This is a genomic window from Bradyrhizobium sp. P3_C3 (assembly GCF_056402655.1).
Genome location: NZ_JBFUGY010000026.1, coordinates 54,147 through 109,723, shown reverse-complemented (window position 1 = coordinate 109,723; position 55,577 = coordinate 54,147). Strand labels below are relative to the sequence as shown.

Annotated in this window: 56 protein-coding genes and 1 tRNA gene (1 of these 57 only partly in view); 21 read left to right on the top strand and 36 right to left on the bottom strand. The window is 64.8% G+C overall.

Annotated features, from left to right (window positions below; genetic code table 11):
• Positions 1-121 precede the first annotated feature (121 nt).
• From AC1DW2_RS26875 to AC1DW2_RS26860, 4 genes are all read right to left on the bottom strand, one after another.
• The gene (locus AC1DW2_RS26875; RefSeq protein WP_354245115.1) at positions 122-802 is read right to left on the bottom strand and encodes a hypothetical protein; all 681 of its coding nucleotides are present in this window, start codon (positions 800-802) and stop codon (positions 122-124) included.
• A gap of 87 nt (positions 803-889) precedes the next feature.
• The gene (locus AC1DW2_RS26870; protein ID WP_166104261.1) at positions 890-1,597 is read right to left on the bottom strand and encodes a hypothetical protein; all 708 of its coding nucleotides are present in this window, start codon (positions 1,595-1,597) and stop codon (positions 890-892) included.
• 131 nt (positions 1,598-1,728) lie between these two features.
• The gene (locus tag AC1DW2_RS26865; protein ID WP_028147356.1) at positions 1,729-1,977 is read right to left on the bottom strand and encodes a hypothetical protein; all 249 of its coding nucleotides are present in this window, start codon (positions 1,975-1,977) and stop codon (positions 1,729-1,731) included.
• 170 nt (positions 1,978-2,147) lie between these two features.
• Complete coding sequence (locus AC1DW2_RS26860) at positions 2,148-3,113, bottom strand: NAD(P)H-dependent flavin oxidoreductase (RefSeq protein ID WP_354177710.1); 966 nt, start codon at positions 3,111-3,113, stop codon at positions 2,148-2,150.
• A 108-nt stretch (positions 3,114-3,221) separates the two neighbouring features.
• Between AC1DW2_RS26860 and AC1DW2_RS26855 the strand changes: the two genes are divergently transcribed.
• The gene (locus tag AC1DW2_RS26855; RefSeq protein WP_477007487.1) at positions 3,222-4,784 is read left to right on the top strand and encodes an AMP-binding protein; all 1,563 of its coding nucleotides are present in this window, start codon (positions 3,222-3,224) and stop codon (positions 4,782-4,784) included.
• A 421-nt stretch (positions 4,785-5,205) separates the two neighbouring features.
• Here AC1DW2_RS26855 and AC1DW2_RS26850 read toward each other — a convergent pair whose 3' ends face one another.
• The 7 genes from AC1DW2_RS26850 to AC1DW2_RS26820 form a co-directional block, all read right to left on the bottom strand.
• Positions 5,206-5,979, bottom strand: a complete 774-nt coding sequence (locus tag AC1DW2_RS26850; protein WP_063985839.1) for a thioesterase family protein — start codon at positions 5,977-5,979, stop codon at positions 5,206-5,208.
• A 149-nt stretch (positions 5,980-6,128) separates the two neighbouring features.
• Positions 6,129-7,097: an NAD(P)H-dependent flavin oxidoreductase gene (locus tag AC1DW2_RS26845; RefSeq protein WP_014491545.1), complete on the bottom strand. Its 969-nt coding sequence runs from the start codon at positions 7,095-7,097 to the stop codon at positions 6,129-6,131.
• Between the two features lie 155 nt (positions 7,098-7,252).
• Complete coding sequence (locus tag AC1DW2_RS26840; RefSeq protein ID WP_014491544.1) at positions 7,253-8,653, bottom strand: aspartate ammonia-lyase; 1,401 nt, start codon at positions 8,651-8,653, stop codon at positions 7,253-7,255.
• Between the two features lie 27 nt (positions 8,654-8,680).
• Entirely contained in the window at positions 8,681-9,220 is a 540-nt protein-coding gene (locus AC1DW2_RS26835) for a hypothetical protein (RefSeq protein WP_063985840.1), read from the bottom strand.
• 122 nt (positions 9,221-9,342) lie between these two features.
• Positions 9,343-9,945: a YqaA family protein gene (locus AC1DW2_RS26830; RefSeq protein ID WP_081369120.1), complete on the bottom strand. Its 603-nt coding sequence runs from the start codon at positions 9,943-9,945 to the stop codon at positions 9,343-9,345.
• A 134-nt stretch (positions 9,946-10,079) separates the two neighbouring features.
• Entirely contained in the window at positions 10,080-10,484 is a 405-nt protein-coding gene (hisE, locus tag AC1DW2_RS26825; protein ID WP_028147364.1) for a phosphoribosyl-ATP diphosphatase, read from the bottom strand.
• A gap of 133 nt (positions 10,485-10,617) precedes the next feature.
• On the bottom strand, positions 10,618-10,995 hold the full coding sequence (locus AC1DW2_RS26820) for a hypothetical protein (protein ID WP_063985842.1): 378 nt from the start codon (positions 10,993-10,995) through the stop codon (positions 10,618-10,620).
• A 227-nt stretch (positions 10,996-11,222) separates the two neighbouring features.
• Here AC1DW2_RS26820 and AC1DW2_RS26815 point away from each other — a divergent pair, with 227 nt between their 5' ends.
• The 6 genes from AC1DW2_RS26815 to AC1DW2_RS26790 all read left to right on the top strand — a co-directional run bounded on the left by AC1DW2_RS26815 (position 11,223) and on the right by AC1DW2_RS26790 (position 18,838).
• Positions 11,223-12,272, top strand: coding sequence for an ABC transporter substrate-binding protein (locus AC1DW2_RS26815; protein ID WP_477007486.1), 1,050 nt, complete (start codon positions 11,223-11,225; stop codon positions 12,270-12,272).
• Positions 12,273-12,363: 91 nt separating this feature from the next.
• On the top strand, positions 12,364-14,160 hold the full coding sequence (locus tag AC1DW2_RS26810) for a glucan ABC transporter ATP-binding protein/ permease (protein WP_476077292.1): 1,797 nt from the start codon (positions 12,364-12,366) through the stop codon (positions 14,158-14,160).
• A gap of 176 nt (positions 14,161-14,336) precedes the next feature.
• Positions 14,337-15,794: a D-alanyl-D-alanine carboxypeptidase family protein gene (locus AC1DW2_RS26805; protein WP_477007485.1), complete on the top strand. Its 1,458-nt coding sequence runs from the start codon at positions 14,337-14,339 to the stop codon at positions 15,792-15,794.
• A gap of 191 nt (positions 15,795-15,985) precedes the next feature.
• Entirely contained in the window at positions 15,986-17,671 is a 1,686-nt protein-coding gene (locus AC1DW2_RS26800; RefSeq protein WP_071909290.1) for a long-chain fatty acid--CoA ligase, read from the top strand.
• Positions 17,672-17,701: 30 nt separating this feature from the next.
• A complete protein-coding gene (locus AC1DW2_RS26795) occupies positions 17,702-18,256 on the top strand; it encodes a DUF924 family protein (protein ID WP_354121474.1) in 555 nt (184 codons plus the stop codon).
• Between the two features lie 96 nt (positions 18,257-18,352).
• Positions 18,353-18,838, top strand: a complete 486-nt coding sequence (locus AC1DW2_RS26790; RefSeq protein WP_247313463.1) for a peroxiredoxin — start codon at positions 18,353-18,355, stop codon at positions 18,836-18,838.
• 155 nt (positions 18,839-18,993) lie between these two features.
• Here AC1DW2_RS26790 and rnhA read toward each other — a convergent pair whose 3' ends face one another.
• The 3 genes from rnhA to ispH are packed head-to-tail and all read right to left on the bottom strand — an operon-like array spanning position 18,994 to position 21,413.
• On the bottom strand, positions 18,994-19,458 hold the full coding sequence (rnhA, locus tag AC1DW2_RS26785) for a ribonuclease HI (protein WP_354177717.1): 465 nt from the start codon (positions 19,456-19,458) through the stop codon (positions 18,994-18,996).
• Positions 19,455-20,438, bottom strand: a complete 984-nt coding sequence (locus AC1DW2_RS26780) for a homoserine kinase (protein ID WP_477007484.1) — start codon at positions 20,436-20,438, stop codon at positions 19,455-19,457. Before AC1DW2_RS26780 ends, rnhA begins: the two co-directional genes overlap by 4 nt.
• 6 nt (positions 20,439-20,444) lie before the next feature.
• Positions 20,445-21,413 (bottom strand): 4-hydroxy-3-methylbut-2-enyl diphosphate reductase, encoded by a 969-nt coding sequence (gene ispH / locus AC1DW2_RS26775; RefSeq protein ID WP_063985850.1) that lies wholly within the window; start codon positions 21,411-21,413, stop codon positions 20,445-20,447.
• Positions 21,414-21,678: 265 nt separating this feature from the next.
• Between ispH and AC1DW2_RS26770 the strand changes: the two genes are divergently transcribed.
• Positions 21,679-22,374 (top strand): DUF1013 domain-containing protein, encoded by a 696-nt coding sequence (locus AC1DW2_RS26770; protein WP_247313471.1) that lies wholly within the window; start codon positions 21,679-21,681, stop codon positions 22,372-22,374.
• Positions 22,375-22,679: 305 nt separating this feature from the next.
• Here the strand turns inward: AC1DW2_RS26770 and AC1DW2_RS26765 are convergent, their stop codons facing one another.
• The 5 genes from AC1DW2_RS26765 to AC1DW2_RS26745 all read right to left on the bottom strand — a co-directional run bounded on the left by AC1DW2_RS26765 (position 22,680) and on the right by AC1DW2_RS26745 (position 28,659).
• Positions 22,680-23,426: an OmpW/AlkL family protein gene (locus AC1DW2_RS26765; protein WP_477007483.1), complete on the bottom strand. Its 747-nt coding sequence runs from the start codon at positions 23,424-23,426 to the stop codon at positions 22,680-22,682.
• A 181-nt stretch (positions 23,427-23,607) separates the two neighbouring features.
• A complete protein-coding gene (locus tag AC1DW2_RS26760; protein ID WP_354177718.1) occupies positions 23,608-23,877 on the bottom strand; it encodes a hypothetical protein in 270 nt (89 codons plus the stop codon).
• 260 nt (positions 23,878-24,137) lie between these two features.
• Positions 24,138-26,048, bottom strand: a complete 1,911-nt coding sequence (locus tag AC1DW2_RS26755; RefSeq protein ID WP_477007482.1) for a propionyl-CoA synthetase — start codon at positions 26,046-26,048, stop codon at positions 24,138-24,140.
• A gap of 330 nt (positions 26,049-26,378) precedes the next feature.
• The gene (locus tag AC1DW2_RS26750) at positions 26,379-27,737 is read right to left on the bottom strand and encodes a tetratricopeptide repeat protein (RefSeq protein WP_477007494.1); all 1,359 of its coding nucleotides are present in this window, start codon (positions 27,735-27,737) and stop codon (positions 26,379-26,381) included.
• A 157-nt stretch (positions 27,738-27,894) separates the two neighbouring features.
• Positions 27,895-28,659, bottom strand: a complete 765-nt coding sequence (locus AC1DW2_RS26745) for a tetratricopeptide repeat protein (protein WP_354177721.1) — start codon at positions 28,657-28,659, stop codon at positions 27,895-27,897.
• A gap of 117 nt (positions 28,660-28,776) precedes the next feature.
• Here AC1DW2_RS26745 and AC1DW2_RS26740 point away from each other — a divergent pair, with 117 nt between their 5' ends.
• Entirely contained in the window at positions 28,777-30,354 is a 1,578-nt protein-coding gene (locus AC1DW2_RS26740) for a cation:proton antiporter (RefSeq protein WP_081369119.1), read from the top strand.
• A 195-nt stretch (positions 30,355-30,549) separates the two neighbouring features.
• Entirely contained in the window at positions 30,550-31,320 is a 771-nt protein-coding gene (locus AC1DW2_RS26735; RefSeq protein WP_477007481.1) for a hypothetical protein, read from the top strand.
• A gap of 171 nt (positions 31,321-31,491) precedes the next feature.
• Here AC1DW2_RS26735 and AC1DW2_RS26730 read toward each other — a convergent pair whose 3' ends face one another.
• The 5 genes from AC1DW2_RS26730 to AC1DW2_RS26710 all read right to left on the bottom strand — a co-directional run bounded on the left by AC1DW2_RS26730 (position 31,492) and on the right by AC1DW2_RS26710 (position 36,696).
• Positions 31,492-32,298, bottom strand: coding sequence for an SDR family NAD(P)-dependent oxidoreductase (locus AC1DW2_RS26730; protein ID WP_477007480.1), 807 nt, complete (start codon positions 32,296-32,298; stop codon positions 31,492-31,494).
• Between the two features lie 93 nt (positions 32,299-32,391).
• Positions 32,392-32,805 (bottom strand): DUF1850 domain-containing protein, encoded by a 414-nt coding sequence (locus AC1DW2_RS26725; protein WP_477007479.1) that lies wholly within the window; start codon positions 32,803-32,805, stop codon positions 32,392-32,394.
• On the bottom strand, positions 32,766-34,874 hold the full coding sequence (locus tag AC1DW2_RS26720; protein ID WP_208068169.1) for a TRAP transporter permease: 2,109 nt from the start codon (positions 34,872-34,874) through the stop codon (positions 32,766-32,768). Before AC1DW2_RS26720 ends, AC1DW2_RS26725 begins: the two co-directional genes overlap by 40 nt.
• Positions 34,875-35,058: 184 nt before the next feature.
• Entirely contained in the window at positions 35,059-36,006 is a 948-nt protein-coding gene (locus AC1DW2_RS26715) for a TAXI family TRAP transporter solute-binding subunit (protein WP_166104196.1), read from the bottom strand.
• 210 nt (positions 36,007-36,216) lie between these two features.
• Positions 36,217-36,696 (bottom strand): hypothetical protein, encoded by a 480-nt coding sequence (locus AC1DW2_RS26710; RefSeq protein WP_071917094.1) that lies wholly within the window; start codon positions 36,694-36,696, stop codon positions 36,217-36,219.
• 197 nt (positions 36,697-36,893) lie between these two features.
• Between AC1DW2_RS26710 and AC1DW2_RS26705 the strand changes: the two genes are divergently transcribed.
• Complete coding sequence (locus tag AC1DW2_RS26705) at positions 36,894-37,202, top strand: hypothetical protein (RefSeq protein ID WP_166104193.1); 309 nt, start codon at positions 36,894-36,896, stop codon at positions 37,200-37,202.
• A 172-nt stretch (positions 37,203-37,374) separates the two neighbouring features.
• On the opposite strand, the gene AC1DW2_RS26700 is transcribed toward AC1DW2_RS26705, so the two are convergent.
• Positions 37,375-38,589, bottom strand: coding sequence for a hypothetical protein (locus AC1DW2_RS26700; protein WP_477007478.1), 1,215 nt, complete (start codon positions 38,587-38,589; stop codon positions 37,375-37,377).
• 56 nt (positions 38,590-38,645) lie between these two features.
• Positions 38,646-39,272, bottom strand: a complete 627-nt coding sequence (locus tag AC1DW2_RS26695; protein WP_477007477.1) for an NUDIX hydrolase — start codon at positions 39,270-39,272, stop codon at positions 38,646-38,648.
• Positions 39,273-39,343: 71 nt separating this feature from the next.
• Here AC1DW2_RS26695 and AC1DW2_RS26690 point away from each other — a divergent pair, with 71 nt between their 5' ends.
• The 7 genes from AC1DW2_RS26690 (at position 39,344) to AC1DW2_RS26660 (ending at position 44,764) form a co-directional block, all read left to right on the top strand.
• A complete protein-coding gene (locus AC1DW2_RS26690; protein WP_477007476.1) occupies positions 39,344-39,769 on the top strand; it encodes a PaaI family thioesterase in 426 nt (141 codons plus the stop codon).
• Positions 39,770-40,074: 305 nt separating this feature from the next.
• Complete coding sequence (locus AC1DW2_RS26685; RefSeq protein ID WP_354114083.1) at positions 40,075-41,097, top strand: aldo/keto reductase; 1,023 nt, start codon at positions 40,075-40,077, stop codon at positions 41,095-41,097.
• Positions 41,098-41,109: 12 nt separating this feature from the next.
• Complete coding sequence (locus AC1DW2_RS26680; protein ID WP_477007475.1) at positions 41,110-42,426, top strand: tetratricopeptide repeat protein; 1,317 nt, start codon at positions 41,110-41,112, stop codon at positions 42,424-42,426.
• A gap of 202 nt (positions 42,427-42,628) precedes the next feature.
• A complete protein-coding gene (locus AC1DW2_RS26675; protein WP_071917092.1) occupies positions 42,629-43,204 on the top strand; it encodes a hypothetical protein in 576 nt (191 codons plus the stop codon).
• A gap of 55 nt (positions 43,205-43,259) precedes the next feature.
• A complete protein-coding gene (locus AC1DW2_RS26670) occupies positions 43,260-43,607 on the top strand; it encodes a DUF3088 domain-containing protein (RefSeq protein WP_477007474.1) in 348 nt (115 codons plus the stop codon).
• A gap of 133 nt (positions 43,608-43,740) precedes the next feature.
• Complete coding sequence (locus AC1DW2_RS26665) at positions 43,741-44,316, top strand: cysteine hydrolase family protein (RefSeq protein ID WP_477007473.1); 576 nt, start codon at positions 43,741-43,743, stop codon at positions 44,314-44,316.
• Between the two features lie 127 nt (positions 44,317-44,443).
• The gene (locus AC1DW2_RS26660; protein WP_166348671.1) at positions 44,444-44,764 is read left to right on the top strand and encodes a hypothetical protein; all 321 of its coding nucleotides are present in this window, start codon (positions 44,444-44,446) and stop codon (positions 44,762-44,764) included.
• Positions 44,765-44,807: 43 nt separating this feature from the next.
• Here the strand turns inward: AC1DW2_RS26660 and AC1DW2_RS26655 are convergent, their stop codons facing one another.
• From AC1DW2_RS26655 to AC1DW2_RS26645, 3 genes are read right to left on the bottom strand one after another with little or no spacing between them, the layout of a single operon-like run.
• Positions 44,808-46,076 (bottom strand): flavin monoamine oxidase family protein, encoded by a 1,269-nt coding sequence (locus AC1DW2_RS26655; RefSeq protein WP_477007472.1) that lies wholly within the window; start codon positions 46,074-46,076, stop codon positions 44,808-44,810.
• 9 nt (positions 46,077-46,085) lie between these two features.
• Positions 46,086-46,796: a RibD family protein gene (locus AC1DW2_RS26650; RefSeq protein WP_477007471.1), complete on the bottom strand. Its 711-nt coding sequence runs from the start codon at positions 46,794-46,796 to the stop codon at positions 46,086-46,088.
• Between the two features lie 19 nt (positions 46,797-46,815).
• Positions 46,816-47,478: an FABP family protein gene (locus AC1DW2_RS26645; protein WP_063985871.1), complete on the bottom strand. Its 663-nt coding sequence runs from the start codon at positions 47,476-47,478 to the stop codon at positions 46,816-46,818.
• A 203-nt stretch (positions 47,479-47,681) separates the two neighbouring features.
• Here AC1DW2_RS26645 and AC1DW2_RS26640 point away from each other — a divergent pair, with 203 nt between their 5' ends.
• The 3 genes from AC1DW2_RS26640 to AC1DW2_RS26630 all read left to right on the top strand — a co-directional run bounded on the left by AC1DW2_RS26640 (position 47,682) and on the right by AC1DW2_RS26630 (position 51,619).
• On the top strand, positions 47,682-49,742 hold the full coding sequence (locus tag AC1DW2_RS26640) for an ATP-binding protein (protein ID WP_477007470.1): 2,061 nt from the start codon (positions 47,682-47,684) through the stop codon (positions 49,740-49,742).
• Between the two features lie 856 nt (positions 49,743-50,598).
• Complete coding sequence (locus tag AC1DW2_RS26635) at positions 50,599-50,826, top strand: DUF3551 domain-containing protein (protein WP_084795314.1); 228 nt, start codon at positions 50,599-50,601, stop codon at positions 50,824-50,826.
• 409 nt (positions 50,827-51,235) lie between these two features.
• On the top strand, positions 51,236-51,619 hold the full coding sequence (locus AC1DW2_RS26630; RefSeq protein WP_028147401.1) for a PLDc N-terminal domain-containing protein: 384 nt from the start codon (positions 51,236-51,238) through the stop codon (positions 51,617-51,619).
• A 674-nt stretch (positions 51,620-52,293) separates the two neighbouring features.
• On the opposite strand, the gene AC1DW2_RS26625 is transcribed toward AC1DW2_RS26630, so the two are convergent.
• From AC1DW2_RS26625 to AC1DW2_RS26595, 7 genes are all read right to left on the bottom strand, one after another.
• Complete coding sequence (locus AC1DW2_RS26625) at positions 52,294-52,791, bottom strand: hypothetical protein (protein ID WP_247313526.1); 498 nt, start codon at positions 52,789-52,791, stop codon at positions 52,294-52,296.
• 108 nt (positions 52,792-52,899) lie between these two features.
• Positions 52,900-53,055 (bottom strand): hypothetical protein, encoded by a 156-nt coding sequence (locus AC1DW2_RS26620; RefSeq protein ID WP_477007469.1) that lies wholly within the window; start codon positions 53,053-53,055, stop codon positions 52,900-52,902.
• A 109-nt stretch (positions 53,056-53,164) separates the two neighbouring features.
• Positions 53,165-53,240, bottom strand: a tRNA-Phe gene (locus AC1DW2_RS26615).
• Between the two features lie 184 nt (positions 53,241-53,424).
• Positions 53,425-53,607 (bottom strand): DNA gyrase inhibitor YacG, encoded by a 183-nt coding sequence (gene yacG / locus AC1DW2_RS26610; RefSeq protein WP_477007468.1) that lies wholly within the window; start codon positions 53,605-53,607, stop codon positions 53,425-53,427.
• Between the two features lie 145 nt (positions 53,608-53,752).
• On the bottom strand, positions 53,753-54,382 hold the full coding sequence (locus AC1DW2_RS26605) for a Maf-like protein (protein ID WP_028151428.1): 630 nt from the start codon (positions 54,380-54,382) through the stop codon (positions 53,753-53,755).
• A 145-nt stretch (positions 54,383-54,527) separates the two neighbouring features.
• Positions 54,528-54,995, bottom strand: coding sequence for an arsenate-mycothiol transferase ArsC (locus tag AC1DW2_RS26600; protein WP_063985873.1), 468 nt, complete (start codon positions 54,993-54,995; stop codon positions 54,528-54,530).
• A 132-nt stretch (positions 54,996-55,127) separates the two neighbouring features.
• Positions 55,128-55,577, bottom strand: partial view of a UPF0262 family protein gene (locus AC1DW2_RS26595; protein ID WP_063985874.1) — the 3' portion only. It continues 48 nt past the right edge of the window; 450 of the gene's 498 nt are visible here — the last part of the coding sequence; its start codon lies beyond the right edge, outside the window — the gene reads right to left on this strand; it ends in the stop codon at positions 55,128-55,130.

Below are 55,577 nucleotides of genomic sequence, written 5' to 3'. Positions count from 1 at the left end.
TTTGGCTAGCCACGCCAATCATGCATTGAACGGAGATCGTCTGGAAGTTGAAATTCGAGGCAAGCGCGTCCGCAGAACGAACCGTCGCTCACGATCGCGTGCGCGACGGCGGGGATCGGCGCTAATCGTCGTCGGACCCGAACAGCCTGATCTGCGGCAAGCCGCCGCGCGGCCGGCTCGCGACATCGCGCGCATCGGAATCTTCGCGGATGTTGCGCGCGACGTCATCCCAATCGGTGCGGTCGCGCATGCCACGCGGCTCGCGGGGATCGTAGTGCCGGCGCTCGGCCCAGCGCTCGCGGCGCTCCATGCGGCGCCGTTCGGACGCGGCGCGCTTCACGTCGGAATCCCTCGCCTTGGCATAGGCGTTGTCGGGTGAGGATGGCGGCTCTGTCGATGCCTGCTGCTCGGCAGGCCTTGCGACTTGCGGAGGCGATGCCGGTGCCGCCGGCTTGGGCGGCTCGGCCGCGGCCGCCTGGGAAGGCTGCGGCGCTGACGGCTCGGCGTTCGCGTGACTCGCCTGCGTGTCGGACTTTGCGGGTTCGGCTTTGGCCTGTGCCGGCGCGGCGATCATGGCGCCGAAGGCTTGCGAGCCGGTGAGATATTGCAAGCGCTCGGAAGGCGCGTCCGTCATCGCGGGTTTGGCAGCTTCAGCGCGCTGCGCCATCTTGCTCGTGTCCGGCCCCAGCTTGGGCGCGACCGGATTCATGATATTGCCGGCGACGATGCCGCCACCGAGACCAATGGCGATGGCCGCGACGATCGTTCCTGCACCGACGAAATAAGCTGTCGAGGCGCGCATTGGTCCACTCCCTCTTTGGAGCGGGCAACGTTTGTCGATTGCCGGATGTTCCCGATGCAGGGCGCAGTTCCCGGAGGAACTTACGCGTCAGATCTGCTGCGCGACTTTTTCGAGCCCGATGATGCGGGCGAGCTTGCGCACTTCTTCCTTCTGATCCTCGCGCAGCTGGAACAGCAGCGGCATTGCGGCCGACTTCAACTGCTGGACCTCGTCGCAGTTCGGATCGATCGGCACGCCCGGCGCGTTCGGATTCGAGAGCTTGTTCGCGGAGATCTTGCGGACGACATTGCGCAGCGCGGTCTCGACCGAGGGCCAGTAATATTCCTGCGACGACGATAGTTTCAGGCGATCCCTGATGCCTGCGATCTGCACGTCGGACAGCAACGAATAGTTTTTCTGCGGCTGCGGCTTGGCGGCGACCTTCGGCTTGGCCGGAGCTTCGACGGGAGCTTCTGCGGCGGCAGGCGCTTCATGCACACTCGCCTTGGGCATCGGGAAATCGGCGGGCGTCGCGGCGGCAAACGCCTGGCGCAGCGGCTCGGTCAGCACCGGCGCCTGTGAGAGCTTGTCGGCAGAGACCTGGACCGGATCGATCGCGGCCGAGGCCAGTGCCAGCGTCGGAACCAGACGGTCGGCCTTGGCGGCGCGATTTGTCGAAAGCTGCTTGGGCGGCGGGGCCTGCGTGATCATCTCCGCGCTGACGCTGGGCACGCTGTCACGGCCGAGGATGGCGGTGGTGGCGGCGCCGAGGACGAGGAAACAGGTCAGCACGACGATGGTGATAGCTTTGGACAAACGTCTCTCCAGGCCCAGCTTCAAGTCCACGTGACGAGTGCCCGGAAACTGGGCGGTAAATAAGGCTTAACCGAGCCATCGCGACGGCAATCGCGCGGACTGTGGCGACATGCCCCGAAATCTCAAGGAAATCAGGCAGCTAGCGCCAGGTCGTAGGCATCCTGGATGTCGGCGACGATCTCGGAGGCCTCCCAGACCGCGCGCGGCTCGACCGATTGCAGCGTCACCGTCCAATTGCCGCCCCGGCGGGTGCGGGGGACGCTGAGGATGTCGAAGCGCACGTTGCGGCACAGCGGATGACGGGCCAGAGCATGGGCCACGCGGACCCGGATTTCGTCCAGCGTCGCGGCTGTCTTGCTATTGAGAAAATCGAAGTCCATCGCCTGTCCCTCTCGGTCCTGATTGGCGGCCGTGAGGGGGATTCTTGGCGGGCGTTGGTTAATCTGCCGTTAAGTACGGGGCCGCGGAGGAGCGCTCGATTAACTGTGATCGGGAGCGACGGCTCCTCCTCTCCCTCCCCCACAAGCGGCGGCGAGGGGAAAGACGCCGCCTACCGCCCGCCCGCTTCGCGATATTCGGCAAGGGTCCGCGCCACGAGATCGTCGACCGCCATCACGTCGGTCACGCCCGATGTCGCGTGTCCCCCGCTCCAGATATCGCGCCAGCGTTTCGGGCGGTTTTCGCGTGCGTCGACGTCAATGTCCTTGCCGATGTCGATCGCGCCCCGCGCCGGCAGATCGTCGGGATCGAGGCCCGCAGCCACGATCGACGGCTTCAGCATGCTGGTCTGCAACCCCGTGAACGCGGTGGTGAGCAGGATGTCGTCGGCGCTGCTGTCGACCAGCATGTCCTTGTGGCGCTCGTCCGCCATGCTCTCGCGCGTCGCGATGAATTTCGTGCCCATGTAGCCGAGATCGCAGCCGAGGACTCCAGCCGCATGCAGCGCGCGGCCGTCGCTGATCCCTCCGGCGAGCACGATGATGCCGTCAAAGAATGCGCGCACCGCGCGGACGAAAGCGAACGGATTGAGCCAGCCGGTCTGCCCGCCTGCGCCCGCGGTGAGCAGCACCAGCCCGTCGGCGCCGGCTTCCGCCGCGCGCTGGGCGTGGCGGATCGAGGCCACGTCCGCCAGCACCAGCGCGCCGGCATCGTGCAGCGGCTTCAACACCGGCGCGGGCGATCCAACAGAGGTGATGACGATCTCCGGCTTGTGTCGCAGCAGCACCGCGAGATCCTGCTCCAGCCGCGCGTTGGAGCGATGCACGATCAGGTTCGGGCAAAGCGGCGCGGCCTTACGACCTGTGTGATCTTCGTGTTGCCGCAGTCGCGTTTCGATCTCGGTGAACCACGCCTCGAGTTGTTCCGTGCTGCGGCAATTCACGGTGGGGAAGCTGCCGATCACGCCATTGCGACAGGCCGCGACCATGAGCTCGACGCCCGACACCAGAAACATCGGCGCCGCGATCAGAGGCAGAGCGAGACGATCACGGAAGTGTTGCAGTCGATCGGATGCCACTCACGCCTCCTTGCGCGGGCTTTGTCGTTCCATCCCGCCTTCCCTGTGCTAGCGTTGCGCGCAAACATTGGCACGTCAAAAGCCGATGACAAAGCAACGGGGAAACATATGTCCGATCCGCTCCACGCATCGTCCCCGACTTGCGCGCAGACGCTGCGGGCACTGTCACGCTATCCCGGCCGCACCGCTTTCGCCTGGCCCGGTGGATCGCTGAGCTATCAGGGCACCATCGACCTGATCGGACGCATCCAGGCCGTGTTCATGCGGCTGGGCTTGCAGCCCGGCGCGCGCGTCGCATTTCTCACCGCGAACCGTGCAGACACCTGGTGCGCCGGTGTCGCCGCGCAATTATCCAGGCTCTGCGTCACCTGGCTGCATCCGCTGGGATCGCGGGCAGACCAGCTCTTCCAGCTCGAGGATTCCGAGGCCGAGATGCTGGTGGTCGATGCCGCCACCTTCCGCGATCGCGGCGGCGAGCTCGCCGCGAGTGCGAGCCGGCTCAAGGCGGTCTTCACCACGGGACCGGCCGACTATGGCGTCGACCTCCTGCAGGCGATCGAGATCGAAGGCCATGCCAGCGCGCATTGCTTCGCCGGCCCCGACGATCTCTCCACGCTGAATTACACCGGTGGCACGACCGGAAAATCCAAGGGCGCACTGCGCTATCACCGCGAGAACGCCGGGGGTGCTGCCGCGATCCTCGCCGACTTCGAGATCCCTGACACCCCGCACTACCTCGCGGTTGCCCCGATCAGCCATGTCGCCGGCACGAAAGTCGTGCCGACCCTGATGCGCGGGGGCACCGTGCATATGCTGAAGGGTTTCGATCCCGAGGCGGTGCTGGCGACGATCGCGCGCGAGCGCATCAATTTTACGCTGTTCGTGCCGACCATGATCTACGTGCTGCTCGATCATCCCGCGCTGAGCAGGACCGATCTGTCCTCGCTCGAGCTCGTGCTCTATGGCGCTTCCGCGATGTCGCCGAGCCGGCTGGTCGAGGGCATCGAACGCATTGGGCCGGTGTTCTCGCAGCTTTACGGGCAGACCGAATGCTATCCGATTTCGGTGCTGCGCAAGGCGGATCATGATCCAAAAACGCCGGAGTTGTTCCTGTCCTGCGGTTTCCCGATCTCGGCCTGCGAGGTCAGGATCCTGGACGACAACGACCAGGAAGTGAAGACGGGCGAAGCCGGCGAGATCTGCGTGCGCGCGCCGCATGCCATGGCCGAATACTGGAAGCGGCCTGACATCACAGCCGAGACGCTGAAGAATGGCTGGGTCCACACCGGCGACGTCGCGCGCAAGGACGAGCGCGGCTACATGTTCATCCTCGACCGCAAGAAGGACATGATCGTCTCCGGCGGCTTCAACATTTTTCCGCGCGAGGTCGAGGACGTGCTGTCGCAGCATGCGGATGTCGCGATGGTCGCGGTCGTCGGCATTCCCGACGAGAAATGGGGCGAAGCCGTCACCGCCATCGTCGTGCCGCGTGAGGGGGCACAGCCCGATCCGGACGAGCTGATCAATCTGGTGAGGACGCGAAAAGGCTCGGCACATGCACCGAAGCAGATCCAGTTCGTCAAGCAGCTGCCGATGACCGGCGTCGGCAAGGTCGACAAGAAGGTGCTGCGCGCAGGCTTCTGGAGCGGACGGGACCGGTTGGTGGGGTAGTCATCCCGATCTGCAACTTGTAGCAGGCAGCACCGCACGTATTCCCGCGGCCGGACCCCGGGGTTCTACGGGTCGCTGTGACCCGCGAACAACAGCTCGGAAGGGACTTTTCAGGCACGCCGTCCGCGCAATTGCGGGCGAATCAACGAATCAACTAGACCGCTGACGGGGCTGGGAAGCGGAGTATCAAATGAGAGTCGCTTCCTTGGAAAGTGCGTTGGCCGCGATCACGTTGATCACGGCTATCATCGTCCTGCTGTGGGAGATCAAGATCGTCTACGGCAGCTGAACTGGCAGGACGCTGGCGTCGAACAGAGACCTCCGGACAAGAAGAGGTTCGCGACCAGGGCATCCCTTCCGCGGCGGCGGAAGTCTGCCGTTCCATCGGCGCAAGGAGCGATCACGGCGCTTGCCGACACGCTTACCGCTTTTCGATCACCAGACTCTGCACCGCCCGGCCGAAATAGCCGTGACGATCCGCGAGCCGCGACATCGCGAGGCCGGCGCCGTCGGGACCGATCCAGGATTCGCCGTCGAGCAAGATCCACTCGCCGACCGGCTGGCGCGATAGGTTCACGGTGAGGTCGGCATTGATGTAGGTCCAGGCACGGAAGTCGAGCGTCGAGGCGGTGCCGTTGGAAAAGTCGGCGGCGACCACGGCGCGCATCGCCTGCGAGACCGCTTGGCCTTCGACCAGCGGGTGGTCGAGGCGAAACCAGATCGCGCCGGCCCCGGCCTGGCCGAAGCGGCCGCGCGCGGCGCGCATCGAGACCATGCCTGCGAACGGACTGGTCGCGCCATGGCCGTCCTCGACCAGCGAGTCCTCGGGCGACGGCAGCGTGACCGGCAACTCCTTGACGTCGTCCGGCAACGGCTGTGATTGCCGCTTGATCTTGAGCACGGTGGCACCGACGACCTGAACACCGTCGGCGAACAACTTGATCTCGCAGAGCTGGATCTTGCGCCCCTCGCGCAAAACCTCGCTCTCGATCGTGAGCGGCGCCACCGGCACCGGGCGCATCAAGTCGATGGTGACGCGCGCAACATTCATCGGCACCGGCGTCGGAATGCGTTCCGCCGCCCACGTCACCAGCGCAGACGGCGCCGAGCCGTGCTGCATGCGCCGGTCCCACGGACCGGCAGCATTGGGGCTGGTGACGACGTTGTTGCCGTCGACGCGGTAAATGGCGGTCATGTTTGCACGATATCTCGGCTGGCGTTCCCCGGACGCAGTGCAGCGCGTAAGCGGCGCGCTGCAGAGCCGGGGTCCATCTGCTGCAGCGATGGGTCCCGGCTCCGCGCAGCAGCGTTGCACGCTGCAGCGCGTCCGGGACACGAGAGCGGTTAGAGCGGCGGGTCGATCGCCTCGTCATATTCCTTCTTGAAGCGCGCGATCAGATCGGCGGCGGGGATGATGCCGTCGACGCTGCCGATGCCCTGGCCCGAACCCCAGATCTCCTTCCAGGCTTTCGGCTTGGCGCGCTCGCCGGAGGCATCCGTGCCGAAGTTCATCTTGGACGGATCGGACGTCGGCAGGTTTTCCGGATCCATGCCGGCCGCGAGGATCGACGGCTTCAGATAGTTGCCGTGCACGCCGGTGAAGAGGTTGGAGTAGACGATGTCGTCGGCCGTCGAGCCCGCGATCATCTCCTTGTATTTCTCGACCGCGTTGGCTTCCTTGGTCGCAATGAAGGCCGAGCCGATATAGGCGAAGTCTGCGCCGAGGATGCGCGCGGCGCGGATCGCCTTGCCGTTGCCGATAGCACCCGACAGCGCGATCGGGCCGTCGAACCATTTTCGCGTCTCTGCAACGAAGGCCAGCGGCGAGATGGTGCCGGCGTGGCCGCCGGCGCCGGCCGCAACCAGGATCAGACCATCGGCCCCCTTCTCGATCGCCTTGTGGGCGAACTTCTGGTTGATCACGTCGTGGAAGACGATGCCGCCCCAGCCGTGCACCGCTTGATTGAGCTCCTCGCGCGCGCCGAGCGACGAGATGATCATCGGCACCTTGTACTTGGCGCAGAGCTGCATGTCGTGATCGAGCCGGTTGTTCGACTTGTGCACGATCTGGTTCACCGCAAACGGCGCCGACGGCTTGTCGGGATGGGCACGGTCATAGGCCGCGAGCTCTTCGGTGATCCGCGCCAGCCATTCGTCGAGCAGCTCCGGCGGCCGCGCGTTCAGCGACGGAAACGAGCCGACCACGCCGGCCTTGCACTGCGCGATTACGAGATCGGGCACCGAGATGATGAAGAGCGGCGAACCGATCACGGGGATCGACAGGCGCCCCTTGAACAAGGCAGGCATGGACATAGGCGAAACGATCCTTTGGTGGCGAGCAAATCGAAAGCTGGAGGCCATACCAACAAGGCAATCTTTCCACTGTCAAGTATTGCGTTTTGACGCCGTGGCGGATGCCGTTACCGCAATTCCAACATGCGGAATTCGCTACGCAAATGCGGGCGGCATCACCCAATCAGATCCGGATTGATCAGCCGCTCGAACGAGAACATCTCGTCCCATTTCTCCTGCGTCAGCAGCTTGCGCTCGACCACCACGATCTGGTGCAGCGACTTGCCGCTCTTGTAGCCCTCGCGCGCGATCTCCGCGCATTGCTTGTAGCCGAGCAGCGGTTTCAGCACCGTAACGATACCCAACGAGTTCAGCACCATGTTGCGGGTGTGCTCTTCGTTGGCGGTGATGCCGACAACGCAATTCTCGCGCAGGCTGTTGACCGCGCGCTCCATGGTGCGGATCGAGAAGAACAGCGCGAACGAGATCACCGGCTCCATCACGTTGAGCTGAAGCTGGCCGGCGGAAGCGGCGAGCGTCACCGTGGTATCGAGGCCGATGACGAGGAAGCTGGTCTGGTTGACCACCTCGGGGATGACAGGGTTGACCTTGCCCGGCATGATCGAGGAGCCCGGCTGGAGCTGCGGCAGGTTGATCTCGTTGAAGCCGGCGCGCGGGCCCGAGGCCAGCAGGCGGATGTCGTTGCAGATTTTCGTCAGCTTGCTCGCCGTGCGCTTGAGCACGCCGGAGAGCTGCACATAGGCGCCGGTGTCCGAGGTCGCCTCGACGAGATCGCCGGCAAGGATGAAGTCGACGCCGGTCAGCGCACTCAAATGCCGGACCGCAAGTTTTGGATAGCCGACAGCCGCGGTGACGGAGGTGCCGATCGCGGTGGCGCCGAGATTGATCTCGCGCAGCAGCGCGCGCGCCTCGGAGATGCGGTCGACCTCCTCGCCGATCGTGGTGCCCCAACCGCGGAATTCGGCGCCGAGCGACATCGGCACGGCGTCCTGAAGATGCGTGCGCCCCATCTTCAGCACGCGCTCGAACTCGCGGCCCTTGGTGAAGAAGGCCTCCTGGAGCTGGCGCAGCGCCGTCATGTAGCTCTCGAGCCGCAGGATCAGTGCCAGCCGGAACGCGGTCGGATAGGTGTCGTTGGTCGACTGGCCGTAATTGACATGGTCGTTCGGGCTGACGTGCTGGTAGTCGCCCTTGCTGAAGCCGAGCGATTCCAGCGCGAGATTGGCGATCACCTCGTTGGCGTTCATGTTGGTGGAGGTGCCGGCGCCGCCCTGGATGAAATCGGTAACGAATTGATCCATCATGTCGCCGGCGATGACGCGGTCGCAGCCCTGGATGATCGCGTCCGCAACTTTCGCGTCGACCGCACCGAGGTCGCGGTTGGCCATCGCGGCAGCCTTCTTGACGTAACCGAGCGCCTTCACGAAGTAAGGCTCCTGGTTCATCGGAATGCCGGTGATGTGGAAGTTCTCCTTCCCGCGGATGGTCTGGACGCCGTAGTAGATGTCGTCGGCGATCTCGCGCTGTCCGAGGAAGTCCTGCTCCGTGCGGCTCATGGGCGCTCCTTTGCTGGCGCTACGTCCTCAGTTCTGGCACAGCGCGCTGGTGACGAAGGTATCGGTGCGGCAGTCATCCGGTTTGCGTTGCCGGCCCGGGATCAGAACCTTGGCCGAGCATTTTTCCGCGGAATCGGCGTTCAGGCTCTTGCCTTCCTTGTAGCCCTTGCTCTGGCAGAGCTGGTCGGCGGCCTGCTTGCAGTCGGGCGCGCCATTCGACGAGGCGGGGCAGGCCATGCGCCCCGACACCATGGCCGACGGCGTCGCCAGCCGCGACAGGTCGTTCATGGTCTCGCTCGGGCTTTTGATCGGCGGCAGGATCGAGGGCAGCTTGTCGAACAGCTTGCCCATTTCGTTGATCAGCCCGGGATTTTCCTCGCGCGCCGGCGGCGACGAAGGAGCTGATGTCGAGGGCGGCGGCGCGGTCTGCGGTCCCTGCTCCTGCAAGCCGAGCGCCGGCGGCGCGGATTGCGGCCAGCCGGTGCCGCCGGCACCGAGCAGGAGCGAAAGCACTGCAAATATCAGCGTCCCCGGTCGGAGGACCGGATTGCCGGATCGAACCATCATGACGGCAACCGTAGCCGAACCCGGCGAGGCGGCAAAGCGCGGGGTTATTGAGCGAACATGATCTTTGCGGAGAACGGCTTCACACGTTGCGCTGAGGCGGCCCTTCGGGTCCGGATCATTCCCTAGATCAGCTTGACCGCAACGACGAAGCCGAGCACCAGCACGGCGGCGCCGAGCGCCACCCAGAGACCGAGATGCTTCTCGATCCTGACGCGGATCCAGTCGCCATAGCGGTTGAGCAGGATCGCGACGATGAAGAAACGGCCGCCGCGCGCGACGATCGAGCACAGGATGAACAGGCCGATATTGTAACCGGCAAAGCCCGAGGTGATGGTGACGAGCTTGTAGGGGATCGGCGTCAGGCCCTTGAGCAGGATGATCACCGCGCCCCACTCCGCATAGGAGGCGCGGAAGGCATCGACCTTATCGCCGAGGCCATAGACCTGGATCAGCCAATGGCCGACCGAGTCAAACAGCAGCGCACCGATGGCGTAGCCCAGAAGACCGCCCACCACCGAGGTCGCGGTGCAGACCGCGGCATAGAGCCAGGCGCGCTGCGGGCGCGCCAGCGACATCGGGATCAGCATCACATCCGGCGGGACCGGAAAGAAGGAGCTTTCTGCGAAAGCCACGGCTCCCATGATCCAGAGCGCGTAGGGCTTGTGGGCGGCGTCGATGCACCAGTCGTAGATACGTTTCAGCATGGCGCCGCGATGAAGCACCATGGGACGGATTTGTCCATCGCGAGTTTTGTGACGATTTGGCGTGATCTGGAACAGTGTGTCGCGGTTTTCCGAAAGATCGCGCCCAAACAACAACCTAAAGCGCGATGACGCTTGGCGCCGGTTTCACCGCGCCTTTAGTGGCGCTTGCGCGAGACGCGCCCTTCCAGCGCGACAATTGGCCGCCTGGCGGCAACGCGCGGTGACGCGACTTTGGGCAGCTTCATCGGCGACTTCGGCAGCTTCTCGGCAATGCCGAGCATGTCTTCCCGCCGCGCCATCTCGCGCCAAACATCCTCCGGGCGCACGCCGGCCGAGGCCCAGAGCACCGTGAGATTGTAGAGCAGGTCGGCGCTTTCCCGGATCACGGCCTCGCTATCGCCATTGACCGCGTCGATGACGACCTCAATGGCTTCTTCGGCCAGTTTCTTCGCCATTTTGGATGGCCCACGCTGAAACAGCCGGGCGGTACGCGATGTTGCCGGATCAAGATCCTTGGCCGCGAGCACAGCCAGATATAGCCGCTCAAGCGAATCACTCATGGTACTCAAAACTACCCTAAACCAATGGCGAGCGCGTTAACGCGCAGGGTTAAAAGCGAAAAACAGGCCGCCGCGGCAAGCGCGACGGCCCGTTGTGGTCAAGACTTGGTAGCCAAGGACTTGGTAGCCAAGGCTAGTAGCAGTTCTGCATGTAGCCCTGGCCACAGAGCTCCGACGGAGCCGTGCCGCCATAGCGCTGATATTGGTAGTTCGGGCCCGGGCCGTAGTAGGGACCGTAGGCGGGGCCACTGTAATAGGCAGGGCCGCCGTAATAGCCATAACCCGGACCCGGACCGTAATCATAAGCGTAGGCGTCACGGGTCGCAGCGATCGCAAGGCCGGTGCCGACGATGCCGGCGATGGCCGCAGCAGCCGCTACGCCGCCACCACCGCCATGCCAGTGGCGGCCGCCTGCGTATGAGGCGGTCGGGGCGACCGCGGTCAGCGCCAGCACCGCGGCGGTGGCAAAGACGGCCTTGCGGCCGGCAAATCTCGAAAATCGGTCAAACATGTCCTGGACCCTCCTTGGGACCTCGAATGGTGCCTGACGACAGGCTCATGTCCTTCAAACACCCGCAGCCCATGTTGGGTTCCCGAACCCCAACAGAAGCTGAACGGGGTTGCGTCATGATCACGCAACCCCCGCTCATCCGCCGTTCATGTTGGCGCGCGCAGGCTCGTCACTGGCCGGCGCTGCGAGCGTCACGAAACCACAACAATGCGGGACCGGCGCGCCTGATGTTTGCATTCAAGACGATCGCCCTTCGCGGCCTGCTGGCCATTGCAATCTCGCTTGCCGCGCTGGCTGCGCGCGACGTCAGCGCGGCCGAGACTGCTGCGCCGTCCACTGCGATCCACTTCACATTCGATCGTCCCGTCGATGCGAGCATGGCGCCGTTCTTCCTCGCCGCGAAGGACGGCAATTTCGGCACCGAGCGTCTCAACGTGTCCTTCAAGAGCTCAGCCGGATCGCCGGAGGCGCTCGCGCGCGTCGCCAAGGGCGACAGCGAGCTCGCGCTCGTCGACATCAACGAGCTGATCCGCTTTCGCGACAAGGACGATGCCGCGCCGGTCAAAGCCGTGTTCGTGTTGTTCAATCGCGCGCCTTACGCGATCGTCGCGCGCAGGAGCCGCGGCATTCACTTGCTGCCTGACCTCGACGGCAAGACTGTCGGCGTCGCCGACGGCGATCTGTCGATGCGGCTGTGGCCGGCGCTGGCGCAGCAGAACGGCATCAACGCGTCGCAAGTGAAATTCCACAAGATCAGCGCCGCGGTCCGCGAGCCGCTCCTCTCCGCAGGCCAGGTCGATGCGGTCGCCGGCTTCAGCTATCTCTCGGCGGTGAACCTGCGCGACCGCGGCGTGCCCGGCGGCGATCTCGTGGTACTCCGCTATGCCGACTATGGCTGCGAGGCCTACGGCTTCGCCGTGGTGGTCAACCCCGCTTTCGCCGCCACGAAGCCCGACGCCGTGAAGGGATTCTTCCGCGCATTGATCGCCGGCGTCAACGCGACCATCAAAGAGCCGGCCCGTGCGGCGGACGAAGCCACGAGCCGGATCGACGACGGCGACCGCGATCTCGAGCGGGAACGCCTTCGCAGCGTGCTCATCGACAACATCCTGACCGACGAGGTCAAACGCAACGGCCTCGGCGGCATCGACCCGGCGCGCCTGGACCGCTCGATCGACCAGATCGCGCAGGATTTCAAATTCCGCAAACGGCCAGCGGCCGGCGATATCTTCGACGACCGGTTCCTGCCGCCGGTCGCGGGACGGCTGATCAACTGAGCAAAACGCGCAGCTTCCGCTGTATCTCGCGAGCGATCCCTGATTAGAATATGGGCTCACCTCGTTCGATCCGCCTGAGTTCCTCGCCCGCATGTCCATTTTCAGCCTCTACACCCGCGTTCTCGAACTGCTCGGCAAGGAGGCGCGGCTGGGCTGGTTGCTGGCGTTTGCCAATCTGCTGCTGGCGGCCTCGCAGTTCGCGGAACCCGTGCTGTTCGGCCGGATCGTCGACGTGCTCTCCGGCAAGGCGGTCGCCGGATCGAACTCGGCCTGGCCGTTCCTGCTGGCCTGGGTGGCGTTCGGGCTGTTCACCATCGGCTGCAGCGCGCTCGTGGCCTTGCAGGCCGACCGGCTCTCGCACCGTCAGCGCCAGGCGGTGCTGACCGACTATTTCGAGCACATTTTGCAACTGCCGCTGACCTTCCACTCAGGCACCCATTCGGGCCGGCTGATGAAGGTGATGCTGAACGGCACCGACGCGCTGTGGCGATTGTGGCTCGGCTTCTTCCGCGAGCACTTTGCCGCGATCCTGTCGGTCGTGGTGCTGCTGCCGCTGTCGCTCTACCTGAACTGGCGGCTCGCGATCCTGCTGTTCGTGCTCTGCATCGTCTTCACCGTGATGACCACCTTCGTCGTGCGCAAGACCTTCGGCATGCAGATGGCGGTCGAGGAGCAATATAGCGAGCTCTCCGCGCGCGCCTCCGACGCGCTCGGCAACGTCGCGCTGGTGCAGAGCTTCGTGCGCGTCGAATCCGAGGTGAAGGGCTTGCGCTCCGTCGCCGACGAGTTGCTGGCCGCGCAGATGCCGGTGCTGTCCTGGTGGGCGCTCGTCACCGTCATCACGCGCGCCTCCACGACGATCACGGTGCTCGCGATCTTCGCGCTCGGCATCGCGCTGCACGACCAGGGGCTCACCTCCGTCGGCGAGATCGTGATGTTCGTGAGCTTCGCGACGCTGCTGATCCAGAAGCTCGAGCAGGTCGTCAGCTTCATCAACAACGTGTTCATGGAAGCCCCGCGCCTGCGCGAGTTCTTCAACGTGCTCGACGCCGTGCCCACGGTGCACGACCGGCCCGACGCGATAGATGCCGGGCGGCTCTCCGGCCTCGTCGAATTCAACGACGTCACCTTCTCCTATGACGGCAAGCGGCCGGCGGTCGAGGACCTCTCCTTCACCGCGCTGCCCGGCCAGACCATCGCGCTGGTCGGCGCGACCGGCGCCGGCAAGTCGACGGCGATCGCGCTTCTGCACCGCGCCTTCGACCCGCAGTCGGGCTTCATCAGGATCGACGGCATGGACGTGCGCGGCGTGACGCTGACGTCGCTGCGCCGGAACATCGGCGTGGTGTTCCAGGAGGCGCTGCTGTTCAACCGCTCGATCGCGGAGAATTTGCACGTCGGCAAGCCGGACGCGACCGAAGCCGAGATGCGCAAGGCCGCGGAGCGCGCGCAGGCGCTCGAATTCATCGAGCGCAGCGGCGGCTTCGAGACCAATGCCGGCGAGCGCGGCCGCATGCTCTCCGGCGGCGAGCGGCAGCGGCTGTCGATCGCCCGCGCGTTGTTGAAGGACCCGCCGATCCTGATCCTGGACGAGGCCACCAGCGCGCTCGACGCCGTCACCGAGGCCAAGGTGAACGCCGCTCTCGACGAAGTGATGAAGGGACGCACCACGTTCGTGATCGCCCACCGTCTCTCCACCATCCGCAACGCCACGCGGATCCTGGTGTTCGAGAACGGCCGCGTGATCGAAAGCGGAACTTTCGATGAACTCGTGGCCAAAGGCGGCCATTTTGCCGAGCTCGCCAGGGCCCAGTTCATGGTTCAGGAAAATGCACGGGCCAGCGTGACGGCCGCTGAGGCTGCGGCGACTGCGGTCAAGTCCCCATAGCATCGTCGAAATTCGGCCTATTTCATCACGGAATACCCGGCCGAAACCCCTGTTCTCGACGCACGAGCCGGTATAGGTTTGCGACGCCGCAAGCGGCGGCGCCGGATTTCAGAACCGAACATCAGATCACGAGAGCCGACCGGAACCGGCGGGTCTCCAAGGACCGGAATCGGATAGTGCACGCCCTTCGCCCGCTGCTTCGCAAGTCCCTGTTCAACCTGTTCGCTGCGGCCCTCGCATCCGCGGTGCTGCTTGCGCCGCGCACGGCGGGCGCCGAAGCACTGCTGCTGATCGAAGCCGACAGCGGCAAGGTGCTGCAGGCCGAGAACGCGACCATCCCGTGGTATCCGGCCTCCGTCACCAAGATCATGACGGCCTACGTGACGCTGAAGGCGGTGAAGGACGGCAGGCTCACGCTCGACACGCTGATCACGGTGTCGCCGACGGCGGCTTCGCAATCGCCGTCGAAGATGGGGTTCCGTCCGGGAACGCAGCTCACCGTCGACAACGCGCTGAAGATGATGATGGTGAAGTCAGCGAACGACATGGCCGTGGTGCTTGCCGAAGGCGTCGGCGGCTCGATCGACGGCTTCTCGGCGATGATGAACGACACCGCGCAGAAGCTCGGCATGACGCAGACGAGCTACGTCAATCCGAACGGCCTGCCCGCTGACGGCCAGATCACGTCCGCGCGCGACCTCGGCATTCTCGCGCGCTCGTTCCTGCGCGACCTGCCGGAATACGAATACTTCGTGCACATCCCGGCAATCCGCTTCGGCAAGCGCGTCACCGGTAATTTCAACAAGCTGATCGGCCGCTACCCCGGCGCCGACGGTTTCAAGACCGGCTTCATCTGTGCCTCCGGCTACAATCTCGTGGCGTCGGCCACGCGCAACGGCCGCCGGCTGATCGCCGTCGTGCTCGGCGCCAACTCCGGCACTGCGCGTGCGGTGAAGGCGGCGCAGCTGCTCGAGCGCGGCTTCAGCCAGGACAATCTTACCTGGCTCCGCCCCTCGCTCGGCACCGTCGACAAGCTGGTGCCGGTCGACGCCTCGCCGCCGAACCTGCGCGAGGACATGTGCGGCGGTCATCGCAAGCGGCCGGCCAGCGACGATGACGACGCACTGATCGCCGCSAATGGCGGCACCTCCGGATCGGCCTCCGCCACCGGCGGCGAAGCCCAGGTCACCTTCTTCACCGCGGGCCTTCAGCCGCCCCTGATGAAGGCCTCCGAGCTGATGGCCTCCGCCCCCGCTGCGGCCGAGCCCGTGCTGGTCTATACCGGCCCGACCCGCACCGGCACCGCCCTGATCGCGGCGGTCGCGGCCGATGCCGACCAGCAGGCCACGCCAAAGCCGCGTGGCAAGAAGTCGCGCGTCGCCAGGAAGCCTGATGCAGCCGACAAGCCGAAGGATGCCAAGACGGCGGCGGCAAAGCCGGATGCCGCCAAGCCTGACGCCAAAAGCGATACCAAGTCCGCGGCGAAGCCGGCCGGGACCAAGCATGCCGCGGCCAAGCACGGTGCGGCGGCGAAACCCGCCGAGAAGCCTTCGGCAAGCGGCGATCAGGCGGCCAAGCCCGCCAAGCCCAAGGCGGCGACCAAGCCCGCCGCCAAGCCGGCCAACAACAGTTAACGGCACCCATCGCAAGCCGCGCCCGCGCTTCGCACCTGCGGCAGAACGGCTTGCGACAATTCCAGTAGCCACTCCCGGACCTTTGTCCTAAGCCTCGACCGGCTTGCCACCCGTTCCGGCAGGCTCGATACTGGCCGCAATGAGGCAAGCCCGAGACACAACGGGCTCTGGTAAATTGAGGGGAGTTTTCCATGGAGCGCATCTGGCTCAAGCAATATCCGCCCGGCGTGCCTGCTGATATCGAGCCGACCCAATACGCATCGCTGGTCGACCTTCTGGAGGAGAGCTTCGCCAAGTTCGCCGACCGCAAGGCATTCATCTGCATGGACAAGGCGATCAGCTATCGCGACCTCGACCAGATGTCGTTGGCGCTCGCCTCCTATTTACAGGGCCGTGGCCTGCAACGTGGCGCCCGCGTCGCGATCATGATGCCGAACGTGCTGCAATATCCGGTCGCAACCGCTGCCGTGCTGCGCGCCGGTTTCGCGGTGGTCAACGTCAACCCGCTCTACACGCCGCGCGAGCTCGAGCATCAGCTCAAGGATTCCGGCGCCGAAGCCATCATCGTGCTGGAGAATTTCGCCCACACGGTCGAGCAGGTGATCGCGAAGACGCAAGTCAAGCATGTCATCGTCGGCAGCATGGGGGACCTGCTCGGCTTCAAGGGCGTGATCGTCAACCTCGTGGTCCGCCGCGTCAAGAAGATGGTRCCGGCCTGGTCGCTGCCGGGCGCGGTGTCCTTCAACGACGCGATATCGGCCGGCCGCGGCCTGACGTTCAACAAGCCGAAGCTGTCGCCGGGCGACGTCGCCTTCCTGCAATATACCGGCGGCACCACCGGCGTCTCCAAGGGCGCCACCCTGCTCCACCGCAACATCGTCGCCAACGTGCTGCAGAACGACGCCTGGCTCCAGCCGGCACTCGCCGCGCCGCCGCATGTCGATCAGCTGATGATCGTCTGCGCGCTGCCGCTCTATCACATCTTCGCGCTGACGGCCTGCTACCTGCTCGCCGTGCGCGCCGGCGGCTGCAATCTGCTGATCCCCAATCCGCGCGACATCGCGGGCTTCGTCAAGGAGCTGGCGAAGTACCAGGTCAACAGCTTCCCGGCCGTGAACACGCTCTACAACGGGTTGATGCACCATCCCGACTTCAAAAAGCTCGACTTCTCCAAGCTGAAGATCTCGAACGGCGGCGGCATGGCGGTGCAGCGCCCCGTCGCCGAGCAGTGGAAGGCGGTGACCGGCTGCTTCATCGCCGAAGGCTACGGCCTCTCGGAGACCTCGCCGACACTGACCTGCAATCCCGCGACCACGACCGAGTTCTCGGGATCGATCGGCATCCCCGTGCCTTCGACCTGGATCTCGATCCGCGACGACGACGGCAACGAAGTCCCGCTCGGCCAGCCCGGCGAGATCTGCGCCAAGGGCCCGCAGGTGATGTCGGGCTACTGGAACAGGCCGGAAGAGACCGACAAGGTGATGACCGCCGACGGCTATTTCCGCACCGGCGACATCGGCGTGATGGACGAGAAGGGCTACACCAAGATCGTCGACCGCAAGAAGGACATGATCCTGGTCTCGGGCTTCAACGTCTATCCGAACGAGATCGAGGAAGTGATCGCGAGCAATCCGGGCGTGCTCGAATGCGCCGTGATCGGCATCCCCGATTCCAAGTCGGGCGAGGCGGTGAAGGCGTTCGTGGTGAAGAAGGATCCCAACCTCACCGCGGAAGCCGTGATCAAGTTCTGTCAGGAGCAGCTCACCGGCTACAAGGTGCCCAAGCACATCGAATTCCGCACCGACCTGCCGAAGACCAACGTCGGCAAGATCCTGCGCCGGCAGCTCCGCGACGAGAAGAAGGCGGAGGCGGCGTAAGCCGCGCCTTGGTTCATGACTCTTGGGTTCATGACTGACGGCGGCGACATCACGCCATCAGGCATTCTCGCTTTCTGGCGCGAGGCCGGCCGCGAGCGCTGGTACAAGCGCAGCGACGCTTTCGACGCGGAGGTCAGGCGTCGCTTTCTTCCGCTATGGAAGCGGGCGACCGCCGGCGAGCTGGCCTCCTGGGAAGAAAGCGACGAGGGCGCGCTCGCGCTCGTCATCGCGCTCGACCAGTTTCCCCGCAACATGTTTCGCGGCACGCCGGAAGCCTTTGCCAGCGACGCGCCGGCGCGCGACGTCGCCCGCCGCGCAATCGATCGGGGCGTCGATCGCAGGATCGATCCCATCCTGCTCGAATTCCTCTATCTGCCCTTCATGCATTCCGAGCACCTGCCCGACCAGTTGCATTGCGTCGCGCTGTTTCAGAACACAGACAATGCCGAGAACCTGAAATACGCGCGGGAGCACGCCGACATCATCCAGCGGTTCGGCCGCTTTCCCCACCGCAACCGCCTCCTCGACCGCGCCACCACCGAGGAAGAACAGGCCTTCCTCGACGCCGGCGGTTTTGCCGGCTGATGACATAACGGTGAAGGACCACGACCCTCGCCGCCAATGTTGTGCAGCGCCGCCGCACGGTCTAAAAAGCGGGACCGATTTTCAGGGAGACTGACGATGGCGATCCAGACTGGCGACAAGCTGCCCGAGGCGAAATTCCGCGTGATGACGGCCGAAGGTCCGCAGGTGAAGACCACCGACGACATCTTCAAGGGCAAGAAGGTGGCGCTGTTCGCAGTGCCCGGCGCCTACACCGGCACCTGCCACAAGATGCATCTGCCGAGCATCTTCCTCAACGCCTACGCCATGAAGGACAAGGGCGTCGACACCATCGCCATCGTCTCCGTCAACGACGCTTTCGTCATGAGCGCCTGGAAGCGCGATACCGACCAGCGCGACGAGGCCATCTTCCTCGCCGACGGCAATGCCGACTTCGCCAAGGCGATCGGCATGGAGCTGGACGCCTCCGGCAACGGCCTCGGCATCCGCTCCAAGCGCTATTCGATGCTGGTCGAGGACGGCGTGGTGAAGAAGCTGAACCTTGAAGCGATGCCCGGCAAAGTCGAGGTTTCCGGCGGCGATACGCTGCTGGGGCAGCTGTAGGCTTAGGCCAGAGCTCCTTCCAAGCGGGAAGTGCCGTAGGGTGGGCAAAGGCGCGTCAGCGCCGTGCCCACCATCTTTCCTTGATTGAGAAGAAGCCGTGGGCACGCTTCGCTTTGCCCACCCTACGAAACCGGGCGACGCCGACAGCGCGTCGCCTATTCCGCCACCCGCGTCTGCGTCCTGGCCTTCACGATCCCGTCCCGCGCCAGCTGATCCGCGCGCTCGTTCTCGGGATGCCCGGCGTGGCCCTTGACCCAGTGCCAACGGACCTCGTGCTGCTTCAGCGCCGCATCGAGGCGCTGCCATAGCTCGACATTCTTCACCGGCTTCTTGTCGGCGGTGCGCCAGCCGTTGCGCTTCCAGCCGTGGATCCAGCCGGTGATGCCCTGCCGGACATACTGGCTGTCGGTATAGAGATCGACGGTGCACGGCTTCTTCAGCGCTTCGAGCGCGGAGATCGCCGCCATCAATTCCATCTGGTTGTTGGTGGTGTGGCGTTCGCCGCCGTTCAGCTCTTTTTCCTTGTCGCCGAACTTCAGGATCGCGCCCCAGCCGCCGGGCCCGGGATTTCCCGAGCAGGCGCCGTCGGTATAGATCGTGACAATGGGAAGCTCGCTCACGCGACCAGTCCTGACGGCATCAGCCCGTAGTCGCGCACGCTGGAAACGCTCTGGTGGAAGCGCAGCTTGCGAAAATATTCCAGCGGGTCCTTGGGCTTGACCAGCGCTCCCTCGGGCACGTTGAGCCAGTCGACCAGCCGCGTCAGCAGGAAGCGGATCGCGGCGCCGCGCGCCAGCAGCGGCAGCGCGGCTTCTTCCGCCTCGGAGAGTTTTCGCACCCGGCCATAGGCATTGAGGAAGGCGCGCGCCTTGGTGACGTTGAACGAATGGTCCGGCTCAAAACACCAGGCATTCAGGCAGATCGCGACGTCATAGGCCAGCATGTCGTTGCAGGCGAAGGTGAAGTCGATGATGCCGGAGAGCTTGTCGCCGAGGAAGAAGACGTTGTCGTTGAAGAGATCGGCGTGGATCACGCCTTCAGGCAGATCAGTCGGCCAGACCCCGCTCGAGAGATAGTCGAGCTCGGCGGCGAGAAACGCATGCAGGCCCGGCTGGACCTCATCGGCGCGGCTTGCCGCCGCGTCGAACAGCGGCCGCCAGCCGGAGACCGACAGCGCATTGCCACGCTTGATCGCAAAATTGGCGCCGGCCAGATGCATCCTGGCCAGTCCCTCGCCGACGCCGGCGCAATGGGCCACGTTCGGCTTGCGCGGCCAGACGCCTTCGAGAAAGGTGATGATCGCGGCCGGCCGGCCCGACAGCTCGCGCAACGCCTCGCCGTCCCCGGCCTTCACTGGCAGCGGGCAGGTGACGCCGTGCTCAGCGAGATGCGTCATCAGCGCGAGAAAGAACGGCAGGTCGGTCTTCGCCACGCGCTTCTCATAGAGCGTGAGGATGAACGAGCCTTTACTGGTGTGCAGCAGGAAGTTGGTGTTCTCGACGCCCTCGGCGATGCCCTTGTAGGAGAGCAACTCGCCGAGATCGTATTGCTTCAGGAAATCCGCAAGCTCGTCGGCGGCAACGTCGGTGTAGACCGCCATAAAAGTCTACTCGGCGGCGGCTTCGGGACGCACCTGGCGCGGCAGCGGGAAGAACTCGTTCTCTTCCGCGGCCGAGACCGTCTCCACATGCAGCGTGTAGCGCTCGGCGAACGCGTCCATGATCTCCTCGACGATCACTTCCGGCGCGGACGCGCCCGCGGTGATGCCGAGGCTCTTGATGTTGCCGAACCTGGTCCAGTCGATGTCGGTGGCGCGCTGCGCCAGTACCGCGATCCCGCAGCCTTCGCGCTCAGCGACCTCACGCAGGCGCTGCGAATTCGACGAGTTCGGCGCACCGACCACAATCAGGGCGTCGACCACCGGCGCCACCTTCTTCACCGCGAGCTGGCGGTTGGTGGTGGCGTAGCAGATGTCTTCCTTGTGCGGGCCGTTGATGTTCGGGAAACGCTCCTTGAGCAGCGCCACGATCTCCGCGGTGTCGTCGATCGACAGCGTGGTCTGCGTCACGAAGGCGATGTTGTCGGGGTTCTTCGGGACGATGGTCTTGGCGTCCTCGGCGGTCTCGATCAGGGTCACGGCGCCGACCGGAAGCTGGCCGAGCGTGCCGACCACTTCGGGGTGGTGGGAATGGCCGATCAGGAAGATCTCGCGGCCACGCTTGAAGTGGATCGCGGCCTCGCGGTGCACCTTGGTCACCAGCGGGCAGGTCGCATCCAGCGAGAACAAATTGCGGGAGGTGGCGTCGGCCGGGACCGATTTCGGCACGCCATGGGCCGAGAACACCACCGGCGCGGTGGTGTTTTCCGGGATTTCGGCGAGCTCTTCGACGAAGATCGCGCCCTTCTTCTTCAACCCGTCGACGACGTATTTGTTGTGCACAATCTCGTGGCGAACATAGACGGGGGCGCCGTATTTATCGAGCGCCCGTTCCACGGTGTCGATCGCCCGGACCACCCCGGCGCAGAAGCCGCGGGGAGAACAAAGCACGATCTTGAGGTCTGGTTTGGCTGACATTGAGCGATCTCGGGACCGAATCACCCGTTTCGCCTTCTGGCGGGGGCGGTCAATGGATGGAATAGGGCTTAAAGGGGTCTGCTAGGACTTTACAGGCGCTTCCAAGGGAATTGGGCCCCCTTTCGGGCTCTGTCAAGGCACTATCTATAGCAGAACCATTGCGTGGCTAGCCCCTCCGGGCTTATATAGCGCGAATTCCCTGTCATCGCTGATGACCACCGGTTTCGCCTCCAGAGGGGTGGGCGAAGCACAAAGGAGATTTGCCATGAGCAACGCACCTCTGATGCCCAAGGCGACCGCCGTCTGGCTGCTCGACAACACCGCGCTGACCTTCGACCAGGTCGCCGATTTCACCAAGATGCATCCCCTCGAGGTGCGTGCGATCGCCGACGGCGACGCTGCCCAGGGCATCAAGGGCATGGATCCCCTCTCCAACGGCCAGCTGACCCGCGAGGAGATCGAGAAGGGCGAGAAGAACCCGGACTACCGGCTCCGCCTCCAGGAGAGCAAGGTGATTCTGCCGCCCCAGCCCAAGCGCAAGGGCCCGCGCTACACCCCGGTCTCCCGCCGTCACGAGCGCCCGAGCGCCATCCTCTGGCTGCTGCGCAGCCATCCGGAGCTCAAGGACGCCCAGATCATGCGTCTGGTCGGCACCACCAAGAGCACCATCGCCAGCGTTCGCGACCGCACCCACTGGAACACCTCCCAGCTGACCCCGATCGACCCGGTGACCCTTGGCCTTTGCTCGCAGATCGAGCTCGATTTCGAAGTGGCCCGCGCGGCGAAGGAAAAGCCGATCGACGCATCCTACGGTGGCGCCACCCTGCTGCCGGCCTCCGAGACCACCAAGAAGGACGAGTTCGAGCCGGCGGAGCGATCGAACGACGATCTCAACGTCGACGCCGTGTTCGCCAAGCTGAAGACGCTCGGCGGCAAGAAGCAGGACGAGGAGGAGGAGTAAGGCTCCGCTCCCGGTTACGATCGAACGCAATTCGAACGCGGCAGGGAAACCTGCCGCGTTTTTGTTTTGCGGAGACCCTCGCGATCGGCACAGATGCAGCCACACGCAAGCTGCAGTCCCCTCCCCCCTTGCGGGGGAGGGTTAGGGAGAGGGGTTGCCCCACGGGGACTTCCTCCATCAATTCAAAGCGGCTGGCGAAGCTCTCTCGCGCCTTTTGCTGGGCTGCCCCTCTCCCCCGCCCTCCCCCGCAAGGGGGGAGGGAGCGCAGGGTCAACCGCGGCCACAGCTCGTCTTCAAACAACGCGTCAAAACTTGTACGTCACACCGCCACCGACCAGCCACGGATCGATATGCGCGGTGCCTGTGACCGGCAGGCCGCTGACGGTCGCTGAGTAATCCGGCCGCAGCCAGAGCTTCTTGACGTCGACGTTGAGACCCCAGTGCCGGTCGAGCATGTAGTCAAAGCCGAACTGCACGGCGCCGCCCCAGGCGTTGCTGACGTGCACGCTGGTGGTGGTGGCAACGATCGCGGGCGGACCGACGATGGCGGCTGGCGCATTGGCAGCCGAATTGTTGAAGAACACGGTGTAGTTCACGCCGGCGCCGATATACGGCTTGAACGCGCCGAAATTGTCGAAGTGATATTGCAAGGTCAGCGTCGGCGGCAGCAGCGTGGTCTTGCCGATCGGCAGGTTCGCGAGCGAGCCGTTGCCGCTGATCGAGTGCCTGGTCACGCCGAGGATCAGCTCGGCCGCGATGTTCTTGGTGAAGAAATAGCTGATGTCGAGCTCGGGCACGACCTGGTCGCTGATCGAGAGCCCGGAATTCGGCGACGACAGCGACGGCACGCCTGCGACATTGACGGTTGAGCCACCGGCATCCGGCAACACGCCAAGCACGCGCAGACGCACCATCCACGGATTGAACGCTTCTACCGACGGCGGTGCCTTCTTATAGACAGGCAGATCGGCCGCCTGCACCGAGCCAAAAGTTCCCACGAGCATCGCGCCAACTGTCGCAAGCCGCGCCAGGTTTTTTGTCGTTCCGTTCATTGCATTCCCCTTCAGCCATCTCTCGCGCGTCGTTGCGCGACATCAGCGTCAGAGCAGAAAGGGGATGGTGATGGATTTGACGCCGATCAAATCAGGACTGACGCGACACGATTTGGTTGTGGCGTTGCCGATGTGTCACGAGAAACGCGAATGAATGCGCAGGATAATTCCGTAGCCGATGTCACGGCCGCTCGGGATGGTTCAGCATGTACTCGCCGAGATCGCGCTGACGGCGGTCGGACCGGGCGGTGGCAGCGTTGCGCTGGACGTCGCGGTCCTTGCGGCAGGCCACGTATTCGGGCGAGCCCTGCGCATAGCCGCGACTCTGACAGACCGCGTCGTCATCGTCACCGCCCACCGCCACCGGCGTCTGGTAGCGCGCGGAGCAGGCGGAGACAGCGACGGCGAGCAGCACGGCGACAAGCAGGCGCGGCGCGGTGGCGAGTGGCATACGAGGTCCCCTGTTGGCCGGCCCTGTTTAGCCCGGAATGAGGAGATTGTAAGTCCCTGGGCGTCGTTCCCCACGCGCTGTCATTCCCCGCGACCCGGCTACGCCAAGGCTTCGCCGGGGTTGAGGTCCAGGGGCGCCGAAGCTTTAGCGTAGGCGGCAGGCGGGGAATCCAATACTCCGCGGCGGTCATTGGGTCACACAACTCCGGCCGCGGCGTACTGGATCACCCGCTTTCGCGGGTGATGACAGCGGAGATCGCCTCACACCCTGCCCTTCAGCGCCTCGCCGATCTCGTCCAGCACCTTGGGATCCTCGATCGTGGCCGGCATGGTCCAGGCTTCGCCATCGGCGATCTTCTTGATGGTGCCGCGCAGGATCTTCCCCGAGCGCGTCTTCGGCAGGCGGCCGACGGTGATGGCGAGCTTGAAGGCGGCAACGGGGCCGAGCCTGTCGCGCACCAGCGCGACAATCTCCTTTTCGATCTCCGCAGGCGCGCGCTTCACGCCGGCCTTGAGCACCAGGAAGCCGCAGGGCACCTCGCCCTTGATCGCGTCCTTGACGCCGAGCACGGCACATTCGGCAACATCCGGATGCGAGGCCAAAATCTCCTCCATGCCGCCGGTGGAGAGTCTGTGGCCGGCGACGTTGATAATGTCGTCGGTGCGGCCCATCACGAAGACATAGCCGTCCTCATCCTTGTAGCCGGCGTCCGAGGTTTTGTAGTAGCCGGGGAATTCAGTGAGGTAGGCTTCCTTGAAGCGCGCATCCTGATTCCACAGCGTCGGCAGGCAGGCCGGTGGCATCGGCAGCTTGATGACGATCGAGCCCATGGTATTGGGGCCGACGGGCTTTGCGGCTTCGTCGACGACGTCGACCTGGTAGCCCGGCATCGGCACCGTCGGCGAGCCATGCTTCACCGGCAGCATGCCGAGACCGACCGGATTGCCGGCGATGCACCAGCCCGTCTCGGTCTGCCACCAATGGTCGATCACCGGCACCTTGAGCTGCTGCTCCGCCCATTCCACCGTCGGCGGATCGGCGCGCTCGCCGGCGAGGAACAGCGTGCGGAATTGCGACAGGTCGTATTGCCGGATGAACTTGCCTTCCGGATCCTCTTTGCGGATGGCGCGGAACGCCGTCGGTGCGGTGAAGAAGGCGACCGCCTTGTGCTCGCTGATGACGCGCCAGAACGCGCCGGCATCGGGCGTGCCGATTGGCTTGCCCTCGTACATGATCGACGTCGCACCATGCAGCAGCGGGCCATAGATGATGTAGCTGTGGCCGACCACCCAGCCGATGTCGGAGCCACACCACCAGACCTCGCCCGGCTTGACGCCATAGAGATTGAACATCGACCATTTCACCGCGACGAGATGGCCGCCATTGTCGCGCACGACGCCCTTGGGAATCCCGGTCGTGCCTGAAGTGTAGAGGATGTAGAGCGGATCGGTGGCGGCGACAGGCACGCAAGGGGCTTTCTTGCCGTCGTTCATCGCCTTGCGGCGCAGGCTCGCCCAATCGTAGTCGCGGCCGGGCGTGAGGTCGCAGATGTGCTGGGGACGTTGCAGCACGATGCAGGCCTTCGGCTTCGTGCCCGCAAGCTTGATCGCCTCGTCGAGCAGTGGCTTGTACTGCACGATCCGGCCGGGCTCGATGCCGCAGCTCGCGGAGAGGATGAGCTTCGGCTGCGCGTCGTCGATGCGGGTGGCGAGCTCCTTGGCGGCAAAGCCGCCGAACACAACCGAGTGCACCGCGCCAATGCGCGCGCAGGCGAGCATCGCGACCACCGCCTCCGGCACCATCGGCATATAGAGGATGACACGATCGCCCTTGGCGACGCCAAAATCCTGCATGATGGCAGCGAGCGCCTGCACCTCACCCAATAGCTCGGCATAGGTGAACTTGGTGACCGAGCCCGTCAGCGGCGAATCATGGATCAGCGCGACCTGGTCGGCGCGGCCGCGTTCGACATGGCGGTCGAGCGCGTTGTAGCAGGTGTTGACGACGCCCCCCATGAACCAGCGGCCGTAGACGCCCTGCGAGGCATCGAAGATCGTCTTTGGCGGCTCGATCCAGTCGATCTCCGTGGCCGCCTCGGCCCAGAAGCCCTGGGGATCAGCCAGCGAGCGCGCATGGACCTCGTGATAGAGGCTCGTTCCCTTGACGTTCATTCCCGCGCTCCCATCCCTTTGTTCGCCTGGCCTTGACCTGACCGACAGGACGAGCGTCCCGCCATGACAGGGATCAAGTGCCGGCGTTGTTTGAGAGGTATTTTCCCGGGAACGGGCCGCGGTTCAAGCTGAAAAGGATGGGTCTTTGGGAGGGAGGGAAGAAAGGCCATCGAGGCAAGCTGGAGCCACGACAAAGGTGAGCCCTCTCCCCCTTGCGGGGGAGAGCGGGAGAGAGGGGTGGCCACGAACTCAGTCTAGAGTTTGTGGCCACCCCTCTCCCTAACCCTCCCCCGCAAGGGGGAGGGAACGCAGTGTGCGCGTAGAGGCGCCTCAACTCTCCATCGCATTCAGCCGCTGCAACCGTTCCTGCATGATCTTCTTCAGATCGTAGCCCGGACGGCGGAAGCTGGCATCACGGGTGGCGAGGAAATCGCGCTGGGTCTTGCGCAGGTCGCCGGCGGAGCGGCCTTTCGTGGCCTTCAGCACCCGCTCATAGGTCTCGGCAATCTGGCGATCGAGCACGCCGAGTTGCGGATCGGCGCAGATCACCTTCTCGACCTCGCGCTTCGCCGTGGCGCAATCGAACGACGGGCCGTTGCCGGAACTCGCCGCGAGCGGACGCAGCGGCTCGGCGCCGAACTTCGCAATCTCCGCGATCATGCTGCGGCGGCCGTTGGCGGCATTCTCGTTGCCGGGATCGAGCTTCAGCGCCGTCTCGTAATCGGCCAGCGCCTTCTTGCGTTCGCCCATCTTCTTGTAGAGCACCGCGCGGTTGTTGAAGGTCTGCGCGAAATTCGGATCGATCTTCAGCGCAGCCTCGTAGTCGCTGAGCGCCGCGCCAAGCTCGCCCTTGAGCTGGTAAGAGTCGCCGCGGTTGGTGAAGAAGTTCGGCCGCGGCGCCAGCCGCAGCGCCTGGTCGTAGTCGGCGATCGCCTTGTCGTACTCACCCATCGCGGCCAGCACCAGGCCACGATTGTCGTAATATTCGGGGACCTTCGGATCGAGCCTGATCGCCTCGCCGTCATCGGCGACCGCCTTGTCGAGCTGGCCGAGCTTCTTGTAGGCCGCGCCGCGATTGGTGTAGGCGCGCGGCCGGTTCGGATCGAGCCGCAGCGCCTCGCTGAGATCGCGGATCGCCTTCTCGTTGTCGCCGCCGAGATAATAGTTCACGCCGCGGTCGGACCAGGCCTGCGCATCATCCGGCTTCAGCTTGATCGCCTGATCGTAATCGGCGAGCGCGCGGTCGAGCCGGCGCTGATTGGTGTAGACGACGCCGCGTAGCTCGTAGGCTTCCGCGTCCTGTGGATCGAGCTCGATGGCCTTGCTGAGATCAGCCGCGGCACGGTTGAGATCTCCGCCGGCCTCGCGCAGCAGGTCGCCGCGCAGGCGCCATGCCTTTGCATTCCTGCCGTCCAGCGCGATGGCGCGGTCGATATCCCGCAGCGCCTGCGTGAGGCCGCCTGAGGTTCGCGCATTGGCGTCGGCGCGCACCAGCAGCGCGGCGGCGCGGTCGGAGCTCGAATTGGTGGTTTGGTCGATGATGGCGCCGCACGCCGTGATCAGTTCGGCGGGCGCAGTCTTGCTGCCCATCACGCAATCGACGGTAGCAGAGGCCGGGGCGGCGAGGATAAGGCTCATCGCGGCGCTGAGCAGGAAGGCGCGAAGCGGGATTTTGGCAAACGGGAACATTTGCGCGGAAGAACGCGTGCCCACATCGGGAAGACTCCGTGACATCAGGTGTTCACCATTGTCGCGGCGGGCGAGGAATGGGTTCAATTCGGCCCTGTTGGGACGCACCGCCGCCCGCACTCCCTCGCCCCGCTTGCGGGGAGAGCCGAAGACCGCCTCAATACCCGTCCACCCCGTTCAGTCGCTGCAATCTGTCTTGCATCGCTTTCTTGAGATCGTACCCGGATCGCCCATAACCAGCATTGCGGCGAACAATGAACTCGTCCTGCTCGCGCTGAAGCGCCCTGGCTTCCGCAGGATTGCGTGCCTCCCGGATCGCGCGGGCGTTCGACGCAAAAATCTCCCGATCGAGATCGGCGAGCTCGCGGTTGGCGCAGATGGCCTTCTCGACGGCCCGGGCCGCACTCCTGCAATTGAAGCTGGGTTTGCCGGCCACCGCCATCTGCGCGCCGATCCGCTCGAGCTCGCGCGCCATCGCCTTGTGATTGGCCTTGGCCTTCTCGTGGTTCGGATCGATCTTCAGTGCGGCGCCGAAATCCTGCACCGCCTTCGGCTTGTCGCCCTTCTTCAGCCAGAGCTCGCCGCGGGCGTTGAAGAGGTCGGCCAGGGTCGGATCGAGCTGAAGAGCACGGCTGTCGTCGGCGATCGCGCGGTCGACCTGATCATGCCGCGCATAAAGCGCGCCGCGCGCGACCAGCGCCTTGACCAGGTCCGCCTTGGCCGTCTTCTCATTGTCGATGACGGACGCGCAGGCGGAGCCGGCCTTGTCCATGTCGTCGGCGGCAGCAGCAGCGAGGCACGGCGCGACATCGACCTGCACGACGGCGGCGGGCTCGCCGCCGGTCGCGGCATGGGCTGCCCCGAGCGAAAGCGCACAGAGCGCCACCGCACCGGACAATCGAATGAGATTTTGAGAACGCATGCTTGCTGCAGTCGGACAGTCTTGGCTTGAGTCTTGGCTTGAATCTTGGCCTGGGCCTGGCTTGAGCCTTGCCTTGAGGACGCACTATCCATCATACGGCCGGATTGGTGCTAGCTTGTGGCACAGCCAAAATCGGTTTCGGGGATCAACGTGTCGACATTCGAATGGATCATCGTGCTTCTGCTCGGCGCCGTTGCATTATCGGCGCTGGCGCGGCGGATCAAGGTCCCCTACCCGACCTTTCTCGCCATCGGCGGCGCGCTGATCGCCTTCGTGCCGAACAGCCCGTCCTGGACGCTCGAACCCGACCTGGCATTGGCGCTTTTTGTCGCACCGGTGCTGATGGATGCCGCCTTCGACACCTCGCTGCGCGATCTCCGCAACAACTGGGTTCCGGTCTCGACCCTGGTGGTGGCCGCGGTCGGCCTGACCACGGTCGGCGTGGCCTTCGTCGCGCACCGGCTGATGCCTGACATGCCCTGGGCCGCCGCCATTGCGCTCGGCGCCATCGTGGCCCCGCCGGATGCCGCGGCAGCGGTTGCAATCCTGAGCCAGGTCAAGCTGCCCTATCGCATGGTGAAGGTGCTGGAGGGCGAGAGCCTGCTCAACGACGCCAGCGCGCTCCTGATCTATCGCATCGCGGTCGGCGCTGTCGTCATGGAGCATCTGAAATGGAGCGAGGTCGCGCCGACGATTGCACTCGGGCTGGTCGGCAGCGTCCTCGCCGGTCTTTTGGCCGGGCGCATCATCCCGCTGTTCCTGGAACGCGTGAAGGAAGCGCCGAGCGCGATCATCGTGCAGTTCGCCACCACCTTCATGGTCTGGATCGCAGCCGAGCATCTCGGCCTCTCCGGCATCCTCACCATCGTCGTCTACGCCATCACCGTCGCGCGCACGGCGGGGGCGCGCATGCCGGCGCGGTTGCGGGTGCCGTCCTATGCGGTCTGGGAGACGATGGTGTTCGTGCTCAACGTGCTCGCCTTCATGCTGATCGGCATGCAGATGCGGCCGATCTGGACGCGGTTGGACGCGGAGGTGCGCTGGGAATATTGCGTGGCGGCCGCCTGGATCCTGCTCACAGTGGTCCTGGTGCGGCTTGCCTGGATCACGTTCTACCGCGCGACGCTGCGCGTCCTGATCGCGCACGGGCTCTATCATCCGAAGGATCCCAAGCAGGTTGCCTCGCCGAAGGGTGGCCTCATCATCTCCTGGTGCGGCATGCGCGGTCTCGTCACGCTCGCCACCGCCTTCGCCCTGCCGGAAAACTTCCCCTATCGCGACTTCATCGTCTTCATCGCCTTTGCGGTGGTGCTGGGCTCGCTGGTCATCCAGGGCCTGACGCTGCGGCCGCTGATTCTCGCCTTCGGCCTCAAGGACGACGATCCCGTCGGTATCGAGGTCGCGCGCGCCCGCGCAGTCGCCTATCGCGCCGCGCTCGATGCGATCGAGGACGATCCGTCGGAGGAAGCGGAAATCCTGCGGCTCGAATACCGCGCCATCCTGATGCAGGCCGACGACGATCCGCACGGCGGCATCGCCAATGGCGAGTTGCCCGCCGATCCGCTGCGCCGCCGCGCCATCGAGGCCGCGCGCAAATCGATCCTCGGCCTTCGCGATACCGAAGTGATCGGCGACGACGCGTTTCACCGGATCGAGGAAGAGCTCGATCGCGCAGAATTGAGCGCGGGGGGATAGCTCGCCGTCGTCCCGGACAAGCGCAGCGCAGATCCGGGACCCATAACCACAGGCCATGGTTTTGCGAAGACTCGGAGTTGCCAGCTCGCGCCACAACTGCTCCCTGTGGTTATGGGTCCCGGGCTCGCGCTTCGCGCGCCCCGGGACGACAGCGGGGGCGTTGAACCAAACACCGCCTCTCCAGACACATTCCAGATGACGACCTTGATCGACGACCGTCGTGTACGCGCGCGTGATGCGTCGCCTGCACGATCTTTTTATCTCAATATGGCACTGGCCTGCGCGGCCACCGCGTTTCTCGGCTTCGCGCCGACCTATTTCGTACCGCTCGCGCAGCGGACGTTCTCGGCGAGCCCGGTCATTCATTTTCACGGGCTCTTGTTCTTCACCTGGTCCCTCTATTTCGTGATCCAGACCTGGCTCGCGGCGTCGGGCCGTGTGGTCAATCACCGCGCGCTCGGGATTGCCGGCGTGTCGCTTGCGACCGCGATGACGATTTTCGGCTTTCTCGCCTCGGTGCACGTGATGCAGCACGCCGCCGCACTTGGGCAGAAGGATGCCGGCATCGGCTTCTCGATCGTGCCGATGAGCGGCATCGCGTTCTTCGCGGTGGTGTTCGTGCTCGCGATCGTGAACACGCGAAAGCCCGAGATTCACAAGCGCCTGATGCTGCTTGCCGCGGTCTCGATCCTCGATGCCGCGATCGCGCGCTGGTTCATTACCTTCCTCGCGCCTCCCGGTCCTCCCGGCCCGCCGCCGGTGCCCGTCACGATCGCCCCGGCCGTGGTCGCGTCGCTCCTGCTTGTCGTCGCCATGGCGCGCGACTGGCGCACCGATGGCCGCGTGCACCCGGTCTACATTTACGGCACGCTCGCGCTGCTGGCGGTGAAGGTGCTGAACTGGCCGATCAGCGAGAGTGCGGCGTGGCATTCGTTTGCCGGCGGGATTCTGGCGCTGGCGCAGTAGTTCTCCGATGTCGTCCCGGACAAGCGCAGCGCAGATCCGGGATCCATAGCCACAGGACGTGGTTTGGCGAAGACTCGGAGTTGCTAGCTCGCGCGGCAACTTCGTCCTATGGTTATGGGTCCCGGGTTCGCGCTTTGCGCGCCCCGGGACGACAGTGGAGTATGAGGCGCCTTAAGCCCCCGCCTTGCACGTGATCCCGCCGTCGACCACGAGCTCGATCCCCGTCACATATTTCGACTCGTCCGACGCCAGGAACAGCGCGGCATTGGCGACGTCCCAGGCCTCGCCCATGTGCCCCATCGGCACCTGCGCATCGCGGGCGCGCCACATCGCCTCGACGTCGCCATTGGCGTAGCTGTTCGCGAGACCCGCGGAATGCTCCACCATCGGCGTCTTCATCAGACCGGGCAGGATTGCATTCACCCGCACATGGTTCTTCGCGAACTCGATCGCGGTGGAGCGCGTCAGCTGGTTCATCGCGGCCTTGCTGGCGTTGTAGCTGACATAGGAAATCCCGACATGCCGGATCGAGGCGATCGAGGAGATGTTGATGATCGAGCCGCCGCCCTGCTTCACCATCACGGGGACGACATGTTTCATGGCAAGATAGGCACTCTTGAGGTTGACAGTGAAGACGCGGTCCCAGCTCTCCTCGGCGACCTCGACCACGCTGCCCATCTCGGCGATGCCGACATTGTTGTCGAGCACATCGATGCGGCCATAGGCCTTCAGGCACGCCGCCACCATCGCCTCTATCTCGCTCGCGCGCGAGACGTCCGCGGTGAAGGCAGTCGCATTGCCGCCCTCACCCGTGATGATCTTCGCGGTCTCCTCGGCTGCAGCACCGTTGCGGTCGACGCAAAACACCTGCGCGCCCTCGCGCGCAAAGGTCACCGCGGTCGCCTTGCCGTTGCCCCAGCCGGGCCCGATCGAGCCGGCGCCCACCACCATCGCAACCTTGCCCTTGAGCCGATCCATCGCATTTCTCCCTTGCTGTTGTTCTTGTAGCCCGGATGGAGCGWAGCGTAATCCGGGGCGACTGTTCCCGGATTGCGCTTCGCTTCATCCGGGCTACGGATCGTTACAGATCTTCATYGTCGTGACGTTAGCACCGATCGGATGCCCGACAATCTCCGACAACGTCCGGCACTTTCCCTCATGGCATAACCGCCATTCCCCGGCCGCACCCGAATTGCCGAGCACGACCTCCGGCATCGGTGCACGCTGCGGCTGCCATTGAAACCAGCCGTCGACGAGCCGCGCCTCGGGCGGCGGCTCCATGCCGGGCCCGGTGCCCTTGACGCGCGCCTGCACCAGTTCGAGGCCGGCAGGCGTCACGCGCCAGTCCTCCTGCCAGTCGACCTTCGCGATCGAATGCGTCCACACCAGCGTGAAGGCGGAAAGCGCCAGCGCTTTCACGCCACCCGCTGTTGCGAAGCAGAGGCTCACGTCGCTTCGACGATGGCCGGCGGACGCTGCCGCCATTGCCACAGCACGAGCGCGGCGGAGAGCAGGAAGCCCACGGTGTCGCTGAAGGCGAAGTCACCGAGCAGGCAGAGCGCGGCTCCGAGCGCGAGCACGCGTTCGAGCAGCGTCATGCGCGTGAACAGAAAACCGATCGCGACCATGCCGAACAGGCCGATCGCCACCAGCGCCTTGAAGGTCGCGAGCGCCACCGCGCCGTAGAAGCCGAGCTTGGCCGCCATGGGATCGCCGGCCTGCAGCATCAGCGCCGGCGAATAGACGAAGATGAACGGAATGACGTAGCCGGCGAGCGCGATACGCATCGCCTCCCAGCCGATCTTGTCCGGGTTTTCCTTCGCGATCGGCGCTGCCGCCAATGCGGCGAGTGCCACCGGCGGCGAGAGGTCGGCCATGATGCCGTAATAGAACGCGAACATGTGGCTCGCGATCAGGGGCACGCCGAGCTTGGCCAGCGCGGGGGCCGCGAGCGCCGCGGTGATGATGTAGGTCGGGATGGTCGGAATGCCGGTGCCCAGCAGGATCGACAGCAGCATGGTCATGATCAGCGCCAGGAACAGGCTCTTCTCGCCGAGCCCGATCACCCAGCTACCAAAAATGGTGCCGACGCCGGTCTGCGACATCATGCCGATGATGACGCCGACGATGGCGCAGGCCATGCCGACCGTGATCGCCGACTTCGCACTCTCGGCCAGCGCATTGCGGCATTCGCGCAAGGCCGCGAACCCGCCGCGCACGAACGCCGTGATCACGATCAGCCCGACGACGACGCTCGCGACCGGCACGATCTGGAGACCGTCGCGCGACAGCGCGCCGACGACGAGCGCAAGTCCGATCCAGAAGATGGAGCGGACGACCATCGAGGAGGCGCCGGCCGTGATGCTGGCGCCCAGGATCAGCGTCACCGTGAGCGCAAGGCCCATGCTGCCAGCATAGAGCGGCGTAAAGCCCTCGAACAGCATGTAGACGAGCGCGGCGAGCGGCAGCACGAGGTACCAGCGCGTCACCAGCGCCTTCCAGGCGCTCGGGATCTCCGAGCGCTTCATGCCGACGAGACCGTGCTTGCCGGCTTCCAGATGCACCATCCAGAAGGCGGAGGCGAAATAGAGGATGGCCGGAATCGCGGCCGCTTTCACGATCTCCGAATATTGAACGCCGAGCGTCTCCGCCATGATGAACGCGACCGCGCCCATCACCGGCGGCATGATCTGGCCGCCCATCGAGGCCGTCGCCTCGACGCCGGCAGCAAAGGCGCGGCGATAGCCGAACTTGATCATCAGCGGAATCGTGAATTGGCCGACGGTGACGACGTTGGCTACGCCGGAGCCGGAGATGGTGCCCATCATGCCCGAGGCGAACACCGCGACCTTGGCGGGGCCGCCGCGGGTCCTGCCAAATAGCCCAAGAGAAACGTCGGTGAACAGCTGGATCATGCCGGCGCGCTCCAGGAACGAGCCGAACAGGATGAACAGGAAGATGTAGGTCGCCGAGACGTAGATCGGCACGCCGTAAAAGCCTTCGGTGCCGAACGACAGATGCGTGACGATCTGGTCGAAATCGTAGCCGCGATGGTTGAGCGGCGACGGCAGGTATTGGCCGAAGAACCAGTAGACGAGACACGCGCCGCACATCAATGGCAGCGCCGCGCCCATCAGCCGCCGCGTGCCCTCGAAGATCAGGACCGCGAGCAGGGTGCCGACCGCAAGATCGAGCCGGGTCGGATCGCCGTCGCGCGCGATCAGGTCAGCATAGAAGATCCACTGGTAGAGGCCGCAGAAGAAGCCGGCGCCGCCGATCACCCAGCCGAGCGTACGGCCGACATCGCTCTTCGCGGTGAAATTGGCGATCAGGCCGAAGGTGAGGAGAACGAGGAAGCCGACATGGACGCCGCGCACCACCTGGCTCGGCAGATAGTTGAAGGCGGCGACATAGAGCTGGAAGGTGGCGAAGGCGATGCCGATCCAGTAGGCGAGAGTGCCCCACCAGCCCGGACCAAAACCTTCCGGAAAACCGTGCTCGAAATTGTCGAATTCAACCTTGATAGGCCCTGCGGAGCCCTCTGCCTGCAACATCGATATGTCCCCAACCGTCCAGCGCTTTTAACATTGCACAGCGTATCGAGACCGTCATGCCCGGGCTTGTCCCGGGCATCCACGGACTTTCTCGCCTAGCCTTAGAACGTGGATGGCCGGGACATCCGCGCGAAGACGCGCTTCGCGCTTTTGCCCGGCCATGACGTCCGATAACGAAAGCTGACTACTTGATCAGCCCTTTTTCCTTGTAATAGCGGATCGCGCCGGGGTGCAGCGGAACCGGGCTGCCGGTGGCGGCCGTCTCGAGCTTGATCTCCTTGCCCGCGGCATGGGCGTTCTGCAATTCGGGCAGCGACTCGAAGATCAGCTTGGTCATCTGGTAGGCGAGGTCGTCCGACACCGCGGAGCTCGTCACGAGATAGTTGACTACCGCCGCGGTCGGCACGTCCTTGTCCTGGCCGGTATAGGTATTGGCCGGAATGATTGCCGAGATGAAGGGCGGGCCGATCTTGTCGATGGTTTCCTTCGGCACCGACACCACGGTGATCGAGGCCGAGCTCGAGAGATCCTTCAGCGAGGCGACGCCAAGGCCGGCCGATTGAAGCGTCGCGCCCAACTGGCGGTTCTTCATGAGGTCGACGGATTCGGCGAACGGCAGATATTCGACCTTGCCGAGGTCCTTATAGGTCATACCTGCGGCCGCGAGGATCGCACGGGAATTGAGCTCGGTGCCCGACTTCGGCGCACCGACCGAGAGGCTCTTGCCCTTGAGGTCTGCGAGCGTCTTGATGCCCGATTCGGCGGTCGCGACAATCTGGATGTAGTTCGGATAGATCGCGCCGATGGTGCGCAGCTTGTCCAGCTTGGTCTTGAAGCCGGCTTCCTCGTCGCCCTCCCAGGCGGCTTTGAGCGAGTCACCCAGCGTGAACGCAATTTCACCGCGGCCCTGCTGGAGCAGGATCAGGTTCTCGACCGACGCCTTGGTGGCCTGCACCTGCGTCTTCACGTTCGGAATCTTGTCGCCGTAAATCTTTCCGATCGCGACCCCGAGCGGATAGTAGACGCCGGAGGTGCCGCCGGTCAGCACGTTGATGAAGGATTGCGCATGCGCGCAAGGTGCCGACGCCGCCAGGGCAAGAGCCGCGGCCGCGCCAAAAATCGTCCGTTTCATGGTTGTTGTACTCCCCAAACCGGCCGGGAAATTGGCCGGATGGGGGAAGCGGGTCAACCCGTCCAAAAGTCACAACAGGACTGCGGTAAACGGCTGACCCGGCTCGATTTTTGGGGAACCCTCGGGGTGCGGCGAGGTGGCGCAGTCCGGGTCTGGCGCGTGTCTCGCCGCGCAGGCAAGCCTTACTGGCAAGCTCTTGCTGGCAAGCCCTTATTGGAAGGTCATGTCCAGGCACTTGGAGATGTCGGAGCCGAGGCCGGAGGAGATGATGATGCAGCCGCGCACCTTCTGCGCGGTGACGTCGGCGGCCCAGACCGAGTAGCCGCCGGGGCCGAAGAACGAGTTGGTGTTCGGCGGTTCGGTCTCGGTCGCGTCGAAATCGTATTTGCCGTCGGTCTCGAAGATGCGCGGCTTCTTGGTGCAGCCGCCGTCGGTCTGGACGTTGATGACTTCCTTGTTGTCGCGGGTCAGCGCGAGCGAGACCTGGCAGCGGAAATATTCCGAGGTCTTGGTATTGAACAGGTAGGTGTAGGACTTGCAGGTCGCGGTGTTGAGCTTGCCCGGGGCGAGGCCACGGCTGCACGAAATCCGCTGGTTGTGGCTGAGCTGGTAGTCATCCGCCCAGGCGGCGGGCGCCAGCGCCGTCACCAACAGCGCGGCGGCTGAGCAGGCTTTCACGACTTGGTTCATCCGAATCATCCCCCTACCAATATTTTTGTCGAATTGCGTTCTAGACTGAAAGCGGAACATAGTCGCGCGGGGACGAAGGGAAAATCACAAACTGCTGGGCAGGACGTGATGCGCTGCGGCGCTTTCGCAAATTGACCTGTAAACGCCGTTCGTGATTTGTTCAAGATGGCAACCCCAACGATGGGGAGGATGGGATGATGGCATTTTCAACGAAGACATTTGCACTTGCACTCACAGCAACGCTCGGCGCATTCAGCGCACCCGCAATGGCGCAGACCGCGGCAACGCCCTGGGAGCTCAAGCCCGACACCGGCTATGCCTATGACAAGGAAGGCAAGACCTTCTCCTACAAGATGGGCACCAACAATGCCGGTGAACTCCTGAAGGGCGCCAAGAAGGTGCCGAAAGGCACGCTGTTCTTCATCGGCCACAACGGCCAGCTCTACATGCGCAGCGGCCCGTATCTCGAAGGCGACGGCAAGTTCAAATTCGGGTCGGATCAGTAGGGGGCGACGGCCAACCCAAGCATTCGGTGTCATCACCCGCCTTGTGCGCGCTTGCGCACTGGGGCGGGTGATCCAGTATTCCAGAGGCCGTTGTGCTTCAATCGAGAGGCTGCGGCGTACTGGATGCCCCGGTCAAGCCGGGGCATGACAGCGGAGGATGTGGCAGCGAGGACTAAAACGCCCCTGCCAGCTCCCGCGCGCCGGCATTGTTGCTGTTCGAGTCCATCCGCGTATCCGTCACCGCCAGCAGCTTGGCCACCGTGTTGTGGCGGATCGCGACCGGGTTGCGCTCGTAGCCGCCGCGCTGGAAGAAGTTCGAGGTCGGCACCTGCTCGCGCATCGCCTGCGGCATCGTCACCATGTCGAGGCCGGTGCCGTCGCCGGTGAGGTTCATCATCTCGAGCTCGGCGGCGGTGAGCGGCCGGGTGTAGCCCTTGGTGCGCGCGAACAGCACCGAAGTCAAAAGCTTATGGGTTTGCAGCATCGGGCCGATATCAATGTCGAGCACCATGGCATGCATGGCCCAGCCCTGCGCGGTGTTGCCGATCTTCTCGTGCTCCGACCAGGTGTCCGGCACCGACTTCGCCTGCGCCACCATCTTCTTCAGCACGGCAAGCTTGTGCTCGAGCGGCTGGCGCGCCGGCCCCGACGTCCGCGCCACCTTCTCGGAGAGCGCACGGATGAGTTCATGGCCCTGCTCGGCCAGCAGCTCGACGCTGTTGGTGGTCAGGAGCTGGTTGTAGCCCATCGCGGTCGAGATCGCGCGCTTGCCGCCATGCTCAATACCCGCCTGCACGTCGTAACTGCCGGTGCCGCCGGTCTCGAACGAATAGACCCGCACCGCCTGCTCGCGCGTCAGCCCCGAGGCGAGCGCGTAGCGCGCATAGGCGCGCTTGAACTCGACCTCGCTGGACGGCCGCTGCGGCGTGAACTGATAGAGCTCCCGCGCCGCTTGCAGGAGATCGGCGACCACCGGTATCGGCTTTCTGGTCGGACGATCCGGCGTTTCCTCCGGCTCCGGATTCACCGGCCGCTTCGGCCCGTTATAGAGCGGCGGATGCTGCAGCACATAATCGTCAAGCATCACCTGCTGTCCGCTGCGCCGCTTGGCGTTGCGGCCTTTCCGCTTCTCGGAGATCTGGCTCCAATAGGCACCCGCCTCCTCGTCGAAGGCCGCGCGCGCCGCCTGATATTCCTGCAGCTTGCGCCGATATTCGAGCACAGCCGGCGACGCGCCACCCTGCGCAAAAAACTGCGACAGCAACTGGGCGTTGGCATCGCGGACGGCCGGCGGCAGCGCGTCGGCCTCACCGCCGCGCGCAGTGGGCGCGAGCAGGACGAGCGCGAATGGAACCAGCGCGAGATGTTTTCGAATCGAATGATGCATGCTGCCCTCTTAGCAGGCATCCGGTAACCGTCACGTTAACGCGCCGTTTACCATCGTCACTTCCAGGCGAACACCGGCTGTTCCAGCTCGGTGACGCGGGTGTGACGTCCCGCCAGCACCTCGCGGAACTGGTAGATCAGCGCCGCGGTCGGCGCGTGAATCAGGCTCGTCTCGTGATGGAAGCGGATCACGCGGCGGGAGCTTTCGGGAATCGCGATGAAGTCGAACGCGTCTTCGCGCTCGATCGTGGCGAGCGCGATGTGGTGGACCGAGGCGACCTCATCCGGGTTCGGCCGGATCGCGGCACTGTCGGCCGTCCAGACCACCACCGGCGTGATCAGATAGCCGGAGCGGGTCGGATAATCGTCGAGCGTGCCGAGCACCTCCGCGTGCGTGAGGCGGAGACCAAGCTCCTCATCCAGCTCGCGCAGCGCCGCCTCGACCGGCGTCTCGCCGGCATCGCAGCGACCGCCCGGCAAGGCCCATTGGCCGCGATGGGCGCGCAGGTGTGACGCGCGCAGCGTGAGCAGGAATGCGGTGTCATCGCCGTCGCTCGCCGCGGTCAGCGCGACCGCCACCGCGGCGCGCTTCAATGCGGCCGGAGCATCATCCTCCGGCAGCCGCGTGAAGGCCGCGCAGGCAGCCGCGATATTCCGCCGTGTGGCATCGTCGAACGGTCTCATGATGCTTGACTACACCACGTCAGGCCCCGATGAAATGAGCTCGCAAGGCCCGCGCAGCAATGGACGACCACATGACCAACAAGGCCGCCGCAAGGCTCAAATCGGACGGCTGGAGCATCCTGGAGACCACGGGCTTCCTGCACCTGATCGGCCCGTTATGGGAGCGCAAGGTCGACGGCCATTACGAATTCGCACTTGCCACCGAGGACAAGCACCACAATCGCCGCGGCATGGTCCAGGGCGGCGTGATGATGACGTTCGCGGACCGCACCTGCGGTATGACCGCCCGCTACGTTTCCGGCAAGGAGTTCATGGCGACGGTGCAGCTCGACACCCATTTCGTCGAGGCCGGCCAGATCGGCGACATCCTGATCTCCCGCCCGCGCGTGGTGCGCTCGACGCGCAGCCTCATCTTCATGAGCACCGAAGTCACCGTCGACGACCGCTGCATCGTGATGGCGAATGGCGTGTTCAAGATCTTGAAGGGGCCGGGGTAGCGTCGCGCGGTCGGGCTGCCGCTCCAACCACACCCACCGCTGTCGTCGCCCGGCTTGACCGGGCGACCCAGTACGCCGCAGCCTCTCGGCTCAATCACAGCCGTCTCTGGAATACTGGATCGCCCGCCTTCGCGGGCGATGACAGCTAGAGTGCGGCAAGCGCCCTCCCCAATCTCGTCATTGCGAGCGCAGCGAAGCAATCCAGTATCTCACCGCGGATGCATCTCTGGATTGCTTCGCTGCGCTCGCAATGACGGAATTAGCTGGCTATGCTGCCAGCTTCGATAGCGTTGAGGAAACAGCCCATGCAATACCGCCAGCTCGGCCGCACCGGCCTGAAAGTCTCGCCGATCTGTCTGGGCACCATGATGTTCGGCGGGCCGACCGATGAAGCCGCATCAAACCGGATCATCGCCAAGGCGCATGAGGCCGGGATCAATTTCATCGACACGGCGGATGCCTATTCGAAGGGCGGCTCCGAGGAGGTCGTCGGCCGCGCCATCGGCAACAACCGTCACGCCTGGGTGCTCGCCACAAAACTCGCCAACCCCATGAACACTGGTATGGGCGACGATCCCAACCGTGTCGGCCTGTCGCGGCGCTGGGTGTTGCAGGCCGCCGACGAGAGCCTGAAGCGGCTCGGCACCGACCACATCGACATCTACTATCTGCACAAGGAGGACCACGCGACGCCGCTGGAGGAAACGGTGCGCGCGATGGGCGATTTGATCCGCGCCGGCAAGGTGCGCTATTTCGGCGTCTCGAACTACCGCGCCTGGCGCGTCGCCGAGATCTGCAACATCTGCGACCGGCTCGGCATCGACCGGCCCGCGGTGAGCCAGCCCTATTACAACGCCATGAACCGCATGCCGGAGGTCGAGCACTTCCCGGCCTGCTCCTATTACGGCCTCGGCATCGTGCCCTACAGCCCGCTGGCGCGCGGCGTGCTCACCGGCAAGTACAAGCCCGACGCCGCGCCGGACAAGGAGACACGCGCCGGCCGCAACGACACCCGCATGATGCAGACGGAATGGCGGCCGGAATCGCTCCAGCTCGCGCAGGAGATCAAGACCCACGCCGAGACGAAAGGCATCACCGCCGGCCAGTTCGCGGTCGCCTGGGTGCTGAACTCCGCCTTTGTCAGCTCGATCGTCGCCGGCCCGCGCACCGAGGAGCAGTGGGACGGCTACATCCGCGCGCTCGACTACCGCTTCACGGCGGATGACGAGGCGCTGATCGACCGGCTGGTCGTGCCGGGCCATCCCTCGACGCCGGGCTACAACGACCCCGCCTATCCGATCGAGGGACGCCGCGCGCGGACGGCTTGAGGGCTGAAGACGATGACGGCGCACGAAGACCGCTACGGCCTTTCGCTCTCGACGTCTTCGCACGAGGCGGCAAGCGCCTATCGCGAAGGCGTCGATCTCATGCTGGCCGGTTGGACCGGCCCCGCGGAGGCGCTGGAACGCGCGATTGCGGCCGATCCGGATTTCGCGCTGCCCCATATCGCCCGCGCCCGCGTGCATGCCTTCTATCAGCAGGGCGACCTCGCGCGGCAGAAGGCGGCACGCGCGCGCGAGCTCACAGCGAAACGCGGCACGGAGCGCGAGCGCTCGCATGTCGAGACGCTGGCGCTTGCGATCGAGGGCCGGCTGCCCGAGGCCATCGCATCGACGCTGAAACACGTCGACGCATGGCCGCGCGATGCGGTGGTGCTGTCGCTGCCGCTCGGCGCGTTCGGCCTGTTCGCGTTCTCCGGCATGGCCGATCACGACCGCGCGCGGCACGAGCTGTGCGAGCGCGTCGCGCAGCATTATGGCGAGGACTGGTGGTTTCTCACCATGTCCGGCTGGGCCATGACCGAGAACGGCGACGTCGCGCGCGGCCGCACCGTCACCGAGCGCGGTTTTGATCTGCGCCGTCAGAACGCCCACGCCGCGCACGCCGTGCTGCATGCGATGTTCGAGGACGGCTCGATCGACGCGGCTGACCGTCTCGTCGACGCATGGATCCCCTCTTACGACCGTACCGGCATCCTGCACGGCCATATTCGCTGGCACCAGGCGCTCGGCGCGCTCGAGCATGGCGATGCGGCCCGCGCGCTTGCGATCTATGCCGACGTGCTTCAGCCCTCCGCCACGCAGGCGCCACCGCTCAACGTCATCACCGACGGCGCCTCGCTTTTGTGGCGCCTCTCGGCTTACGGCCACGCCGTGCCGGAGGCACTCTGGCTCGAGGCCGATGCCACCGCGCAAAAACTGTTTCCGAAATCGAGCCTGCCCTTTGCCGACGTCCACATGGCGCTGTTCGCTGCGGCGACGCAGAACCAGGAGGCGCTCGCCGCGCGCCTTGCGGCGATCGAGCAGCGGCTCGGCGACGGCAAGCTGCCGGCCGGTCCCGTGGTGCCGGCGATCTGCCGTGCGCTCGCGGCCTTTGCCCGCGAGGATTACACCTCATGCGCGCAAACGCTCGCGCCCGTCCTCGGCGAGGTCGTGCGCATCGGCGGTAGCCATGCCCAGCGCGAACTGATCGAAGATACCTACATCGTCGCGCTCATGCGCAGCGGCGAGCTGCCCCGCGCCCGCGCGCTGCTCGACGCCCGCCTGCACCGCCGGCCCTCGCTTCGCGATACGCGCTGGCAGGCGGCGACCGTTTAGCTCTGCCACGAAAAGAACATCGGTCTGGCAGCAAGTGGCCTGCTAGGACGGGATGGGGCGATCGGATGAATCGCCGATGGGTGGTGCGGTGGTATTCCAGTCGGGTTTAGCTGAACAAACGGGATCGCAACCAATTTGTGGTTCGCTCGTTGTTGAGCGGAACTTTTCCGCCGCCGTGGCCCCCTGGCATACGAGCCTGATGATGCGCCTCCGCCGACCGGTCCTCGCAGCGGCCCTCGCGACTCTCGCAAGCCCTTGTTTTGCCGAGTCTTCCGCGCCCATCCCCGTCAACAACCCGCCGGCGCAAAACGCCTTCATCGACCTGCTGGCGCTGATGTCGGGCCACTGCAAGACGCTGAAGGTCGCGGGGCGCACCTTCGCTTGCAAGACGGTGGCTTACGCCCATGGTGACAAAGGCCGGGTCAATTTCGCGGTTGCCGTCGACGACCCCTCCGACGCCAACCACGTCGTGTCGTTCTCCGGCGAGAACGGCCAGCGCGCGGACGACAATTCCTACGAGCTGCGAATCGACCGCATGCTGCTCAATTCCAAGGACCGGCCCAAGGTCGACGGCCTGCCGGTGCCGGCCGAGCAGACCTCGACCGGCGTCTGCCGCCAGACCGGCAATTTCGCCGCAAGGAAGGTCACGGACGTCACCTGCACGGCGACCGACAGCGAGGGCCGCCGATACGAGCTGCTGTTCGTCTCCGACGGCAAGCCGGTGAGCGTGCGCCGCATCCGGCAATCGTCGCCATCGATCCAGGATCCGTTCAAGTAACGGCATCATCAGCTGCTGCCGGCATGTATGATCGCGCCATGCTTTGGAGCGATTCATGACGCGCGACCGCCTGTTTCTGCTGCGCCCTGGTTTCGAGGATCCCGCCTTTCCGGGCCAGCGCTTCTATTGCTGGCATTGCGCGCTGATCGAGGGCGTGCTCGCCTCGTTTCCGCAGCTCGCCGAAAAGCTCGACGTTGAGCGCATCGCATGGCCGCGGCCAAGGCTGCCGGTGATCGCGCTGGTCGGCGAGGAGAACCAATCGCTGCCGCTGCTCGTGCTGGCCGACGGGACGACGTCGCCACACCAGACCGGCAGTCACCACGGCCGCGCCTTCATCGCCGACAAGGACGCGATCCTCGCCGCGCTCACTGAACGCCACGGGTTTCCCGATCCGCATCCGTGAGGGCCGAGCACTCGCGCAGCTCTCCGTGTCCGGGGCACGAGAGCTGTCGCGAAACGAGGGAAAATCGACATTGCCTGCCACGTCGGTCGCCCCGCATACTTCGCGCAGCAAGCAAGTCTGGAAGCCGCTCCTCATGATCAGCCCCCTCCCCGCCCTCGTCGTCGTCGACGTCCAGCGCGCATTCGACGAATGGGAGGCGGCGGGCAAGCGGCGCAACAATCCGGACGCGGTGGCGCGCATCGCCGATCTCCTGAGGGCATTCAGGAAGCGCGGCGCGCCAATCTTCCACATCCGCCACGAGGGCACCAAGCCGACCTCGTCGTTCCTGCCGCAAAACTCCGGCTACGCGGTCAAGGACGAGGCGCGCGAAGCGCCGGGCGAGGCGGTGATCGTCAAGCGCGTCAACAGCGCCTTCATCGGCACCGATCTCGAGACGCGCCTGCGCGCAGACAACATCACGACGCTCGTGATCTGCGGCGCCACCACCAATCATTGCGTCGAGACGACGACGCGGATGGCCGGCAATCTCGGTTTCGACGCGAGCCTCGTGCGCGATGCGACCTGGACCTTCGACCGGATCGGACCAGATGGCGACAAGCATTCGGCTGAAGAGATTCATGCGATGACGCTGTCGAATCTCAACGGGGAATTTGCGCGCATCGTCGCCGCCGCCGACGTGATCGCTTCGCTCGAAGCGATGCGACAATAGATCGCGCCACATCAGATCAATTCACACGTTGATCGGAACTTCGTCTGCGTCGTTTCGACGCCCGCACTAGCCGGAACGCTCCGGACAGCCATCTGTTGTCACACGACTTCTCAACTGGAGTGATGACATGAAGTATCTCTTAGTCGCGATGGCTGTCGGTGCTACGGCGCTCGCCGGTGGATCCACGGCCAACGCGGCGGGCAAGGCCAGCGCAAAGCAGAACGCGCAAGCCGGGCAGTCCACCGATATCAGCGCACAGCACAGGCACCACCACCATGGCCATCGCCATCACCAATGGCGTCATCACAACCACGGCTACTATCGCCCGCACTACCGGAACTATGGCTACTACCCGCGGCACCAAGGCTATTACGGCGGCGGACCGTACGGCTACTATGGCGGCGGAGGTCCCGGCGTGACATTCAGCTTCGGCGGCGGCCGCTGGTGAGAGATTGCTGGTGAGAGTTAAGGCCGCCTTGTGCGGGCCTTTTTCATCCCCGCAAAATCATCTCCGCAATCTCCAGCCCGCTCGCCAGCGCCGCCTCGACCGTCCCCATGTCGCGGCCGCGATAGAGCGCTTCGCCGGAGAACAGCACCGGGCCGTCGGCGCGCGCGAGGATCGCCTGGGCCTCGCGCGTCCGCGGCGTCGCCCAGGAATAGGCGCCGCGCGCGAACGGATCGTGCAGCCAGTTGGTCGCCGCAGCCGCCACGAGATCGCGCGCGATGTCGTCGCGCGACACGCCGAAGATGGCCGCAAGCGAATCGACCCCGGCATCGATCAACCCCTGCCGATCGAGCTTCGCAAGCTCGGCTGTCCGCGGCCCGCCGAACCAGCCGGTGAGCACGGGATGCTGGTCCGGATGCCGCGTCCACCACACCGGGATCGACTGGTCCGACCGCAGGAAGGTCATGTCCGCGAGATCTTCGTTTCGCTCGCGCCACCACGGCCGCGCGAACCGCAGCAGGATTTTTATCACGCTGCCGAAGCCGATATCGTCAGCTGCCGCAGCCTTCGCGCGTGCGGGCTCCGGAAGCGCGATCTCGCGCAGCAACGGCAGCGGGACGGTGAGGATCACGCGATCGCAGCCATGCCCGTCGCCGCCGGCACAGCGGACGGCCAGCGCGCCGCCCGTCTCCTCGATTGCCGACACCGCGCGGCCGAAGCGAAACGTCACGCCAAGCCCGCGGCACTCGCTCGCCAGAAAATCGATCAGCGCGCCGTAGCCGCCGACGATGCGCGCCTGGGTGTGATGCCCGCCGTCCATCCATTCCTCGCGCAGCGCCAGCGTCGAGGCGCGCTCGGGGTCGGCTGCGTCGTAGCCCTCGACCATGCGCTCGATCGAATGGCGCAGCCGGTCATACCCAGGCCCGGCGAAGTGGCCGCGGAGGAAATCGGCAACCGTGAGATCATCCTTCAACGCCGCCAGCGCGGCGTACAGCTCTGCCTCGTGCGGATCGTGACGGTCTTCGTGGGAGAGCCTCGTGCCGTCAAAGCTCCACTGGGTGCCTTCGATCTCCTGCAGCGACAGTCCCGCCTTGCGCACAAGCTTGCGCGTGACCGGCGCCTCGCCATGGACGAATTCGGCGCCGCCATCGGCGGGGTAGCCGAACTCCGACGCCGGCAGCGGATCGATGCGCCCGCCGCAGCGCTGGCGCGCCTCCAGGATCGTGACCGTCCTGCCCGCACGTGCCAGCTCGCGCGCCGCCATCAGCCCGGCCGCGCCGGCGCCGACGATGACGATGTGCTCCAATTGTCCCATGCCGATGCCTTACTTGGGCATCGCTTGCGGGTCGTTCTTGATCAGATACCGCAGCAGCAGAACGCCACCGCCGAGGTCGCGCGTGCTCTCCAGCGTCATCGCGGCGAGCGGCGCGCGCTTGCCGCTGTCCGCGTCCGTCGAATCGAACACGAAAGGTGCGCCCCTGGCACCATCGATCGCGGGGCTGAGGATCAGGTTGAATTCGTCGATGAGGCCGGCGCGCAGGAAGGCGCCGTTGGCAACGCCGCCGCCCTCGACGAGCAGGCGCTTCACCCCTAACTCCCGATTGAGGATGTCCAGCGTCAGCGCCAGGTCGATCTCGGACTTGCCGGCGAAGATGTAGGACACACCCTCGCGGCGGAGCCCCGCCAGATGCGAATCCGGCACGCCCTCGGTCAGCACCACCACGATCGGGTCACCGCCGATGTCTGACCGGCCCCAGCCGATCTTGCCCTGCGCGTCGAGCACGACGCCGTAGGTTTTCGCATCGCGCCGCGCGAACCAGCTCTGGCGGGGGAATGTCTCGCCCGCCGTTGCGGGATAGGGCTTGCCCTTGGCGAACTCCGAGCCGGTGACGCGGCCGATCACCCAGGCGTCGCCGCCGAGTTCGTCATGGATCTTCTCGAACCAGTCTGTACCCGCCCCCTTCGGCCGCCAGCGGCTGGGATGCGTGCGGCCGTCCAGGCTGGAATGCATCAGGCAAATGACGTAGGGCTTCATGCAATTCTCCGGGTACGCTTCAGGCCGCCGATCCATCGCGCCCGGCGCGATCCTTCACGATCACCGCGAGCGGATTGAGTTTTGGCGGCGCGACGAGCTTCAGCGTGTTGCTGTCGTGATGGTTGAACGGCGCGCCGCGCACGAACAACTCGGTCTGGATCAGATAGCTCCAGCTTCCGTCATCGTTGAAGGTGATGTCGCAGCGATAAGAATCGGTGCGGAAGGCCTGTTCCAGGAAATCGGTCGAGCAGATTCCGTAAGCCGTATCGCCGCGCTTCGCCGTGACCGATATCTTCCTGTCATCCGGCCCGGCCTTGCCGGAGGCGAGCAACACCTGTCCGCGCGGAATCGCGAGCGTCTGCATGATCAGCCCGGTCGCGGGCTCCCACAGCCAGTACCCGACTTGGTCGTGGAAGGTGATGTCTTCCTCGGGCGTGTTGATGTGGATGTGATAGCGCAGCCCGTAAAACAGCTGCGGCCCGTTGGCCTGCGGGTCGATCGGGTCCATGCGGATGCGCTCGATGAAGGTCCGCCGCTCCGGCCCCTCCGCCTTCGGATTGATGTCGATGCCCTTGTCCGCCTGCCAGCTCCCTGCGAGCCGGCGGAGTGGGCCGAGATTGGCAAGGCCGTCGGGCGAGACGTCCTCGGGCTCGGTGAAAATGTCGGCGGGAATGGGGAGCATGGGAACCTCGCGTCAAGTTGCGGGGAGCAGCAATAGCACAAGGACGGCGGGAATCGACTGGAATGGAACCAGAGCGCGCGCCGGGTGTTACCTGCGCTTGAGCACGAGCCCTCGAAAGCCGGCTCGAATGGGCAAGGACGCCCGTGTCACGCGTAGCGGGGGATCCGGTGCTGTCTGAAAAGGCTGCTCGGCGGTCAATCGAAATGGGCTTCCTCGCTGACGGAGGCAAGCTGGGCGCGATGATGAGCGCCCGCGACTGGTCGGATTCACCGCTCGGTCATCCCCGCGATTGGTCCCAGGCGCTGAAAACGACGGTCAGCATGCTGCTGGCCGCGCAAGCCCAGATCGTCCTGTTCTGGGGGCCCGACTTCGTCGCGCTCTACAATGACGCCTACGCCCCGGGCATCGGCGCCAATCACCCCCGCGCCCTCGGTCGCCCCGCGATCGAAAACTGGGGCGAGCTGTGGGACGATCTCGAACCGCTCCTGTCGGGCGTGCGCCGAACCAGAAAGACATTCGCCGCCAAGGATCGCCCGTTTTACGTCGAGCGCCACGGCTACGGCGAAACCAGCTACTGGGACGTCTCCTACTCGGCCGTACGGGACGATGACGGCTCGGTCGGCGGAGTGCTTTGCATCGTGTCCGAGACGACGGAGCGCGTGCTGGGCGAGACGCGGCTGCGGGCGAGCGAAGCGCGATACAGGGAGCTGACCACGACCCTCGAGCAGCGCGTGGCCGAACGCACCGCCGAGCGTCATTTGCTGGCGACAATCGTGGAAACCACCGACGGACAGATCCAGGCGCTCGATCTCGATTATCGCTGGCTCGCAATCAACACGTCCTGCGCCGATGCCTATCAGCGTATCTACGGCAAGCGCCCGAAGGTCGGCGATTCCCTGCACGAATTTCTGGCCGACCGGCCCGGGCATCTCGCGGCGGCAACCGCGATCTGGAGCCGGGCGCTGGCCGGGGAAGCCTTCACCAACATAGATGAGTTCGGCGATCCCCGGTTCGACCGCCGCGTCTACGAGATGAAGTTCGAGGCGCTCCGCGCTCCGGACGGCACGCGGATCGGCGCGTTCCTGACCGGGATCGACGTGACGGATCGCCTGGAGGAGCAGGCGCGGCTCGCGCAGGCCGAGGAGGCGCTCCGCCAGGCCCAGAAAATGGAGGCCATGGGCCAGCTCACGGGCGGCGTCGCGCACGACTTCAACAATCTGCTCACGCCGATCGTCGGGCTGCTCGACCTGTTTCAGCGCAAGGGCATCGGCGGCGAGCGCGAGCATCGCCTCATCGCCGGCGCAGCACAGGCGGCCGAGCGCGCCAAGACGCTGGTTCAACGCCTGCTCGCTTTCGCGCGCCGGCAACCGCTTCAGGCCATTCCCGTCAGCATCGGTCTCCTCGTTGCCGAGATGGGAGACCTGATCTCCAGCACGACCGGGCCGCAGATCCAGGTGACGGTGGACACGCCGGAAGACCTTCCCGCGGCCATGGCCGATCCCAACCAGATCGAGATGGCGATCCTGAATCTCAGCGTGAACGCCAGGGATGCCATGCCCGACGGCGGCAAGTTGCGCATCTCGGCGAAGGCCCGCACGGTTGGAGACTCTCACAATTCGGAATTGGCACCGGGCGCCTATGTCTGCATCTCCGTCGCCGACACCGGCATCGGCATGGACGAGTTCACGCTGGCCCACGCCGTCGAACCGTTCTTCTCGACCAAGGGCGTCGGGCGAGGCACCGGTCTTGGCCTCTCGATGGTCCACGGCCTTGCGTCACAGCTCGGCGGCGCGCTGACGATCAGAAGCACCGTGGGCGCGGGGACGACGGTCGAGCTGTGGCTGCCGGTCAGCCACGCCGTCGCGAGCGCCATTGATGCCGTCCCGCAGTCAAAACTGCGGCCACAGCCCGTCGGCACGGCCCTGCTGGTGGATGACGAACCGCTGGTGCGCATGAGCACCGCCGAGATGCTGGGCGAGCTCGGCTACAACGTCGTCGAAGCCGGCTCGGCGGAGGATGCGCTTCAGCGCGTCAGGGAAGGCCTGCGGCCGAACCTGCTCGTCACCGACCATTTGATGCCCGGCATGAACGGAACAGACCTCGGCCTCGCGCTGCGCAATCAATATCCCGAGCTCCAGATCCTCGTCGTGTCAGGCTACGCCAACAACGAAGGCATCACGCCGGACCTATCGCGGCTGACGAAGCCGTTCCGAAGCGACGAGCTGGCGGCGAGTTTGGCGGGCTTGGCGAAGGCGGGGCGGTAGGCGACGCAAGCGGGCGAGCAGCTCGCATGAGCGAAAGCGACATGCCGGTGCGATGACATGTATCGGCGATCACGCCGTGATTATCGATGCGCGGGCGACTGTACCCCAGTCCGATCGGAGGAGGCTGCCCAGCGGACGAACCTCCTCAACCCCAGCCGCATCTACTTCAACGCCAGACTCTGGGCGTGAACTGAGAAGACCGAGGTGGAGGCCCGCCGGTTCACGCTGGCGGGCTCGCTACGTTCTGAGAGCGTCAACCGCGTGGGCGACGAGAACGCCGATGCTGAGTACGATCAGGCAAATAATCGCCGCTTGAAATAACATCGGAGTAAATCCCGTGGGCCAGGGTCGGCTTTTATAAGCCCTCACATTCCGCCAGCATTTGGCCACCCAGAAGGCGCTTCGGTGTCCGCCTCGTTACAAGTATGCAAGGTTCATTGGCCTTGCGCGACGACGTCTCACCCCTTCAAAGCGGTGCGAGAATCTACCAGTCGATCAGCAGCACAACGATTACTAACATGGCGTAGATAGTCCTGCGGACGATCCGGTTCATTCGAAAACCTCGTATTCGAACGCCACTCCCTCAGGATCGTTCTCTACGAACCATGCTTCCGCGGCATCCTGGGTGGCGAAACGGGGCTCGATATCCGAAAGCCGTACGTCATCCGGCCAGCGGTCCGCATTCAAGGACATGCAATGGCAATTGTTACGTTTACCTACAAGCGCCTGAATAGCATGAGCGCTTTTCGCGCCAGGTAGCATCAATAAACGCCCCAGCGTCTGGCAAGGGCTTTTACTGGCGGTATTCCCCTCGCGCCGCCAGTATATTCACCTCCATCCATCCACGGAGATCGATATGCATCGTGTCGCTCCGATGCTGACGTTACTCACTGCCGCTGTATTCCTTGCTTTTTTGGAGCCAGTCCGAGCTGCCGAGGCGGATCGATACTGCCTGCGAGGTCGCAATTGGGGCTTTCCGGGCAATTGTCAGTTCGCCACCCGCTCGCAATGCCTGGCTGCTGCTTCTGGCACGAACGCATATTGCGGCATCAACCCGCGCTATGCCGCTCCGCGGCGGCGCTAATCACCGCTCGGAGCTATTCGGCGGCACGGCATGGCAGAAGCGGTCAATCAAGGGAAGGCCCCCGATGCGAAAGCTTGCACTGTTCGTCATCCTGCTCTCGTTCGCAGGAATGGTCCCTTCCAGCGAATCATTTGCTCAGAGTGCGCTTCGAGGTGCCGTCATCGGTGGTGCTGTTGGTGGTCGCCGCGGCGCTGCCATAGGGGCGACGGCCGGAGCCATCGCGGGCGCCCACCGGCGACATCGCCATTGGCATCGATATTATTGGAGGAACGGCAACTGCTGGTACCGCTCGACCAGCGGAAGGTCGCACCGCGTGTCGCATCGGTACTGCCGTTGAGCCTTCGCGTAGCGGGCCGTGCGACTGGCCTACAGGAAAGATCGAGAACGGCAACTCAATAAGGGGATCGCAATGTTCTTCGCTCAGGAAGGATTCACATATCGAAATTTTCTGATGGATATAATTGCTGTATTCGCATTTGTCGTTTGGTTCTGGCTGCTCATTGTCATCTATGGCGACCTGTTCAGGCGCCACGACATTTCCGGATGGGGTAAGGCACTGTGGGTGCTTGCACTTGTTCTGACCTCCTACCTCGGCATCTTTGCTTACCTCATCACCCAAGGCAGGGGGATGGCGGAACGCAGCGCTGAGCAGGCTCAGCGGGCGCGCGAGGAATTACGGCACATCGTCGGCTTTAGTGTCGCCGACGAGCTTTCCAAGCTCGATCAGCTCAAAAAATCGGGATCAATAACCGATACCGAGTACGGGCGCCTTCGCACCAAGCTGGTCTCCTAACCATCGGTGAGGGAAGCGGGGAGGCCCATGATGTTCGCAAAGCCTTTTGGCACCGTTGGAGCTCTTATTGCTGGCTTTGCAATTGTGTGGACTGAAAGCGCGCATGCGGAAATATTCATAACAACCGCCACCATATCGCAGGGCGAGTTGGTCATCGTCGGAAGAGTAAGACGGCCCCGCGAGCCCAGCGTGGAAATCAAGATCAGTCCGAGCAAAACCGTGAAAGTCGAGAGCACTTCGACCGGAGGATTTCGGTGGATTGGACCGGAGTTTCCATCGACTTGTATCGTAAAGATCACGTCCGGACCGGATACGAGAGACGTGGTGATACAGAATTGCGGCCTCCCCGGGCCAGCGGGTCCTCCGGGGCCGGCCGGACCTGCGGGCCCGATCGGACCGCCCGGGCCCAAAGGGAATTAGAAGGCAGACTTCGTCTTGCGGGTTTGCAGGTTGCCCACCGGATCGCTCTCGCATCAACAATCGAGGTGTCGGTTCGAAGTTCTGACGGAGCGCTACTGAGCATTATTGGGCTTGGTCGCGTTTTCGACCGGAACCGCAGCGTGCGATGATAGGTACCGGCGATCACGCCGTGATTATCGATACGCGGGCGACTGTGCCCAGTCCGATCGGAGGAGGCTGGCCTAGCCGACGAGCCTCCTCAACCCCAGCCGCCCCTACTTCAACGCCAGGCTGCTGCAATACGCCGAGGTCTCGCCCGATCGCCAGCCGGTGACCCGTCCGGCTTCCTTGCACTCGTCGTAAGTCTTGAAGTTGCCGACGTTCCGGCACGTGAAGGAGTACACGCCGCCCGAAGCGTTGCAGCCGACCCAGGGCTGATTTCCCGTCTTGAAGCTCGATTGGCAACCGCCGGCACAGCTGCTCGTTTCGCGTTCGAGCTTGGCGAGCCTCGCGGCATCCGACATCGGCGCCGCCGCGGCCGTCGATGTGGCTGGCGATGTCCGATACCCGGTGCTGCGGATGGCCACGTGATGCGTTGGCTTGTGCGGCCTCGCCACCTGTCTCGGCGCGTCGACCGTGATGCTGGGAAGCTGAGTCTCGGTGGGCGTCGGTTGAGACATTGCCGTGCCGCTCAGGCCGCACAGCAACAGTGCAATCGATGGGAATGTGACAGCGGGACGCGCAACGAAGCGTGACGACAACGTCATGGCCATGTCCTTCCAGATGCGAAGGGACAGTCCATTCCATCCCCCGAGACGAGGATATCACGCGCCGATTGAAGTTGCATCGCCGAACCCTGCAACTTGATTCGGCCGCTCTCGTTATCCGCCCGTGGCGATCAACCACTGGAAGAACGTCATCAGAACGGCGACCGCGATGGCGACGACGATGAGGTTTGGCTCCTGGAGCGGGCGGAAATCATCGTTGCATTCCGCCTTGAAGTGGGCGCAGCCATGAATGAGCATCGTCAGCAGCACCGCGCCCGCTGAACCAAAGTTCGAGCTCAGCCACGATGCGTGGCGTTCCTGGAATAGGCCGGAGAAATTGGCGTCAGCGGATGCCGGAGAACGAGGGCAAACACCAGGATGGTGCCCAGGGGCGGAATCGAACCACCGACACTGCGATTTTCAGTCGCATGCTCTACCAACTGAGCTACCTGGGCGTGCTCCAAAGAGGGGCCAAGGCCCATCGAGCGGGCGGTTTATAGTGGGCTCGGAGCGGCATGTCCACCCGGCTTCGCCAAGTGGCTTCGCCGGGCGCGGCTCGGCTGTGCACAAGGTGGGGCGGGCTTGCTGCGGCTGGTGCGCGGCGAATCGGAGGTCGAAATAAACATCTGATATTATTGGCTATTCTTCGCCACCCGCCTCGTCGTCGCGGCCGGGGATGACGTAGGAGCCTTTCAGCCAGCGGTTCAGGTCGACGTCGCGGCAGCGCGAGGAGCAGAACGGGCGGGTGGCTTCCGACTGCGGCTTGCCGCAGATCGGGCAGGTTTTGAGCGGGCCGGCGGGCTTTTTGACGTGGTCGTCCATGATGTCGGCAGCTTACTCGGGGTGAAGGCGTTCAAGAGCCTGTCGGCAAAGCGGTTCCTCGGGCGGACGCGCAGGCGTCGCGGGCCGGGTCCGGCGGGCCCATTCTACTGTGCATGGGGTTGTTTTCGAGATTTTTGTCGGCGCGCTAGATGGCCGTGGCGTTGAGCCAGCCGAAGCGGATCGGAAAACCCTCGCCGCCGAGCAGCGTCGTGGTCTCGTAGAGCGGCAGGCCGACGACGTTGCTGTAGGACCCCACCATCTTGACCACGAAGGAGCCGGCGATGCCCTGCACGGCGTAACCGCCGGCTTTGCCGCGCCATTCGCCGGAGCCGATATAGGCCTGGATGTCGTCCTCGGAGAGGCGCTTGAAGCGGACGCGGGTCTCGACCAGGCGCTGGCGGAAGGCCTCGCGCGGCGTCACCAGGCAGATCGCGGTGTAGACGCGGTGGTTGCGGCCCGACAGCAGCCGCAGGCACTGCGCGGCCTCGTCCACGAGGTTGGCCTTGGGCAGGATGCGGCGGCCGACCGCCACAACCGTGTCGGCTGAGAGGATGAAGGCGCCGCGCAGCTCGTCGTCGAGCTGCACCGATTTCAGGGCAGCGTCGGCCTTGGCCCTTGCGAGACGGTTGGCGCAGGCGCGCGGCAGCTCGCCCCGCTTCGGCGTCTCGTCGACGTCGGCCGGCCGGAGCGCGTCCGGCTCGATGCCGGCCTGGTTGAGCAGCGACAGGCGCCGCGGCGAACCGGAGGCAAGTACGAATTTGGGGCGGCCGAGCATAAGGTGATTGGGGGATGAAGCAGGGGGTGAATTGCGCGCGGAACCTATCGGAAGGGGGCTGATTTCACAACCCGGGAACCCGGACTTTACTGATTCGAGGCGTCCAACATGCGTGTGCCCTCGGTCTGTGACGCGGGTGTTACGGCTAACCGCTCGCCGCGCCGACCTTCGCAAAACGCCTGCGGATGCGCATCAACAGCTGGTCGCAGACCTCGCGGTAGGCGGCGAGCTTCTGGTCGCGGCTGCCTTCGATGGTGGTGGGATCCTGCGTCGGCCAGTATTCGACGTCGGCGGCGAGCGTGCGGGTCAGCTCCAGCGCCTTGTGGTGCGCTTCGGGCGAGAGCGTGATGATGAGGTCGAAATTGAGCCCCTCCCAGTCCTCCAGCTCCTCGAAGGTCTGCGGCTTGTGGGCGGAGATGTCCTGCCCCAGTTCGTCCATCACGGCGACCACGAAGGGATCGAGCTCGCCTTTCCTGGCGCCGGCCGACTTCACGTAGAGGCCCTGCGGAAACATGTGCCGCAGCAGGCTCTCGGCCATCGGCGAGCGCACGCTGTTCATCGCGCAGGCGAACAGCACCGATTGCGGATCGCGTGCGCGTGGCGGACCCGCCATCGCGCCTAGCCTCTTTTGAGAGAGGGCATGGCCTTGTCGGAAAACCGCTGCACATTTTTCCGGGCCATTAAGCCGTTTGTCTCGCGCATGATCTGGTCCGAAAACCGGTGCCCACTTTTCGGGATCATGCGCCTAACCCTTCCAGTGCAGGACGGTGATGAGCGTGAACAGCCGGCGCGAGGTCTCGAAGTCGACCCGCACCTTGCCCTTCAGCCGCTCCTGGAGCGTGCGCGATCCCTCGTCATGGATGCCGCGGCGCCCCATGTCGATGGCCTCGATCTTGTCCGGCGTAGCTGTCCGGATCGCCTGATAGTAGCTGTCGCAGATCATGAAATAGTCCTTCACGATCCGCCGGAACGGCGTCAACGACAACAGATGCGCGACCACGGGCGCACCGTCCTCAAGGCGAATGTCGAACATCAGCCGGCTGCCGGTGATTCCGATATGCAGCGTGAACGGCCCCTTCCCGTCGGCGCCATCGGGCGCGAACAGGTTCTGCTCGATCAGATCGTAGATGGCGATCGCGCGCTCATGCTCGATGTCGGGCCCGGAACGGCCGATCGAGTCCTCGTCGAGGGTGAC

Bases quoted from the DNA above. Each gene is read 5' to 3' on its own strand.
- AC1DW2_RS26810 (WP_476077292.1), top strand. From the start codon at position 12,364: ATGTCCATTTTCAGCCTCTACACCCGCGTTCTCGAACTGCTCGGCAAG.
- AC1DW2_RS26835 (WP_063985840.1), bottom strand. From the start codon at position 9,220: ATGATGGTTCGATCCGGCAATCCGGTCCTCCGACCGGGGACGCTGATA.
- AC1DW2_RS26680 (WP_477007475.1), top strand. From the start codon at position 41,110: ATGACGGCGCACGAAGACCGCTACGGCCTTTCGCTCTCGACGTCTTCG.
- AC1DW2_RS26765 (WP_477007483.1), bottom strand. From the start codon at position 23,426: ATGAACGGAACGACAAAAAACCTGGCGCGGCTTGCGACAGTTGGCGCG.
- AC1DW2_RS26670 (WP_477007474.1), top strand. From the start codon at position 43,260: ATGACGCGCGACCGCCTGTTTCTGCTGCGCCCTGGTTTCGAGGATCCC.
- AC1DW2_RS26715 (WP_166104196.1), bottom strand. From the start codon at position 36,006: ATGAAACGGACGATTTTTGGCGCGGCCGCGGCTCTTGCCCTGGCGGCG.
- AC1DW2_RS26850 (WP_063985839.1), bottom strand. From the start codon at position 5,979: ATGACCGCCATTTACCGCGTCGACGGCAACAACGTCGTCACCAGCCCC.
- AC1DW2_RS26815 (WP_477007486.1), top strand. From the start codon at position 11,223: ATGTTTGCATTCAAGACGATCGCCCTTCGCGGCCTGCTGGCCATTGCA.
- AC1DW2_RS26705 (WP_166104193.1), top strand. From the start codon at position 36,894: ATGGCATTTTCAACGAAGACATTTGCACTTGCACTCACAGCAACGCTC.
- AC1DW2_RS26700 (WP_477007478.1), bottom strand. From the start codon at position 38,589: ATGCATCATTCGATTCGAAAACATCTCGCGCTGGTTCCATTCGCGCTC.
- AC1DW2_RS26845 (WP_014491545.1), bottom strand. From the start codon at position 7,097: ATGTCCATGCCTGCCTTGTTCAAGGGGCGCCTGTCGATCCCCGTGATC.
- ispH (WP_063985850.1), bottom strand. From the start codon at position 21,413: ATGTCAGCCAAACCAGACCTCAAGATCGTGCTTTGTTCTCCCCGCGGC.
- hisE (WP_028147364.1), bottom strand. From the start codon at position 10,484: ATGAGTGATTCGCTTGAGCGGCTATATCTGGCTGTGCTCGCGGCCAAG.
- AC1DW2_RS26820 (WP_063985842.1), bottom strand. From the start codon at position 10,995: ATGTTTGACCGATTTTCGAGATTTGCCGGCCGCAAGGCCGTCTTTGCC.
- AC1DW2_RS26865 (WP_028147356.1), bottom strand. From the start codon at position 1,977: ATGGACTTCGATTTTCTCAATAGCAAGACAGCCGCGACGCTGGACGAA.
- AC1DW2_RS26750 (WP_477007494.1), bottom strand. From the start codon at position 27,737: ATGTTCCCGTTTGCCAAAATCCCGCTTCGCGCCTTCCTGCTCAGCGCC.
- AC1DW2_RS26790 (WP_247313463.1), top strand. From the start codon at position 18,353: ATGGCGATCCAGACTGGCGACAAGCTGCCCGAGGCGAAATTCCGCGTG.
- AC1DW2_RS26635 (WP_084795314.1), top strand. From the start codon at position 50,599: ATGCATCGTGTCGCTCCGATGCTGACGTTACTCACTGCCGCTGTATTC.
- AC1DW2_RS26650 (WP_477007471.1), bottom strand. From the start codon at position 46,796: ATGAAGCCCTACGTCATTTGCCTGATGCATTCCAGCCTGGACGGCCGC.
- AC1DW2_RS26675 (WP_071917092.1), top strand. From the start codon at position 42,629: ATGCGCCTCCGCCGACCGGTCCTCGCAGCGGCCCTCGCGACTCTCGCA.
- AC1DW2_RS26730 (WP_477007480.1), bottom strand. From the start codon at position 32,298: ATGGATCGGCTCAAGGGCAAGGTTGCGATGGTGGTGGGCGCCGGCTCG.
- AC1DW2_RS26855 (WP_477007487.1), top strand. From the start codon at position 3,222: ATGTCCGATCCGCTCCACGCATCGTCCCCGACTTGCGCGCAGACGCTG.
- yacG (WP_477007468.1), bottom strand. From the start codon at position 53,607: ATGGACGACCACGTCAAAAAGCCCGCCGGCCCGCTCAAAACCTGCCCG.
- AC1DW2_RS26630 (WP_028147401.1), top strand. From the start codon at position 51,236: ATGTTCTTCGCTCAGGAAGGATTCACATATCGAAATTTTCTGATGGAT.
- AC1DW2_RS26655 (WP_477007472.1), bottom strand. From the start codon at position 46,076: ATGGGACAATTGGAGCACATCGTCATCGTCGGCGCCGGCGCGGCCGGG.
- AC1DW2_RS26875 (WP_354245115.1), bottom strand. From the start codon at position 802: ATGCGCGCCTCGACAGCTTATTTCGTCGGTGCAGGAACGATCGTCGCG.
- AC1DW2_RS26795 (WP_354121474.1), top strand. From the start codon at position 17,702: ATGACTGACGGCGGCGACATCACGCCATCAGGCATTCTCGCTTTCTGG.
- AC1DW2_RS26660 (WP_166348671.1), top strand. From the start codon at position 44,444: ATGAAGTATCTCTTAGTCGCGATGGCTGTCGGTGCTACGGCGCTCGCC.
- AC1DW2_RS26760 (WP_354177718.1), bottom strand. From the start codon at position 23,877: ATGCCACTCGCCACCGCGCCGCGCCTGCTTGTCGCCGTGCTGCTCGCC.
- AC1DW2_RS26745 (WP_354177721.1), bottom strand. From the start codon at position 28,659: ATGCGTTCTCAAAATCTCATTCGATTGTCCGGTGCGGTGGCGCTCTGT.
- AC1DW2_RS26640 (WP_477007470.1), top strand. From the start codon at position 47,682: ATGGGCTTCCTCGCTGACGGAGGCAAGCTGGGCGCGATGATGAGCGCC.
- AC1DW2_RS26735 (WP_477007481.1), top strand. From the start codon at position 30,550: ATGACGACCTTGATCGACGACCGTCGTGTACGCGCGCGTGATGCGTCG.
- AC1DW2_RS26840 (WP_014491544.1), bottom strand. From the start codon at position 8,653: ATGAGCCGCACGGAGCAGGACTTCCTCGGACAGCGCGAGATCGCCGAC.
- AC1DW2_RS26695 (WP_477007477.1), bottom strand. From the start codon at position 39,272: ATGAGACCGTTCGACGATGCCACACGGCGGAATATCGCGGCTGCCTGC.
- AC1DW2_RS26710 (WP_071917094.1), bottom strand. From the start codon at position 36,696: ATGAACCAAGTCGTGAAAGCCTGCTCAGCCGCCGCGCTGTTGGTGACG.
- AC1DW2_RS26690 (WP_477007476.1), top strand. From the start codon at position 39,344: ATGACCAACAAGGCCGCCGCAAGGCTCAAATCGGACGGCTGGAGCATC.
- AC1DW2_RS26685 (WP_354114083.1), top strand. From the start codon at position 40,075: ATGCAATACCGCCAGCTCGGCCGCACCGGCCTGAAAGTCTCGCCGATC.
- AC1DW2_RS26755 (WP_477007482.1), bottom strand. From the start codon at position 26,048: ATGAACGTCAAGGGAACGAGCCTCTATCACGAGGTCCATGCGCGCTCG.
- AC1DW2_RS26770 (WP_247313471.1), top strand. From the start codon at position 21,679: ATGAGCAACGCACCTCTGATGCCCAAGGCGACCGCCGTCTGGCTGCTC.
- AC1DW2_RS26605 (WP_028151428.1), bottom strand. From the start codon at position 54,382: ATGCTCGGCCGCCCCAAATTCGTACTTGCCTCCGGTTCGCCGCGGCGC.
- AC1DW2_RS26625 (WP_247313526.1), bottom strand. From the start codon at position 52,791: ATGGCCATGACGTTGTCGTCACGCTTCGTTGCGCGTCCCGCTGTCACA.
- AC1DW2_RS26780 (WP_477007484.1), bottom strand. From the start codon at position 20,438: ATGGCGGTCTACACCGACGTTGCCGCCGACGAGCTTGCGGATTTCCTG.
- AC1DW2_RS26720 (WP_208068169.1), bottom strand. From the start codon at position 34,874: ATGTTGCAGGCAGAGGGCTCCGCAGGGCCTATCAAGGTTGAATTCGAC.
- AC1DW2_RS26830 (WP_081369120.1), bottom strand. From the start codon at position 9,945: ATGGTGCTTCATCGCGGCGCCATGCTGAAACGTATCTACGACTGGTGC.
- AC1DW2_RS26665 (WP_477007473.1), top strand. From the start codon at position 43,741: ATGATCAGCCCCCTCCCCGCCCTCGTCGTCGTCGACGTCCAGCGCGCA.
- AC1DW2_RS26645 (WP_063985871.1), bottom strand. From the start codon at position 47,478: ATGCTCCCCATTCCCGCCGACATTTTCACCGAGCCCGAGGACGTCTCG.
- AC1DW2_RS26600 (WP_063985873.1), bottom strand. From the start codon at position 54,995: ATGGCGGGTCCGCCACGCGCACGCGATCCGCAATCGGTGCTGTTCGCC.